This window comes from Pseudomonas sp. RIT-PI-r, from assembly GCF_001297015.1.
Taxonomy (GTDB): domain Bacteria; phylum Pseudomonadota; class Gammaproteobacteria; order Pseudomonadales; family Pseudomonadaceae; genus Aquipseudomonas.
On record NZ_LIGE01000017.1, the window covers coordinates 115,344 to 173,014 of the forward strand.

Annotated in this window: 43 protein-coding genes (2 of these 43 cut by a window edge); 25 read left to right on the plus strand and 18 right to left on the minus strand. The window is 59.5% G+C overall.

The genetic code is table 11. The features are described 5' to 3' along the window. The 3 genes in view from AK821_RS05515 to AK821_RS05525 are tightly spaced (each overlapping or abutting the next) and all read right to left on the minus strand, a layout consistent with a single transcriptional unit that may run on beyond the window. Window positions 1-89, minus strand: the 5' portion of a protein-coding gene (locus AK821_RS05515) for a cobalt-precorrin-6A reductase (protein ID WP_064388730.1). The gene continues 640 nt to the left of window position 1, outside the view; only the first 89 of its 729 coding nucleotides appear in the window; the start codon lies at window positions 87-89; the stop codon falls past the left edge of the window. Next, on the minus strand, window positions 86-1,183 hold the full coding sequence (locus AK821_RS05520; protein WP_064388732.1) for a cobalt-precorrin-5B (C(1))-methyltransferase: 1,098 nt from the start codon (window positions 1,181-1,183) through the stop codon (window positions 86-88). Before AK821_RS05520 ends, AK821_RS05515 begins: the two co-directional genes overlap by 4 nt. Further along, window positions 1,176-2,387, minus strand: coding sequence for a bifunctional cobalt-precorrin-7 (C(5))-methyltransferase/cobalt-precorrin-6B (C(15))-methyltransferase (locus tag AK821_RS05525; protein WP_064388735.1), 1,212 nt, complete (start codon window positions 2,385-2,387; stop codon window positions 1,176-1,178). Before AK821_RS05525 ends, AK821_RS05520 begins: the two co-directional genes overlap by 8 nt. 132 nt (window positions 2,388-2,519) lie before the next feature. On the opposite strand from AK821_RS05525, the gene cobG reads away from it, so the two are divergent. The 6 genes from cobG (at window position 2,520) to AK821_RS05555 (ending at window position 21,532) form a co-directional block, all read left to right on the plus strand. Further along, window positions 2,520-3,818 (plus strand): precorrin-3B synthase, encoded by a 1,299-nt coding sequence (cobG, locus tag AK821_RS05530; RefSeq protein ID WP_064388737.1) that lies wholly within the window; start codon window positions 2,520-2,522, stop codon window positions 3,816-3,818. Then, the gene (locus tag AK821_RS05535; protein ID WP_064388739.1) at window positions 3,811-4,437 is read left to right on the plus strand and encodes a precorrin-8X methylmutase; all 627 of its coding nucleotides are present in this window, start codon (window positions 3,811-3,813) and stop codon (window positions 4,435-4,437) included. The genes cobG and AK821_RS05535 overlap by 8 nt, the downstream gene beginning before the upstream one ends. Continuing rightward, on the plus strand, window positions 4,434-5,168 hold the full coding sequence (locus AK821_RS05540; protein WP_401166521.1) for a precorrin-2 C(20)-methyltransferase: 735 nt from the start codon (window positions 4,434-4,436) through the stop codon (window positions 5,166-5,168). Before AK821_RS05535 ends, AK821_RS05540 begins: the two co-directional genes overlap by 4 nt. Continuing rightward, window positions 5,168-6,868, plus strand: a complete 1,701-nt coding sequence (cobJ, locus tag AK821_RS05545; protein WP_064388741.1) for a precorrin-3B C(17)-methyltransferase — start codon at window positions 5,168-5,170, stop codon at window positions 6,866-6,868. The genes AK821_RS05540 and cobJ overlap by 1 nt, the downstream gene beginning before the upstream one ends. Window positions 6,869-7,275: 407 nt before the next feature. Next, window positions 7,276-14,352 carry a TcdA/TcdB pore-forming domain-containing protein gene (locus AK821_RS05550; protein WP_064388742.1) on the plus strand — a complete coding sequence of 2,359 codons (7,077 nt, stop codon included), beginning with the start codon at window positions 7,276-7,278 and terminating at the stop codon, window positions 14,350-14,352. 175 nt (window positions 14,353-14,527) lie between these two features. Next, complete coding sequence (locus AK821_RS05555; RefSeq protein ID WP_082355412.1) at window positions 14,528-21,532, plus strand: TcdA/TcdB pore-forming domain-containing protein; 7,005 nt, start codon at window positions 14,528-14,530, stop codon at window positions 21,530-21,532. A 72-nt stretch (window positions 21,533-21,604) separates the two neighbouring features. Here the strand turns inward: AK821_RS05555 and AK821_RS05560 are convergent, their stop codons facing one another. Next, complete coding sequence (locus AK821_RS05560) at window positions 21,605-22,201, minus strand: MarC family protein (protein ID WP_064388829.1); 597 nt, start codon at window positions 22,199-22,201, stop codon at window positions 21,605-21,607. A gap of 4 nt (window positions 22,202-22,205) precedes the next feature. On the opposite strand from AK821_RS05560, the gene AK821_RS05565 reads away from it, so the two are divergent. From AK821_RS05565 to AK821_RS05575, 3 genes are read left to right on the plus strand one after another with little or no spacing between them, the layout of a single operon-like run. Beyond that, window positions 22,206-23,246, plus strand: a complete 1,041-nt coding sequence (locus AK821_RS05565; protein WP_224790817.1) for a hypothetical protein — start codon at window positions 22,206-22,208, stop codon at window positions 23,244-23,246. A 52-nt stretch (window positions 23,247-23,298) separates the two neighbouring features. Next, a complete protein-coding gene (locus tag AK821_RS05570; RefSeq protein ID WP_064388748.1) occupies window positions 23,299-24,000 on the plus strand; it encodes a hypothetical protein in 702 nt (233 codons plus the stop codon). Next, window positions 23,997-24,638, plus strand: coding sequence for a hypothetical protein (locus AK821_RS05575; protein WP_064388749.1), 642 nt, complete (start codon window positions 23,997-23,999; stop codon window positions 24,636-24,638). Before AK821_RS05570 ends, AK821_RS05575 begins: the two co-directional genes overlap by 4 nt. A gap of 22 nt (window positions 24,639-24,660) precedes the next feature. Here AK821_RS05575 and AK821_RS05580 read toward each other — a convergent pair whose 3' ends face one another. The 12 genes from AK821_RS05580 to gcbA all read right to left on the minus strand — a co-directional run bounded on the left by AK821_RS05580 (window position 24,661) and on the right by gcbA (window position 40,910). Further along, entirely contained in the window at window positions 24,661-27,435 is a 2,775-nt protein-coding gene (locus AK821_RS05580; RefSeq protein WP_064388751.1) for a hybrid sensor histidine kinase/response regulator, read from the minus strand. Between the two features lie 99 nt (window positions 27,436-27,534). Next, window positions 27,535-28,830 carry a phosphoribosylamine--glycine ligase gene (gene purD / locus AK821_RS05585; protein ID WP_064388753.1) on the minus strand — a complete coding sequence of 432 codons (1,296 nt, stop codon included), beginning with the start codon at window positions 28,828-28,830 and terminating at the stop codon, window positions 27,535-27,537. Window positions 28,831-29,020: 190 nt separating this feature from the next. After that, window positions 29,021-30,628: a bifunctional phosphoribosylaminoimidazolecarboxamide formyltransferase/IMP cyclohydrolase gene (gene purH / locus AK821_RS05590; RefSeq protein ID WP_007914589.1), complete on the minus strand. Its 1,608-nt coding sequence runs from the start codon at window positions 30,626-30,628 to the stop codon at window positions 29,021-29,023. An 83-nt stretch (window positions 30,629-30,711) separates the two neighbouring features. Further along, complete coding sequence (gene fis / locus AK821_RS05595) at window positions 30,712-31,032, minus strand: DNA-binding transcriptional regulator Fis (RefSeq protein WP_003221275.1); 321 nt, start codon at window positions 31,030-31,032, stop codon at window positions 30,712-30,714. Next, complete coding sequence (dusB, locus tag AK821_RS05600; RefSeq protein WP_064388755.1) at window positions 31,029-32,039, minus strand: tRNA dihydrouridine synthase DusB; 1,011 nt, start codon at window positions 32,037-32,039, stop codon at window positions 31,029-31,031. Before dusB ends, fis begins: the two co-directional genes overlap by 4 nt. Before the next feature lie 185 nt (window positions 32,040-32,224). Next, window positions 32,225-33,502, minus strand: a complete 1,278-nt coding sequence (locus tag AK821_RS05605; protein ID WP_064388757.1) for a DUF3426 domain-containing protein — start codon at window positions 33,500-33,502, stop codon at window positions 32,225-32,227. A 30-nt stretch (window positions 33,503-33,532) separates the two neighbouring features. Then, window positions 33,533-34,411, minus strand: coding sequence for a 50S ribosomal protein L11 methyltransferase (prmA, locus tag AK821_RS05610; protein WP_064388759.1), 879 nt, complete (start codon window positions 34,409-34,411; stop codon window positions 33,533-33,535). Between the two features lie 238 nt (window positions 34,412-34,649). Then, entirely contained in the window at window positions 34,650-36,008 is a 1,359-nt protein-coding gene (gene accC / locus AK821_RS05615) for an acetyl-CoA carboxylase biotin carboxylase subunit (protein ID WP_064388761.1), read from the minus strand. Between the two features lie 17 nt (window positions 36,009-36,025). Continuing rightward, entirely contained in the window at window positions 36,026-36,487 is a 462-nt protein-coding gene (gene accB, locus AK821_RS05620) for an acetyl-CoA carboxylase biotin carboxyl carrier protein (RefSeq protein WP_064388763.1), read from the minus strand. A gap of 48 nt (window positions 36,488-36,535) precedes the next feature. Further along, the gene (aroQ, locus tag AK821_RS05625; RefSeq protein WP_008078187.1) at window positions 36,536-36,988 is read right to left on the minus strand and encodes a type II 3-dehydroquinate dehydratase; all 453 of its coding nucleotides are present in this window, start codon (window positions 36,986-36,988) and stop codon (window positions 36,536-36,538) included. Between the two features lie 253 nt (window positions 36,989-37,241). Next, entirely contained in the window at window positions 37,242-39,188 is a 1,947-nt protein-coding gene (locus tag AK821_RS05630; protein WP_064388766.1) for a methyl-accepting chemotaxis protein, read from the minus strand. Window positions 39,189-39,239: 51 nt separating this feature from the next. After that, the gene (gene gcbA, locus AK821_RS05635) at window positions 39,240-40,910 is read right to left on the minus strand and encodes a diguanylate cyclase GcbA (protein ID WP_064388769.1); all 1,671 of its coding nucleotides are present in this window, start codon (window positions 40,908-40,910) and stop codon (window positions 39,240-39,242) included. Between the two features lie 321 nt (window positions 40,911-41,231). On the opposite strand from gcbA, the gene AK821_RS05640 reads away from it, so the two are divergent. The 11 genes from AK821_RS05640 (at window position 41,232) to AK821_RS05690 (ending at window position 51,928) form a co-directional block, all read left to right on the plus strand. Next, window positions 41,232-42,380, plus strand: coding sequence for a DUF2515 family protein (locus tag AK821_RS05640; protein WP_064388771.1), 1,149 nt, complete (start codon window positions 41,232-41,234; stop codon window positions 42,378-42,380). Beyond that, window positions 42,380-43,099: a hypothetical protein gene (locus AK821_RS29325; RefSeq protein WP_082355413.1), complete on the plus strand. Its 720-nt coding sequence runs from the start codon at window positions 42,380-42,382 to the stop codon at window positions 43,097-43,099. The genes AK821_RS05640 and AK821_RS29325 overlap by 1 nt, the downstream gene beginning before the upstream one ends. Then, window positions 43,078-43,584, plus strand: coding sequence for an Hcp family type VI secretion system effector (locus AK821_RS05650; RefSeq protein WP_064388775.1), 507 nt, complete (start codon window positions 43,078-43,080; stop codon window positions 43,582-43,584). The genes AK821_RS29325 and AK821_RS05650 overlap by 22 nt, the downstream gene beginning before the upstream one ends. Beyond that, complete coding sequence (locus AK821_RS05655) at window positions 43,581-44,057, plus strand: hypothetical protein (RefSeq protein WP_064388777.1); 477 nt, start codon at window positions 43,581-43,583, stop codon at window positions 44,055-44,057. The genes AK821_RS05650 and AK821_RS05655 overlap by 4 nt, the downstream gene beginning before the upstream one ends. 139 nt (window positions 44,058-44,196) lie before the next feature. Further along, on the plus strand, window positions 44,197-45,264 hold the full coding sequence (locus tag AK821_RS05660; protein WP_064388778.1) for a DUF2333 family protein: 1,068 nt from the start codon (window positions 44,197-44,199) through the stop codon (window positions 45,262-45,264). Between the two features lie 3 nt (window positions 45,265-45,267). Further along, window positions 45,268-45,825, plus strand: coding sequence for an NUDIX hydrolase (locus tag AK821_RS05665; protein ID WP_064388780.1), 558 nt, complete (start codon window positions 45,268-45,270; stop codon window positions 45,823-45,825). A gap of 305 nt (window positions 45,826-46,130) precedes the next feature. Next, window positions 46,131-46,502, plus strand: coding sequence for a translation initiation factor Sui1 (locus AK821_RS05670; protein WP_007914613.1), 372 nt, complete (start codon window positions 46,131-46,133; stop codon window positions 46,500-46,502). Between the two features lie 219 nt (window positions 46,503-46,721). Continuing rightward, window positions 46,722-48,635, plus strand: coding sequence for an arginine decarboxylase (speA, locus tag AK821_RS05675; protein ID WP_064388782.1), 1,914 nt, complete (start codon window positions 46,722-46,724; stop codon window positions 48,633-48,635). Window positions 48,636-48,869: 234 nt separating this feature from the next. Continuing rightward, on the plus strand, window positions 48,870-50,219 hold the full coding sequence (locus AK821_RS05680) for a contractile injection system protein, VgrG/Pvc8 family (RefSeq protein ID WP_064388784.1): 1,350 nt from the start codon (window positions 48,870-48,872) through the stop codon (window positions 50,217-50,219). Continuing rightward, a complete protein-coding gene (locus AK821_RS05685) occupies window positions 50,216-51,010 on the plus strand; it encodes a DUF4123 domain-containing protein (protein WP_064388786.1) in 795 nt (264 codons plus the stop codon). Before AK821_RS05680 ends, AK821_RS05685 begins: the two co-directional genes overlap by 4 nt. A 93-nt stretch (window positions 51,011-51,103) precedes the next feature. Beyond that, on the plus strand, window positions 51,104-51,928 hold the full coding sequence (locus tag AK821_RS05690) for an alpha/beta hydrolase (protein ID WP_064388830.1): 825 nt from the start codon (window positions 51,104-51,106) through the stop codon (window positions 51,926-51,928). Here AK821_RS05690 and AK821_RS05695 read toward each other — a convergent pair. Both AK821_RS05695 and AK821_RS05700 read right to left on the minus strand, forming a co-directional pair. Then, the gene (locus tag AK821_RS05695) at window positions 51,922-53,271 is read right to left on the minus strand and encodes an MATE family efflux transporter (protein WP_064388788.1); all 1,350 of its coding nucleotides are present in this window, start codon (window positions 53,269-53,271) and stop codon (window positions 51,922-51,924) included. The genes AK821_RS05690 and AK821_RS05695 overlap by 7 nt on opposite strands. Before the next feature lie 215 nt (window positions 53,272-53,486). Beyond that, window positions 53,487-53,780 carry a hypothetical protein gene (locus AK821_RS05700; protein WP_064388791.1) on the minus strand — a complete coding sequence of 98 codons (294 nt, stop codon included), beginning with the start codon at window positions 53,778-53,780 and terminating at the stop codon, window positions 53,487-53,489. A gap of 238 nt (window positions 53,781-54,018) precedes the next feature. Between AK821_RS05700 and AK821_RS05705 the strand changes: the two genes are divergently transcribed. The 5 genes from AK821_RS05705 to AK821_RS05725 all read left to right on the plus strand — a co-directional run. Then, window positions 54,019-54,321 carry a MazG-like family protein gene (locus tag AK821_RS05705; protein ID WP_017336358.1) on the plus strand — a complete coding sequence of 101 codons (303 nt, stop codon included), beginning with the start codon at window positions 54,019-54,021 and terminating at the stop codon, window positions 54,319-54,321. Beyond that, on the plus strand, window positions 54,321-55,070 hold the full coding sequence (locus AK821_RS05710; protein ID WP_064388792.1) for a methyltransferase: 750 nt from the start codon (window positions 54,321-54,323) through the stop codon (window positions 55,068-55,070). Before AK821_RS05705 ends, AK821_RS05710 begins: the two co-directional genes overlap by 1 nt. Before the next feature lie 12 nt (window positions 55,071-55,082). Further along, a complete protein-coding gene (locus AK821_RS05715) occupies window positions 55,083-55,697 on the plus strand; it encodes a DUF4136 domain-containing protein (protein WP_064388794.1) in 615 nt (204 codons plus the stop codon). 54 nt (window positions 55,698-55,751) lie between these two features. Continuing rightward, window positions 55,752-56,309, plus strand: a complete 558-nt coding sequence (locus AK821_RS05720) for a DUF4136 domain-containing protein (RefSeq protein ID WP_064388797.1) — start codon at window positions 55,752-55,754, stop codon at window positions 56,307-56,309. A gap of 258 nt (window positions 56,310-56,567) precedes the next feature. Beyond that, window positions 56,568-57,671, plus strand: partial view of a pilus assembly protein TadG-related protein gene (locus AK821_RS05725; protein WP_064388799.1) — the 5' portion only. 885 nt of this gene lie beyond the right edge of the window; 1,104 of the gene's 1,989 nt are visible here — the first part of the coding sequence; it begins with the start codon at window positions 56,568-56,570; its stop codon lies beyond the right edge, outside the window.

The window sequence follows — 57,671 nt, forward strand, 5'->3', positions numbered from 1 at the left end:
CCGGCGAGGCTGTAGACATGTTGCGGCCCCAGCGTGCGAGCAATCGCCAGCGCTTCCGTGACGCCGCCGAGCAGCAAAATCCGCTTCATGCAAAACCTCCGGCATGCCCGACAATCCCGCCCTGACGATCGATCGCAAACACCTCGACCTGCACCTGCGCGGGCACCACGCTGCGAGCAAACTTCAGGGCGTGACGACACACCTCATCACCGAGGGCGATCCCCGCCGCACTGGCCATCGCCAACGCCTGCTGACTGGTATTGGCCTCGCGAATGCTTTGCTGCAACGCCTCATCGGCGCCAATCGCAGCGGCCCACTCCGCCAGTTGCGGCAAGTCGATACTCGAATGCCGCGAGTGCAGATCCATGTGCCCGGCGGCCAGTTTGCTGATCTTGCCGAAGCCGCCGCACAGGCTGAGTTTATCCACAGGCACTTTGCGCAGATGCTTGAGCACTGCACCGACAAAATCGCCCATTTCGATCAGGGCGATTTCCGGCAGATCGTAGACCCGGCGCATGGTGTCTTCGCTGGCGTTGCCGGTGCACGCGGCGATGTGCAGATAACCGTTGGTTTTCGCCACGTCGATGCCTTGATGAATCGAAGCGATGTAAGCCGCACAGGAAAACGGCCGGACGAGGCCGCTGGTGCCGAGGATCGATAATCCACCGAGAATGCCCAGCCGTGGGTTCATGGTTTTCAGCGCCAGTGCTTCGCCGCCCTCGACGTTGACCGTGACGTCGAAGCCGCCGCCGTAACCGGTCTCGGCGGCGAGCAGCGTCAGGTGATCGCTGATCATTTTGCGTGGCACCGGGTTGATCGCCGGTTCCCCGACACCCAGGACCAAGCCCGGCCGAGCCACGGTGCCTACGCCGGCCCCAGCATTGAAGCGAATCCCCGGCTCGCTTAGTAGTCGCACCCTCGAGTAGAGCAGGGCACCGTGGGTGACGTCGGGATCGTCACCGGCATCCTTGATCGTCCCGGCCTCGGCGCCGTCATCGGTTAAACGACAGAATTCCAGGCGCATCTGCACCTGCTTGCCTTTGGGTAACACGATCTGCACCGCATCGGCTGAAATCCCGCCGAGCAACAGGCGCGCAGCGGCGAGGCTGGTGGCGGTGGCGCAGCTGCCGGTGGTCAGGCCGCTGCGCAGGGGCGCAGGTTGTTCGGCGGTTTCGTCACGCATCGAGGGGTTTGACCAGATCGAGCAGAGTGATTGGCAACGCTTGGCGCCAGGTATCGAACTCGCCGAGCGGCTGCGCCTGGGCGACATGGATGCGCGTCAGCTCGCCGCCGTAACGTTCGCGCCAGTTCATCAGGGCCACTTCGCTTTGCAGGGTTACCGCGTTGGCGACCAGTCGGCCACCGGGTTTGAGCTGTTCCCAGCAGGTTTCGATCACGCCCTCACGGGTGACGCCGCCACCGATAAAAATCGCATCCGGGCGCTCCAGTCCGGCGGGAGCCTGCGGAGCCTTGCCGCGAATCAATTGCAGACCGGGTACACCCAGCGCATCGCGGTTGTGTTCGATCAGTTGCTGGCGACCTTCGTCGGCCTCGATGGCCAAGGCGCGGCGGCTCGGGTGCGCGCGCATCCACTCGACGCCGATCGAGCCGCTGCCGGCGCCGACATCCCAGAGCAGTTCGCCGGGGGTCGGGGCGAGGCGGGCGAGGGTGATGGCGCGCACATCGCGTTTGGTCAACTGGCCGTCGTGCTGGAAGGCCGAATCCGGCAGTCCGGCCAAACGTGACAGGCGCGGGGCGTCGACGTCGGCCAGACATTCGATAGCGATGACATTGAGGTCGGCCACCGACGTCGCATTCCAGGCATTGGCGGTGCTGTCGATGCGCCGTTCGGCGTCACCGCCAAGATGCTCAAGCACGCTCATGCGACTCGAGCCAAATCCGCGCTCACGGAGCAATTGCGCAACAGCGGCCGGACTCTGGCCGTCGTTGCTCAACAGCAAAAGGCGTACACCGCTGAACAACTGCGCATTGAGCGCGGCCAGTGGTCGGGCTACCAACGATAGCGTCACCACCTCCTGCAACGGCCAGCCGAGGCGGGCAGCGGCCAGCGAACAGGACGACGGCGCCGGCAGGATCAGCATCTCGTCGCTCGGGACCTGACGGGCGAGGCTGGCACCGACGCCGTAGAACATCGGGTCACCACTGGCCAATACGCAGACCGCTTCGCCCCGCTGTTCGAGCACGGGCGCGAGGGAAAACGGGCTCGGCCACAATTGCCGTTCACCGCAAATACACACCGGCAGCAAATCCAGTTGGCGCTGACCACCGACGATCCGCGAGGCGCCCAGCAGGGCACGCCGGGCGTTTTTGCCCAGGCCCTTGAAGCCGTCTTCACCGATTCCCACTACCGTCAGCCAGGGTGACATCTATATTCCTCTAAACACGCCGTTCCGACGGGCAGACTTTTCATGCCAGCGGACAAAGCAGGCATAATACCGCGCCTTCGCCCGCGAAGCGCCTTTCCCACGCAGCCGGTCAGCCCCTTGAACGAACGCCCGATGTCCACCGCTTTACGCCCCTCGGCCTGCCCGGGGTTGCTGCGTATCGTCCAGGCACTGGACGGCGGCATCTGCCGGATCAAGCTCAATGGCGGTTCGATCAGCGCCGATCAGGCCGAGGCGGTGGCTGATGCCGCCGAACAGTTTGCTGGCGGGGCCATTGAAGCGACCAACCGGGCCAATCTGCAGATTCGCGGGATCGGTGAGCAATCTGCAGCGCTGATCGAGCGTTTGCTCGCTGCCGGCCTCGGCCCGCGCACGGCGGCCGGTGACGATGTACGCAACCTGATGCTCAGCCCCGCTGCCGGGATTGATCGGCAGATGCAGATCGACACGCGCGGCCTCGCCGGGCAGATCCTCGACACCTTGCAAAGCCATCCACGCTTTCATGAGTTGAGCGCCAAGTTCGCCGTGCAACTGGATGGCGGTGAAGCGCTGGCGATGCTCGAACATCCCCACGACCTGTGGTTGTCGGCGTTCGAGGGTGACGGTGAAACCTTGCTGGCGTTCGGTCTGGCCGGATGCCCGACGGATCGGGCACTGGGCGCGGTGTCGCCGGAACACGGACATGCGCTGGTGGTTGCGGTGCTGGAATTGTTTCTTGAGTCGGCACGTCCCGAACAGACGCGCATGCGCCATTTGCTCGACGAGTTGCCGCTGTCGGCATTTATCGAACAACTGGGCAGGCGTTTGCCGATCAAGGCGCTCAGCCACTGGCAGCGCACAGCCGTGGCGGACGATCTGCACATCGGCGTTCATCGGCAAAATACACCGGGCCGGCTGTACATCGGTGCAGTGCCGGCGCTGGGCCGTCTAGATCCGGCAATGCTGCGCGGGGCCGCGCAACTGGCCCGCCGGTTCGGCAATGGCAGCCTGCGTTTCACTCCCTGGCAAAGCCTGCTGGTGCCGGACGTCAAAGCAAGCGATGCGGCTAAGGTGCTGGAAGGTCTTGAGCAACTGAACCTGTTGACCCGCGCTGCCGAACCCCTTGCACGCCTGATCGCCTGCACCGGCTCCAATGGCTGTGGCAAAGGCCTGGCCGACACCAAGCAGGACGCCCGCCATCTGGCGACCTTGCTGCCCTCGACCCTCAACGTCCACCTCAGCGGCTGCCCGCGCTCGTGCGCCGCCGCGCACTGTGCCCCGGTGACGTTGCTGGCCGTCAGTCCCGGTCATTACGACCTCTATTTTCGCGATGCCACGCTGCCGGGTTTCGGCGCGCTGCACGCACGCAACCTTACTATTGAAGTGGCCGCGACCCTGCTCGACGCCCGCTCACGGAGCCCCCTTGATGCTTGATTACATTCGCGACGGTCAGGAGATCTATCGCAATTCCTTCGCGATCATTCGCAGCGAGGCCAATCTGGCGCGCATCCCGGCCGACCTGGAAAAACTCGCGGTGCGGGTAATCCACGCCTGCGGCATGGTCGAGGCGGTCGACGGTCTGCAGTTTTCCGCAGGCGCGGGCAAGGCCGGGCGCGATGCGCTGGCCGCCGGTGCGCCGATTCTCTGTGATGCGCGGATGGTCTCCGAGGGCGTGACGCGTGCGCGTCTGCCGGCCAACAACGAGGTGATCTGCACCCTGCGCGACGACAGCGTGCCGGAACTGGCGCGGGAGTTGGGCAATACCCGCTCGGCGGCGGCGCTGGAACTGTGGCGTCCACACCTGGAAGGCAGCGTGGTGGTGATCGGCAACGCGCCGACCGCGCTGTTCTATCTGCTGGAAATGCTCGATGCCGGCGCACCGAAACCAGCGCTGATCCTCGGTTTTCCGGTGGGCTTTGTCGGTGCTGCGGAGTCGAAAGCGGCGCTGGCGGCGGACAGTCGTGGCGTGCCGTTTGTGATCATGCAAGGCCGTCTTGGCGGTAGTGCCATGGCCGCCGCTGCAGTGAATGCTCTCGCCACGGAGATCGAATGATGCAGGTAAAAGGACGTTTGATCGGTCTTGGTGTCGGCCCTGGTGATCCAGAGCTGATTACCGTGAAGGCCCTGCGCCTGCTGCGCGAATCGCCGGTGGTGGCGTACTTCGTCGCCAAGGGCAAGAAGGGTAACGCCTTCGGCATCATCGAGGCGCACTTGCAGGATGCGCAGAATCTGCTGCCGCTGGTGTACCCGGTGACCACCGAAGTGCTGCCGGCACCGCTGTCCTACGAGCAGGTGATCAGTGACTTCTACGACGACGCGGCCGAAGACGTCGCGACCCATCTGGACGCCGGGCGCGATGTCGCGGTGATCTGCGAGGGCGATCCGTTCTTCTACGGCTCCTACATGTATTTGCATGACCGCCTCGCCACGCGTTACGAAGCGCAAGTGGTGCCGGGCGTGTGCTCGATGCTCGGTGGTGCATCGGTGCTCGGTGCGCCGCTGGTGTATCGCAATCAGAGCCTGTCAGTGCTCTCCGGTGTGTTGCCGCATGACGATCTGAAGCGGCGTCTGGCCGATGCCGACGCGGCGGTGATCATGAAGCTTGGACGCAACTTTCCCAAGGTCCGTGCGGTACTGGAAGAACTTGGCCTCGCTGAACGCGCGCTGTATGTCGAGCGCGCGACGATGGCCAATCAGAAGATTGTGCCGCTGGATCAGGTCGAGCCGATGTCTTCGCCGTACTTCTCGCTGATTATCGTCCCGGGCGAACGGTGGCAAGGTTGATGACTCAATCGACACCGGCCATTGTCATTCTCGGACAGGGCGCGCTGGCCACTGCGCGCAATATTCGACAGCTGTATCCGACGGCGCTGATCCATGGCCTCGCCGGGCGCGTTGAAGGTGCCGACCGCACGTATCAAGAGTTCGGCGCAACCCTGCGTGAGTTGTATCAACAGGACACGCCGATCATCGCCCTGTGCGCGGCAGGCATTATCATTCGAACCCTGGCGCCGTTGCTGCTGGAGAAGGGCGCCGAACCTGCGGTACTCGCAGTTGCTGAAGACGGCAGCGCGGTGGTGCCGCTGCTCGGTGGCCTCGGTGGCGTGAACACCATGGCCCGCAGGATCGCTGCCGGGCTGAATGTGGCGGCGGCGATTACCACCAGTGGTGAACTGCGCTTTGGCACCTGCCTGCTCAATCCTCCCGAAGGTTACGCGCTGGGCGATCTGGAACTGGGCAAGCGCTTTGTCTCGGATCTGCTGGCCGGGCATAGCGTGCGCATTGAAGGCGCGGCGCCGTGGCTGGATCAGGCGCAGTTGGCGGAAGATCCGCAGGCGCAGCGCTCGATCCATGTCGGCAGTGCCGAGCGTGCAGCGAGTGCTGATGAGTTGCTGATCTATCCGCGCAGTGTTGCGGTAGCGGTAGTTGCCGAGGTGGCGGATCTGCCAAACGCCGTTCGTACGGCGTTGCAACAGGCCAAAGTCGCCGTGCAATCGTTGGCGTGCCTGGTGGCGGCCGACAGCGAAATGGCTTCGGCGCATTTGCGTGAAGCGGCGCTTGAGCTCGGTGTGCCGCTGCGCTTTGTCGCGGCGCCAGCTGACGTTGTTGCGCTGGCGCAGACTGCGCTGCCTCAGGTCCGGGTCGTCAACGCCAACCACCTGGCGATGGTGATTGGCGAACAGCCCTTGGATGTTTCGAGCATCGGCCACCCGCGCGGTCGTCTGGCCGTCATCGGCCTCGGCCCGGGCGCTGCCGAATTGATGGTGCCAGCGGTAAAAGCCGAACTGGCGCGAGCCACCGATGTGCTCGGCTACGAAACCTATGTGCGTATGGCTGGCCCGTTCCGCGACGATCAGGTGCAACACTGCACCGACAACCGCGAAGAGATGCAGCGCGCGCGACATGCCTTCCGGCTGGCGGCCGAGGGCCGTTCAGTGATCGTGGTGTCTTCGGGTGATCCCGGCGTGTTCGCCATGGCCGCTGCAGTGCTTGAGGCTCTGCACGAGTCGGACGACCCGGCGTGGCACCGCGTCGATCTGGAAATCCTCCCGGGTGTCTCGGCCTCGCTCGCGACGGCGGCGCAGGCGGGTGCACCGCTGGGGCATGACTTCTGCGTGATGTCGCTGTCGGACAACCTCAAGCCGTGGTCGATCATCGAAAAGCGCCTGGACCTCGCCGCCGAGGCCGATCTGGCGCTGGCCTTCTACAATCCGATTTCGCGAGCGCGTCCATGGCAACTGGGGCGCGCCCTGGAAATTGTCGCGCGACATCGTGTCGCCGCAACACCGGTAGTGCTAGGACGCGACATCGGTCGGCCGGGGCAAACCCTGCGGGTTACGACGCTTGGGCAATTGACCCCGGACCAGGTGGACATGCGCACCATGGTGCTGATTGGCTCCTCGACCACTTGTACCTTCCCCAAGGCTGAAGGTGGCGAGTGGGTGTACACACCGCGCTGGTACGGCGAAAAACCGCTGTCCTGAGCAGTTGGCGAGGGAGTTGGCTCCCTCGCCACGCCCGCGTCCCGTGAGCATTGCTGCCGGTTTTCCCGTGTCGTATTCATCGACAATCCCTGTACGATTTGCTCCGCCTGGTTGTGGGAGCTTTCCTGTTACTTATATTTTGTCCGACTTATCTTGTATCCAGATAGATAGACGCAAAGAGTCAGGCTAGTTGGTTTTATGTCTCGGTTGATTGTGTTGGGTTATATCTGGGTTTTGGGTAATGCCTGGTTACTTTTGCAAATGTAATTAGTTGTTTTAAAGTTGCCTGTCTTGACATGTATTGAAAGTCTTGGAGTTTGAGTGTTTGTTCTCCAGTCGTTAGTTTGACCGATATGCAAGTGCCAGCGGGCACTCATGAAATCGGTCAGGGTAAAGAAGGAACTTTCATGCAGGATCAACGACCGCAAGATGCTAGTGGCTATGTCAACTTTATCAACTTGTTCAAACAGGCGGATCTGGAACAGGCAATGCTGTCGCACAAAGACAGTGACTCTTATCAGTCTGTGTGGCGTTATTACTTTGCCTGTGTCGGCTTGCTCGATTCCCCGCGCTTGCTCGAACCCCTGGCATTGCTCAAGCAGTCGCTGGGCCAGTTGATCGGAATGCCCCGCGTACGTCGATCTATCGAGGGTCAGATTGCACAACCGGCCGAAGCACACGCTAAGGGCTCATTGCCGCGTATCTACGACAATATTCAGGCCTTCGAGACCCGGCTGAAGAACACCCTTGCCTATGAGGCAAGTGCTGCAACGGCGATTGCGAAGAATATGCACTTTGTCTGGCTTGGTGGCGGTCTCGGCGCGATCCAGCATGACTATCTCAACCTGTGGAGACAGGTGTTGAGCGGACACGGCTACAGTCTCCATCTCTGGTATGACAGTGACGCACTACTGGCCTGGCAAACCAATAAGCTGATCGTCGAGGCTGCCAAGGCTGATGCGATGCAGCACGGCGGCAGCGCAAAGGTTTCCGAAGCCGAGCTGGGCACGCTGTACGAGGAACGGGCCATCGCCCTGAAGCAGCAGATGTTCATGCACATCAACGCGGCGCGGGAACGGGGGATGTCTGCTGATGAAGCGCGGGCCGACCTGTTGACTCGCGCCTATGGTCAGGATGCCGCGCATCTGGAAGGGCTGATCGAACAAAACCGGCGCAGCCTGCTGGATCTGGCGGGAAACGATCTGCAGTTGCGCGATCTGCATGACCTCGACACGCCGCTGCAATTGCAGGATATCTACGATCACGAGACCCGGCTTCGGGGGAATCTGGCTGCCGCCTCCGATGTGGTCCGTGCCGAGGCCGTGTTCAACGAGGAGGGCAGATATGCCGATTTCGATAATCTGCCGCCGCTGGTCAAGAACCTCGGGGGCGTCGACATAAGCACGTTCGGCGGTGATGCGCGCCTTGGCGTCCTGCAACTGCTGCTCGACCACAACCCGCACTGGATGCCGGGACGCCAGGCACGGCGCGATGGTTACAGCGATTATCTGGGGCGAATTCCCGAGGAACACCGCTCCGCGCTGGATGCCTTTGCCCGGAAAAACCCGGTACTGAGCGAGGTATTTCAAGCTCCGGCCGAACTGCTCGCACGCCCACAGGCATTGCGTGCCGTTGCCGTGCAGAGCACGTTGAGCAACTCCTTCCTGGCGGCTCATGCGGGAGCGCCGATGCTCAAAAGTGTGATTGAGCGGTTTCGCTTTAATTACCAACTCATCGACCAGACGGCCCGCCTGGCAGAGAAACGCGGCGTTGCCTTGAGCGATTTCGACAACATGTCAGTGCTGTCGCGTGAGGTGCTCGAGCAGGCCTACGGCTCTTTCGCCGAGCTGTCGATGAGCGAAGATGTGGCGGCCAGCTATCTGGCTCTGGCAGTGGCGGGTTACTACAGCGACGGTATACGTGCGCAGAGCGAATGGACCATCTATCTGACCGGTCCGGCCGCAATGCGCGATGGCATGGCCGATTACCACCGGCACAACTTCGTCCCGCGAGAGGAAGAGCAACTGCGTCTGGAGGCGGCGATCGAGCCGCTCTGGATGATAAACGACAAGACCGAGGAGGAGCAGGACCATTCCTGGAAAGACAATGCCAGCGATGTTGAGCAATGGGTGCTCGACGAGCAGCAGCGCTGGCGGGAAGGGCAATTCAGCGCGCGTTACAATGGCGATATTGACGCGTTGCTCACGCAGCAGACTGTCATGTTCGAGGAAGGCTGGCCGGTTATCGAGGGTCGGCCAGTGTTGTTGGTGGATGTCCTGCAACGGATGATGGACAGGCTCGGAGAGCCTTTTGTGGCTGCGATGCGGCGAGGCCATAACGGCCCGCTGGTTTTTCCGTCAGGTCCCGGGCTCGGTTTCGATGATCGCGAGGCTATAAAGGCTCAGCCCATTGACCTGCGAGCACCTGCGTCGCTCGGTGATGCGCAGACTCAGGGGCTGGCGCTGGATGAAGTACTGAGCGCTATTGCCGAGGGGACACTGGAGTTTTTCCAGGTCAGTGCCTTGCAGCGGGCGCTGCTGGGCCAGCTGTTGGGTGTGCGTTCACTGGATAATCAAAGCTTGAAGTCGGTCGTTGCCGACCTCGATAACCTCGCCAACAACGTCGCTGAAGTTGGGGCTTCAGTGCGTTATGCGGCTATTGAGCGCCATCTTTACCAGCAACGTGCAGCGGCGTTCATGGCCGGCCTCGCCAGTCATGCCGATCAGCCGCCAGTATCCTCGGGCAGCGCGCTGACGTTGAAACGAGCGGCGCTGTCACAGGCGCACACGCTGTTTCAATGGGGGCGTCATGTCGCCCATATTCAAGAGGTGGCGACGCGAGAGCATCGTGATCAGGTGATCCTGCAGCTCGGTCAGGTGCTGGGTCAGATCGAGGCCAGTGAAGTCAAGCTTGTGCCTCAGGATCTGTTGCTTGCTGGGCCGGGTGACCCCGGTGCTCGCTGTTATCCGCTGGCATTGATCATGAGTGCGGCTCTTGAGCAGGGCGTAGCGGCGTCGCGAAGATTGCGCGAGCGCTTCTTCCGGGCGACCGCCGAGCCGCAACAAAATGAATCAGCGATGTTTCTGCGAGCGCTTGAGGAGTTGCGTGGCGTGCAGTTGCACGAAGTCGGCAGTCCCTTGGGGCGCGTTGATCTACAGCAGCTCGGCGCCACGCTTGAAGCGTACGAGAGCACTCGGACGCTGATGCTCAACTCCGACAACCACGCCATGCTGGTGGCGAAAACCTTTGATGGCGATCAGGCGACTTATCATTTCTACGATCCCAATTTCGGCGTGTTCGAGTTCAATCACCCAGCCCTGTTTCAGCAGGCGTTGATCGACTTTTTCCAGGCGCAGGGCCTGGCGAAATATTATGTGGCCTATGGTGATGAAGCGCGCCCGACGTTTGATCTGATTGAGCTGCAAGGGCAGAAGATATCGGCCCAAGAGCTGTCCGACGGGTTTCGTGTCAGGCAGTTGCTGGAGTCCGACAATGTACTGCCGGAGTATGCGGGACGCCCGATTCGCCAGCGCCTGAACAGTGCGCGCGGTCAATCGCTGGTCAGCAATCCACATCTGGGACGCAGTCTGCGCGACCTCGACAGCCACTGGTGGGGGCAGCAGATCGCCCACGCGACTGACGCGTTGCAGGCATTGCACACCTCGGTGACACCGCTGGTGCCGTTGTTCGAAACCCTCACGATAACCCCCGACGGGAAGAACCGGATCTGGCTGATCGATCCTTTGCAAACAGAGCATGCAGTCGAGGTGACCAGCACGGATCATCGTCTGTTGAGAATCAAGAACTATCTGTCAGAGCTGTTTTCGACCCTTGGCACCAAGCCCGCGCCGGGGTTGGTTGAGGCTGACGCCGTTCACACCCTCAATACCGGGTTCACGATTCAGGCATTGATGAATGCCTTGCGCGGGCGGGAAGGTGACGACCGCACATTGACCACCGCCGTGCGGCTGCATGCCTACGTCAATTACGCACAGCTGGCGCACGGCAATATCACGGACGTTGCCGGCCTGATCAGCCTGATGAAAACAGCGCTGAATGAAGAGAAGGTCATCGCCCGCACTTGTGCGCCGGTGGTTGGCGAGGCGCTGGGACATGTTCTCAACGAAGGTGTGGGAATAATCCTCGGGCTGGCGAATGTCGGTTTCGACATTTATCAATTGACGATGGCGGACAACGAAATCGAGCGGGCGCAGTACGGCACGCAACTGGCCTTTGACTACACCAGCCTGGCATTGACTGCCGGTGGCATCGGTGCGGCAGCTGCGGGCGCCGCGACTGCAGCGGCAGTACTCGGTGGCGCCGGTGTGGTTCTCGGCGGCCTGGCTGTCGGTGTCGCTGCACTGGCCCAGGGGTTCGCCAACATCGCGCAACAGGCTCAGGCGGTGGGGCTGTTTTTCGACAATCTGGAGACTGCCTATCGGGGTGTGGGTTATCGCTACGATGATGCTTTGGGTGGCTGGACTGCAAATCCTGCGATGATCGTGAAAACCCTGGATTTCAACCGCGCAACCCTGACGCTGGACAGCCCGAAACTGTATCGACTGCGTGATCATTTCGGGGTGCCGGATTTTAATCCGGACTACCAGAAAGCGCTCAATCTTCAACGCGAACTGGGATTACCTGGCACCATCAAGCTGGCGCTACCTGTGGGGCAACTCGTGGTGCTGCCATGCACGCCGCAAACGTGTTACGGCTATCTATACAAGGCGTTGCCTTTCTCTACCTTGCGCCACGACACCGGTTTCGACACAGCGCGGCGTCTGGAAAAAAAGGATCGGGAGGGGCAGTGGCAGTTTCTGTTTTCTTTCTACTCGTTTCCCACTCACTACATCGTTAATCGCCTGACGCCGGCGTATCGGCCAACTGTGATCGAGATTCTTCTGGACGCAAACGAGCGTGCGCTGGCAGTGCCGTTGGCGCCTGCGGACTGGCATGCGTTCCTGTCTTACCGGATTAAAGGTGGGGGTGCATCCTGCTCACTGATCCTCAATCGCGGAATCAATGTTGAGCTCGAGTCGCCCAGCTTGCAGTTATGTAGCTGGAAACTGGTGGCGACCTGGGCCACCGAGCGTGATGTCCAGGTATTGGTCGGCGGGGAAATCATTATTGGCGGCGTCAAGGTAACGTTGTCCGGCAAGGGGCGGCATGAAGTGCTGATCCGGCTGACCGACCGGCAGCTGTTCAGGGTCGATCGCGCTCGTGGCCAGTTGCTGATTCTCGAACAGACCGCACCAGCCGGTGAGGACGAACAGAGCTTGCTCAAACACTATCAGTCACTGGTAAGCGAACATCGGCTGGTCCTGCCTTACACACCGCTGCACAACTACCTGATCCCGTTCGAGTCCGCACACCAACCGCGTCACACCACCGCCTGGTACGACGCGGCCGGGGAGCGGTTTCTGTATATCCGCAATGAGCAAGTGTTGCAGGCCGATGAAGCATTACTGGCGGCTGTTGTCGACGGTTCGGCGTTCTTTTACGAACCTCAGAACTATGTGATCTGGCAGGTCGATGCCGTCAGCGGCCTGCTGCAATTCTGTTATCGGATGCTGGTGATGCACGGACAGTGCAGCATCCGCCGAATCGACGTCGACGACCAAGGTGTGATTCATATCGAGCAACAGTGGACGGGCCCTGATCAGAGCACCACGCAATTCAACTACCTGTTGCATGACGGTCAACTGCAGCTCACTTCGGTCACCCGTGACATGGACCGCGATTTGGGTAAAAGGGTCTTCGCCCAGCAGGCGCTAAAGGACTGGTCGCAGGTGCTCGGTAACTATGTGCCGTTGTCGATGGTGCCCGAGCGCGATGGGGTCGCCACGCTTGACTGGCAACCGGCTACTTACGTTTCAGTCTGCTGGGCGTTCGACCCGGACAAACGCGATCTGGTCTGGATCCGCAGCCGTGATCGCCTGTGCATTCATCCGTTTATTGCGGCCGGGTACGTTCGTGGCTGGAAAGACTCGATCAGCAAATTGGCCGATCTGCTGTTGTTACCGGCAAATGATCAACAGAACCTGTATTTCATTTACGACAGGGCGGCGCAGAAGCTTTGTCGGGTACAGCGAAGTTTGTCCGGCGCCGATCAGCGCTGGCCGTCGCAGTGGAGTCATCAGTGGGTAGAGCCGGCCGGACTCAAAGACGTGGTGGCAGTCGAGGGCGGCTATCTGGCGCTGAGCGACGAAGGGCTGTTCTTCAATCTGACCGCAGAAGGTGAAGTGCAGCTGGGTGGGCTGAGTGAGGGCTGGCTCAAAGGACGGACACAGTGGTGGTCGGCGCTGGAGGAGCTGGCGCAGAAGTATCCGGTCAACAGCTTCGCCATTCTCGGCGTGCGCAACACAAGCGGTGAGCGCAACCTGTGCGCCTGGTACCTGGACAATCGCTTGTTGCTGTGCGATCTGGGCCACGACAAAGAAGTGCGTTTGCTCGGCGTTACGCCGGACAACAAGGCAGCGTGGCTGCTGGACGTTACCAGCGGTGAAATCTGGAACCAGACGTTCTTCGATAGCCGACAACTCGAGCAAGCATTTGGCAAGGGTCAACAATTATTGGCGGGCGACTGGTTGCCGGCACCGCAGGCCGAGTGGGACGACTGGCGGTTCGGTGGTGTGACCAATGAAGGCTCCGGCTTGCGCGGCATGTCGGTGGAAGGTGTATCACTCCAATTGCGCTATCAGGAGACGGAGCGGGTCATTGGCGTCGACCAGCGCTGGGCAAGGGCACACGCGGAGCATTTGCTCGAGTCGCTGCAAGCATTGCTGGAGATCGCCGAGCATGGTGAGTTCATCGCTGTGGAATCAGGGGCGGACGTTCTGCAATGGTATGACGTGGCCAACGCACGGATGATTCGAGTGGCCAGTCATGACCTGCCCGGCGACTGCGAACTGCTAGGCACCTGCTGTGGCAACGTGCTGTTGCATGAACCCCGGGCACATCGCGTTTCTGTCTATCCCGGTCGCGACAGCATCGGTCCTTTTGACTATGTGCAGCGCAACGCCGAAGTGCTCGTGGTTGAGGGGCAGAACAAGGTCAACGACCTGCTGCCGCTGATCGCCGATGACGTAAGGCGTCTGGTTTTGCGCATGGGACAGGGCGGTGTGAGCTATCACCTGTCAAAAGCCAGCTGGTTGCGACTGGACTCTGTAATTGTCGATTGTCGGCCAGGCCCCGGCGAAAGTCCGGCGATTCCCGGCAAGTTGATCTGGGCCGTGGATGCGCCGGGGAAACTGCAACTGTCGGAGGTCGGCGAGCATTTGCTCATCGTTGATCCGGATCGCCAGCACAGCCTCATCCTGCGCGATGTGTGTTCGGTCGATCCAGCGTTGCGTGGCAACGTCTTCCTCGGGTTCGAAGGGCAAAATTCCTATCCGGTTTTCAGACTGGTGCAGTGGTTGCGGGGTGTTCCAAATGCCCAAGCCGGGGCGACGCTCGAGCAGTTACTGCCTGTAGTTACAGCCTGAGGCGCAAGTGCAAGTTTGTTGATGGTTTCTGTTCGTTTTTAAACTGTTGCAATTGAATGGCGCATGAAAGTAGCGCGATTAATTGCGATTTTTTAGATATGTAATTGTTTCTGAATGTCGTGATGATAAAGACCGTCTCGATATATATATATTCGCGTGAGAAAAGGATACTCAGTTGAATAGCAAGGATTATGGGTTGTTACCTGGCAGTGAGTTTTCAGCCGCTTTTAAACGGGCTGATCTGGAGTCCATTGCGGGGAATCTGCGCGATGACTTGGCGAGAGAACAGCTGCTGCGTTATTACAATGGCGCGGTTGCGGCTGCGGATTGGTCAGAACAACTGACAGCAATCAGATTGCTCAAGGAATTCGTCGAGTCGAATTTTTCTGATATTTCCGATGCTCAACTCAAAAAGCTCAGTGGAAACCTTACGGATTACCACGCCCGGTTAGCCACTACCGTGCACCTTCTGTCTTCAGGCAAACCGGTTGCGCGAAAGTTACACTTTGTCTGGGTAGGGGGAGGCATCGGAGCTATTCAGGGGGATTACATCAATGTCTGGAAACAGATGACCGACGCTGATGGATACCGCCTGAATCTCTGGTACGACAGCGATGGACTGCTTGCGCATGAAACCAACAAGATCATCGTCGAATCGGCCAAGGCTCAAGTCGCGAAGCTCGTTTCTGAAGATGCAGCGATGAAGTCAGCGAGGCTTGGCAAGCTATACGTTGAGCGCGCCCGCGTGCTTCGTCAGCAGATGTTCGAACATATCCAGAAAGCCACCGCGACAGGTGTCAGTGCCGACCAGGCAAGAATCAATCTGTTGGTCAGTGCGTATGGACAGGATGAGGCCAGGCTCAATACGCTGAAGGCGCGCAATCTACAGTCCCTTGAAACTGTTGCAGCGAATGGCATTGCACTTCGGGATATCCGTAGCGAATTGTCCAATCAACCATTGTTCGAAATTTACGAACGAGAGCTGTCTTGTCGCGGCAATCTGGCGGCAGCGTCGGATATCACTCGACTGCAGGCGGTGCATTTCGAAAGCGGCACTTATCTGGATGCGGATTTGTTGCCGTCGTTACATAAAAATATCGCTGGCATGGATCTTTCCGGTTTTGACATCGAAACCCGGATGGGAATAACGCAGATTCTGCTCGACTCTAACCCGCAGATACTTCCGAATCGAAGCGCGCCGTATGCGGATTTACGCTTTAAGGTGCCGGAACACGTAAAGAACGCATTGATAGAGTTTGCCGGGACCGCACCTTCACTCAAGGATATTTTTGCACCGTTCAATGATGTCGTTGTTTCACAACACGGAGTGCGTGTAGGCAATAAAAATAGCGCCGATTTAAAAAGTAGCCCTTTCAATGGTCTTTCCAATGCAATGGTGAGTGGTCATGCCGGGTCTGCGGCAATTGTCGGAATCATCGATAAAATCCGCAGTAATTACACATTTCTGGATCGAGTGGAGGTGCTGGCTCGTCAGGGCAACATCTCACTGACAGATTCCGCAGCATTCTCCAATCTGATCATTAGCGAGATGGAGAAAATATATGGCTCGCTATCAACCTGGGGTGACGAGTTAATTGTTCGAAACAGGTTTTTGCAGGCTGTCGCTGAGTACGATGCCGACGGCATCAAGTTTGGTGCCCAATCGGCTATTACCATGAGTGGCCCGACGGCCGTTTCGCAAGGGTTGAGTGATTACGTCAACGAAAAAGCGCTTGCTGAAGCTCGTCAACAAATCAGTGACCGAGTCGATCTGCGTGACGGTTTCAATCTGGCCACCGAAGAGGAGACCCACCATAGCTGGAAGGACAACGCCAAGACCGAGTCCGCCTGGTTCGAATTGGAAACAAGCAGAATTGCCGATGGTGCCTACAAAAACCGTTACCTGGGCAATGTGGATGAGCTGCTCAAAGGTCAGACTCTGACTTTCAAGCAAGGCTGGCCGGTCATGGAAGGCAAGCCCGTGTTGCTGACGTCAGTGCTGCAGCAACTGCTGGATAGCCTGGGTGAACCGTTCGTTCGTGCGATGAATGACCGATTGACTGGCGATATTGCGTTCAATGCTCCGTTCTCTGTCGATTTCGAAACACGTCAGCAGATTCTGCAGCAACCCTCCGTCGAACTGCCGCCATCGACAGGCGCCGAGTCGCTGGGCAATTTGAACGAAGCGTTGGCGCGGATCGCGGCAGGCAAATTACCTGTGGATCAGTTGAGTCCGTTGCACCGTGTGATGTTCGGCGGCCTGTTTGGCGCTACGACACTGGATCAGAACGGGTTCGCCGACACCTGGAAAACCACCGTGGATTTTGCCGAAAAAACCCGTGATCGTGGGCTGTTCGCACGCTATGACGTCATCGAACAAACGCTGCTCAAACGTTATACCGCGCCAACGGAGTTCAGCACTTCGAGAGTCGGCACGGGTGAGAGTAACTCTCGGGTTCTCAAGGCGCAGGCATTTGCCAAGCCAATGAGCGTACGGCAATGGCGCGAACATTTGAGCCAGGTAGAAGCCGTGGCTAAAAAAGAACAACGGGCATCGATTCTCACGCGAGGCAATGCAGTACGCGAGCTGTTTTTCCAGGCCGGGGCCAGCTCGGCCAAACAGTTTCCGCAAGGGTTACTGGTGCAGGGCGCGGGGGACCCGGGGCGGCGCTGTTATCCGTTGGCGTTAGCCATGGCGGCGGCATTGGAAAAAGGCACCGCTGCAGAGCGCGCCCTGATCGGTAAACTGGCGCTTGCCAACATCGCCCCTGATTCCGCTGAAACCCATGCGCTGCTGCATGTGCTGGATGAGTTGCGTGGCATCCCGATGGCGCAGTTCGGCGAGAAAAGGCCGGCGGTGAATCTAGACGCAGTGATACAGGCGCTGGATGCAAAAACCAGCGGCGGCAGCTTGCTGCTCAATACCGAAAATCATTCGATGCTGGTGAGCAAAGTCGCGGGGGCCGATGAAACATCTTATCGGTTCTACGATCCCAACTTCGGCCTGTATGCGTTCAGTCGAATAGATGAACTGCACAAGGCTATCCAAGGCTTTCTGCAGGATGAGGTGGTATCCAGACTCTATGGAGTCGCAGATGGCTCCGGTGCCACTTTCGATGTGGTGGACCTCAACGGTGTGAACATTGCCGATACGGCATTGCCGTCCAAAGTCAGCGTCGGAAACCTGCTGAGCAACGACCCCGTTGCCGGCGTGACGCCTGTCGAACCCTGGCGCCATCATGCGCAGTTGCGACTGCGATCGCTGTCGGAGAACGCGCGTCTTGGTCAGGCGTTCGCCATTGCGGACGCCGGCAAGTGGACACGGATCATCAAAGGTGCCACCGATCAGTTGCATGAGAAACATCAACTGAGCCGTGACTTCGTTCCGGTGTTCGAATCTCTGAAACCCGCCGCGCAAGGGCGCAGTGAAATCACCCTGGTCAACGCGAAAGACCCGCAGCAGACGCGCACGGTGTTGACCGATGACAAGCGCTTGTCCGGGATCAAATCCTATCTGAGCGATTCCTTTGAAGAGTTGTCCGGTAGAGGTGCGGGTTCATCCGTAGTCGATCCGACCGATGTTGGTGCGGTGCACACACTCAATGCCGGTTTTGCCATTCAGGCGTTGTTGCTAGGGCTCAAGGAGGCGGAAAGCGCCGAGGGTTCGACGGCGTTGACGTCTGCGGTGCGCATTCATGGTTATCTCTCCTACGCGCAACTCGCTCACGGACTTGTGGCGGATGCGGTGCAATTGCTGGGACTGGTTCGTCATGCATTCACCGACAGTGTGCGTGTGGCCAACACCACCTCTGCAATTGTGGGCAATGCGCTGGGCAACGTATTGAACGAAGGTGTGGGGAATGCACTGCAACTGGCGAGTATCGGTTTCGACATCTATTTGTTGATCAACGCTGAAAATGATATCCAGCGCGCGGTGTTCGCCACCCAACTGGCTTTCGATACCGCCGGTCTGGCGCTGGGCGCCGGAGCGTTTGGCGCAAGTGCTGCCGGAGCGGCCACGGCGGCTGCATTTCTTGGCGGGGCCAGTGTCATTCTGGGTGGACTGGCTATCGGTATCGGTGCATTGGTCGAAGGTTTCAGCGCCAGAACAGAGCGTGGGAAGCAGATCGGCAGGTATTTGAATCGGGTCAACGAGGCCTATCGTGCCAAGGGCTACTCGGTAAGGGGAGATACCCTTTTTGCCAACCCTCACGCCGTTTATTCACAACTGAATCTGCGCAAAGGAACGATTACCTTTGGCAGCCAGAAAATCTTCGCGGCAGACGACTACTCCGATTTGCATCCACCCAAAATCGACCCGGACCGCGAGCATGCATTCAGCATTCGAGAAGCGCTCGATCTGCCGGAAAAGTTTGCTATCAGTGACAAAATAAACGTTGAAAGCGTTGTGTTGCCGAGCCTCCCGGATTGCTTCCTGGCCTATGAGTTTGGCGGGTTGCCTTTCTCGACAACCCTGCGCGAGGACCTGGAGACGGCACTGGCTCTTGAGCATGACCGTTACGGCAAGCGGCAATTCTGGTTCTCCTTTTACAAAGTGCCCACCGAATACATCATTGAAAAAATGGTGCCGAACTACGTGGCAACTACGGTCAGCGTAGTACTGGGCACGCAACACCGTTTTCTGCATGTACCCACCTTGCCGGGAGAAGTGCACGGTTACCTTTCTTACGACATCGATGCATTGGGCGGGCACTGTTCGGTCACGTTGGCCGAGGGCGTCAAGTCTTTGCGTTTGCGAGTCTCGACTGGTGAAGCGATGACCTGGTCATTACGCGCAGCCTGGTTGAATAAAAGTGGCGTGAAAATCGAGGGCGACGTCCTGCAACTGGGCACGATAAATGTGCAGGTGCCAGACAAAAGCGTTGTGTTTGTGCAACTCGACGGACATTCGTACCAGGTGGACTGGGCAACTGGAACCCTGTTGCTCACTGAGCTGGAGGCCGGCCCGGATGAAGACGGCCCGATGACACGCCAGCGGGTGCGCGAACTTGCACGTTCCAGCCATCTGGCGGATGGCCCCACGGTCATTCGCAATTACCCGGATGCCCTGACTGGCGTGCGCACCAGCGCCTGGTATGACCGAGGTGAAGATTCTTTCCTGTTGGTTCGCGGGCTGGACCCGAAACATGCCGCGGATATTTGCATGGGCCCCAGGATTGGCCAGAACATTTACTACTACTGCCCCGCTGATGCATTGATCTGGCGCGTTGATGTAGTCACTGGGAACATCAGAAGTGTTTTCCAGCTGGTGCGTACGGAATTGAAAGCCTGGATTACCTCGATCCAGGAGATGCCGGGCGGTTTGTTGCAAGTGGTCCGGCGCATCGAACTCGACGAAGACGAGTTCGTGAAAATGACTTACCTGATCGAAGAAGATGAACTCTCGATTACTGGTGTGTCCGGTCATCTCAGCTATCACGAAGGTCGGGAGATTCGAAGTGGGACGGTCTTCCTGGACGATTTCCTCTCGTGGTACCGGTTGATTCCGGCAGCGTCAGGCGTTAACGACGAACACGTGACAAGTGCCGGTTGGTCCAGGTTCATTACCGTTGATTACATGGACTACAGCTCGAATGCGTTCAGCCGGGTCTGGGTGCGTAGCGACGACGGACGGGTTTTTAGGCCGATGCTCAAAGAGGGGAACAGCAACGCCGACGCCTTCGATTGGGCTCTTCTGGATCCACAGCAGCCAGAACGCGATACGGTTCTGTTCCATCACTTGCGTCATCGCCTCCTTTATCGACAGCGCATCAGTGCACAAGATCAGTCCTCGGTAATTTTTGCCCAATCCATCTTGTCGCTCGAGGTGCAGCAAATTCATCGCCGAGGCCGGCAATACATTGCATTGACTGACGAGGGCATGGTGTTTCGCCTGAATGGCGCGGGTGAACGACATTTGGCAGGCCTCGGTAATGATTGGCTATTCGCCCGCCAAGAGCGCTCAGGCAGCAATTTTCGTTGGTGGGATTCGGTCCTTGGCACTGCCGCAATGTGGTCCGCCGGGGCTGTGGAGGTCGGTGGCATCAGCGCTGCTTCGAATCATTCGCCGCTCTATGTCGTGTGTCTCGATCAGCAACTGCTTATCGCCGACACAGCGGGGAAAAGCTTTGGGCTTTTGCGGCAGACCGTGGACAAGAAAGCCGTGTTAATGATCGATTGGACGACTGGGCGGATCTACCGACAAGCGTTCATGACTCCCGAAAGCTTGTTCGCAGCATTTGGTGCGGGAACCCGTCTGTTACGGGCTGACTTGATCCCGCCAATGCAGAGGGTGCTGCCGCAGCGCACGTTTGCCTGGGCTGTGCCCCATGCATCCGGTCTGCGCGCCAGGGCACATGACCACGTATTGTTCGACCTGTTCGAAGGTGAGCCTGCGCGCATTGTCGGTGTGGAAAAGGAGTTCTTTGACGGCGTGGATTCGCTACAGGCGCGGGAGCGCAAGCTGGCGCAACTGGTGGCGGGTCAGCATTGTGCCCCGTATCTGACGGCAGGCAGGGTCGATGATCTTTGCAGTTGGTATGACGTCGACGCCGGCCGCTTGCTCAGTGCAACGGCGCCAGGTGAAGACTTGCCTGGCTATGTGGGCGTCGCCAACGGTCAAACCCTGGTGTTGCATGACCCGCAGAGCCGGCAGCTGTTCAGCAATCGCAGTGAAGATGGCAAGCTCAGTGACGTATGGATGACTGCGCAAACAGTCAGCCGGATAGCCAATACGCTAGTCATCGAAAGCGGTCAGTCATTGGGTCGAATTGCGCCGATTCCGGACGGCGTTGATACGTTGATCCTGAGATATGCGGTGGATGGAGCCGACTTTTTTATCGACCAGAGGACCTGGGCACGACTTGATTGCCTTATTGTCGATTTCGATTTTCCGAACGCGTTAAGAAGTTATCTGTCGTTCAAGTTGGGGTCGATGGAGCATTGGCTGGTCACGCAGCAGGATGGGCACTTGCTGCTGACGGACGCAGACACAGGGCGCAGTATCGTCTTGCGCAATGTCGCGGCTATCGGCGCAGAGTCTCGAAAGAAGGTGGCATTCAGTATCCCCTTGGCCGGAGAGCTCGCGCTGACGATCGATCTGGATCAGTTGATGACAGCATTACAGGAGGAAACGCCGAGTGAGCTCGGTGAGCTGTTCTCTGGGTCCATCAATGTGTAAAGCGGTAGTTCAGCGTCGGCGGGATTAGTTGTAAGGGCTGCGGATCAGATCATCCGCAGCCCTTTATCGCTTTCAGGAAACCAGGTAGCCCTTCACCCCGGTAAAGATGATCTGCGCCGCCAAGGCGCAGACAAACAACCCCATCAACCGACTGACGATCTGCAAGCCCTGGTCGCCGAGAATCCGTTCGATGTGATTGGACAGGTACAGCACCACCCCAACGGTGAAACTGGCCAGGGCGATACTCATGATCGCGGTCAGTTTGTCATCCCAATGCGGTTGGCTGATACCCATCACCAGCAGTGCACCGATAGTCCCCGGGCCAACGGTCAAGGGGATGGTCAGCGGCACGATTGTCACATCCTGCTGCACGTTGTCACTTTGCACCACAGGCTTGCCTTGGGCCATGCCCAGCGCCGAGATGAACAGCACGCTGCCGGCACCGATGCGGAATGCGTCTGCGGTAATCCCGAACACGTCGAAAATCACCCGGCCAAACAGATACAGCAGAACGCTGGAGACCAGTGTGGCGATGGCCACTTTCCAGGCCAGGCGCCGCTGTTCCTTGCGCGAGTAGCCACGGGTCAGGCTGATAAAGCAGGACAACACGAAGAACGGGCTGTAGAGCACCAGCATCTTCAGGTAAACGCTGAACAACACGTGGAGCATGGTCATGTCTCGCCGGGAAGGAGAATGGGGATGGAGTCTATCAGCGCTTTACGGGTTGGGGTATCGACTTTTAAAGGCCGGTTGTTGTTGGTTTAGTTGCTGGTTTAGTTGTTTGTTAGTTGTGGGGTTTGTTGGTTTGGTAATTGATGTTACATGTTTTGATTTGTGGAGTGCTGGTGTCTTTGGTTATGGTTGTTTTCGCAAGTTAATGAAGGCTTGCTTAAATGATCGTAAGGAATTCAAAGTGAAAGATCCCGTAATGCAGAAACTCTATGTCGCCAATTGCATTAATGCTCTGCATCAATATGAAATTGATGAGGCTCCAACTATTCAACGTCGCGCTGCTGCCTTGAGCTTTAATTCGAGTGACGCCGTGGAAGCACCGACAAAGGCGGCTGTTGTCGGCGAAGGACTTTTGGCTTTTTCTGCTCATCTGACGGATGACAATCGGACCGACGCACAAAATGCCTTTCTTTTCGCAACACTGGTAGCCAACAAGAAATTCCCGCTCGAAAGCCAGGGCCTGGAGTGGTATCTGTTGTTCCGCGAGGTCATGACCAACTCGGGCTGGACGCCTGTTTCCAAGTACTTCACCGATCTGGAGGTTGCGGGCACCAGCGTGCGGATGGATAAGCTGGTCCTGGACATTCTCGGCTCGGTGGTAGCGGGTCTTGCGGTGCCTGGCCCTGCAACTGCGTTGATGCTGAAGGCAGCGGGCGACGCCATCGCCGCTCTGGAAAAACGTGACACCGCATTGACTCTGTATGAGCGCAATCTGCTGAACCACGGCGTTGGTGGCATCACCGCTGGCGTCTGTACCGAAGTGAACGGCGAAGCCATCATGGCCGTCGGTGCTGTACGTTTTCTGCGTCGCAATACGTCCACTAAAGTTATGTTTATCGATGTAGACGTTCGCAATGTCAAGTTGTACAAAGGTGAAACGATATTTGCCAAGAATACCGAACTTGCTAATGCGTCTCGTCAGTCGATCAGGACCAAACTGGGCCTGAATGTTGTATCGAAAATCGAAGAGTATGAGATCTGATTGACAAAAAAGGGCAGTCGTCGCGACTGCCCTTTTTGTTAGGGGGGATAATATGGATGATGATTATTTGGTTTTGGTTGTCGGGGTTTGCGTACTGATTATTCCCGATGGTAAGCAGCGGGAAACTTATAACGATCTAGTCAATTCAATTCTATTGGCGCAACTGGTTGCCAATAAAAAAAGTGAAAAATCGCTGTCCCTGGATTGGTACGATACGTACGTGAGTGTCCTCGATGATTTCTGGTTGCGCCATCAGAAGTCGAAGCAGGAATGGCAGGTCAGCAACCCGGAAAACAGATCCGCGCTGGAGTTTTTTAATGCAGCGTTGAGCAGTGATGCAATGCCTGAAACGCGGATAATGGGTGCGGTTCTGCAGCGAATTGCAAGAATGCCCGGCGACGAACCCGCCATCCAGCGATTGCGCAGTTTCATGAACATATCGTCTGCGGCCGGGGCGGACAGCGTGCCAGCGTCGTTGGCAAAGGTGCAGTTAATGGTGACTGTCGCGAATGCTGTCGATTCGTTCGCAAGCGCGTTTGTTGAGTTCAAGACGTCACTTGAGTTAAACCCGAATCCATTTCAACAGGTGTATCAATCCGCAGATGTTCGAGGCTTGGTCCAAGCGCACCACGCCTGGGCAAGTCTGTCCGAAATTCGCTACAGCGGCGCGCGCGAAGCCATTGCCAGGAAAGTCAGGGACAAGCTTGCGGACAGCGTGGCAGTGCTGAATCTGCCCAGGGAAATTGCGCTATGAAGGACTTGATTGCACCGCAGGCTGCGGTAGTGGGCGGCAGCGTCGTGGCTTTTGCCAGTGGCTTGCCAGCGACCCATCGAGACGATATCTATATGAGCACAGCCTATGCGCAAAAAGCGACGCGCGCGGCGTTCGATGACGGGCTATCGGGGGACTGGTTCGAGTACTACAGGAATGTCCTGAAATTTGTTGGATGGGACGTGCCGAAACCGCAAACCTTGACACAGTCGCGCAACAGTCTGATGGCTGGTCAGGCAACGCAGCGTATCGCGACGGCATGGGGTGAGCAGTTCAGCGAACCTATGCGGCGTGCGCTGCGGGTGATGGAACATAATGCATTGGCGCTCAAGCTGTTCGAGTCCACTTGTCTGCGCGCCAATGTCGGTTCTTTTCAAATGATCCCCTGCGTGATGAGCGGCCCGAACAAAGTGGAAATGGGCATCTATCATCGTCAGTTCCAGATCGAGAGACAGGCCAGCGGGTTTCTGTTCAGCAAGGATGAAACACTTATCCACAACAGTGTTGAACAGATTGCTGCCATCACCTTCAACACGCTGCATTACGCCCAGTTTCGCGAGAAAGTGAAAAAATCCGTCATCACCGGCTCGTTCAAATACATTGATGGCCTGGAAATCTGATCGAATAACAATACGACCTTGTTCAGAAGGTCGATGCCGTCCGGTTCTGCTGATCGCGCTGGGCCACCCAGTGTTCGATCAGCTCGCGCAGTTGCGACAGCTCCACCGGTTTCGCCATGTGGCCGTCCATGCCCGCCTGACGTGCACGCTCTTTATGCTCGGCGAGGATGTGCGCGGTCAACGCTACGATCGGTGTACGGATACGCTGGTTGCTGACTTCCCAGGCGCGCAGTTGCTGGGTCGCCGAGAAACCGTCGAGGATCGGCATTTCGCAGTCCATCAGCACCAGATCGTAACGCTGCGCCTTCATCGCCTGCAGGGCCTCTTCGCCGTTGCTGGCGGTGTCGGGTTGCAGGTTGAGCTTGCCGAGCATGCCGCGAATCACTTTGGTCGAAATTGTGTTGTCTTCGGCGACGAGGATGCGGAAGTCGCTCGGTACTTTGGCTGCCGTGGCCGGGGTGACCACTTGCGGCTGGAACACCACCTGGCCTTTGTTGCGCTGGTTCAGTTCATCCGCCAGCGTGGTCTTGAGCGTGTAGCCGGCGACCGGTTTGGCGAGGATGCGCTTGATGCCCGAGTTGCGCGCGATGATCTTGCTCGGCGCGTTGCTGATACCGGTGAGCATGATCAGCAGAATGTCGTGGTTCAGGCTTGGATCTTCCTTGATCTTGGCCGCCAGTTGCATGCCGGTCATGCCCGGCATGTTCTGGTCCAGCAACACCACATCGAAGTAATCGCGCAGGTGTGCCTTGGTACGCAGCAGTGCCAGCGCTTCCTTGCCGGATGGCACGGCGCTGACGTTCAGGCCCCACGCACTGCATTGCTGGACCAGGACTTTGCGGCAGGTGTCGTTGTCATCGACTACCAGCACGCGCGCACCTTGCAGCGGACTGTCGAGATCGGAGGTCGGGTGTTCGAGGCGATCCGGATCCAGCGGCAGGGTCAGCCACAGCGTGCTGCCCTGACTGGCACCACTCTTGATGCCGAATTCGCCCTGCATCAAACGGATCAGTTGGCGGGCAATCACCAACCCGAGGTTGCCGCCCAGACGGTTGGCTGAAAGGAAGTGCTTGCTGTGCAGTTCGGCGTGCATCAGCGCGTCGCGTTCTTCCTGCTCCATCGGCGCACCACTGTCCTGCACGGCGATGCGCAGGCGCGGTTTGCTGCTGCGTTCGTCAAGCGCGACAACAATCAGCACTTCGCCTTCAGCGGTTTTCTTCAGGGCATTTTCCAGCAGACTCAGCAGGGTCTGGCGCAGGCGTGTCGGGTCGCCACTGATTACGCGCGGCACTTGCGGCTGGATAAAGCTGATCAGCTCGACGTTCTGTTGTTCGGCCTTGGCGCGGTAGATGCTCAGGCAGTCATCGATCAAGGCATTGAGGTCGAACTGCACGTCGTCCAGTTCGATCTGCCCGGATTCGAGCTTGGAGATGTCGAGGATCTCGTTGATCAGCGTCAGCAGTTCGTTGCCGGCGCTGTGGATGGTCTGCACGTAGTCGCGTTGCTTGACCGACAGCGGTGTGCCCAGCAGCAGTTCGGTCATGCCCAGTACGCCGTTCATCGGCGTGCGGATTTCGTGGCTGATCTTGGCGAGGAACTCGGCTTTGGCGTTGATCTCGGCATTGCTTGCGGCGAGATCGCGGCTGACGCTGAAACGGCTTTCGGTGATGCTGCGCTGACGCTCGCCGAGGGCGATGCTCATCAGCAGGCCGCTGATGCAGATGAATGCCATCAGGGTCATGATCAAGCCTTGCGGAGAGACCAGTGTCAGCCCCAGCAAGGCAGGAAGAATGATCAACGTGCCGATGTTGAACACCACCATCGCCGCGACGAACAGACGCGCCGGACGATAACCCTTCTGCCAGTGATAGAACGCGACAACCAGCATGCTCAGGCCGGCCAGTGCCACCAGTGCATAAGTGATGATGTTCAGCGGCAGGGTGTTGACGAACAGCAACAACAGGCTGCAGGTCACGATAAACAGAATGTCACCCAGCAACAGTTTGTTCAGCGGGTGCGGGCCGAGCGGGGCGAAAAAGCGATAGGCGAACATCAACCCGGCTGGGGCGGTCAGCAACAGTGCCAGATAGGCGCCCGGCGTCTGCACCGCGTGCCAGTTCGGCAGCCAGGGGCCGGCGAGGTTGAGCAGCAGCAACAGACTGAGGCCCAACAGGCCTTCGCAGACCGCCAGCCACAGGCTACTGCGCGACCGCGAGTAGGCGTAGCGCACAAGATTGTGCAACAGCAGCATGGCGAGACAGCCGAACAGCAAACCGAAGACCAGCGTCTGATTGTGGTTGGCTGCGCTCATCACCGCCGATTGCAAGGTGACGTGCGGGCGCAATTGATGGTCAGACACCAGACGCAGATAGACATCGAGGGGTTTGTCGCTCTGCGGCAGTGGCAGCATGAAGTCGCTGCTCGGCAACGGTCGTTCGGCCTGTGGCTGATCGGTACCGGTGTTGAGTTGCTCGATCAGCTTGTCGCCGTCCAGCACGTAAAGATTGAGCTGTGACAGATCGGGAGCAAAGATGCGCAGCACTTGTTCGTGCTTGCCCGGCGCCAGTTTGAAGCGCAGCCACAGGGCGCCGTCGGGCTCGGACGCGGTGAGGCGGTCAAGGTCGATGGGGCTGAATTGATTGGTGTAGCGAGCGGAGCGGATGTCGCTCAGTTGCAGATTGCCCTGATCGTCGAGCAATACCGACCAGCCACTGCCTTGCGCGGCCTGGGCCGGGAGCATGCAGAGCAAGGTCAGCATCGTGACGGTGAAGCTTATGGCAATCCTGAGCCAGCGCACGGCGAAATCCCTTCGTAGGTTGATGCCAGAATATAACGATGCGCGGCGGCGGAACAGCCCGGCGAGGAGCGGTATCCCTCGCCGGGCTTGATCGACAGCTTATTCCTGGGTTTCGCCACGTTCACGGGCAATGGCGCGGTAGCCAATGTCCTTGCGGTAGAAGCAGCCTTCCCAGTCGATGGCCGCTGCCAGCTTGTAGGCTTGCTGCTGAGCTTCACTCACGCTTGCGCCCATTGCCGTGGCGCAGAGTACGCGACCACCGGCAGTGACGACCTGGCCATCTTGCAGCGCAGTACCAGCGTGGAAGACTTTGCCTTCCAGCTTCGCTGCCGCGTCCAGACCATTGATCGCTGCACCCTTGGCGTAATCGCCAGGGTAGCCGCCAGCGGCTAGCACGATGCCCACGCTCGGACGTGGATCCCACTGTGCTTCGACCTTGTCCAGCGCTTGCGCCAGCGCGGCTTCGACCAGCAGCACCAGGCTCGATTGCAGGCGCAGCATCACCGGTTGGGTTTCCGGATCGCCGAAGCGGCAGTTGAACTCGATGACTTTCGGGTTACCGGCCTTGTCGATCATCAGACCGGCATAGAGGAAACCGGTGTAGACGTTGCCTTCTTCGGCCATGCCGCGCACGGTCGGCCAGATGACCAGATCCATCACGCGCTTGTGCACGTCGGCGGTGACCACCGGGGCAGGGGAGTAGGCACCCATGCCGCCAGTGTTCGGGCCGCTGTCGCCGTCGCCAACACGTTTGTGGTCCTGGCTGGTAGCCATCGGCAGCACATTCTTGCCATCGACCATGACGATGAACGAAGCTTCTTCGCCGTCGAGGAACTCTTCGATCACCACGCGCGAACCAGCGTCACCGAAAGCGTTGCCGGCGAGCATGTCGCGCACAGCGTCTTCGGCTTCGGCCAGGGTCATGGCGACGATCACGCCTTTACCGGCGGCCAGGCCATCGGCCTTGATCACGATCGGTGCGCCTTTTTCACGCAGATAAGCCAGCGCTGGCTCGATCTCGGTGAAGTTCTGGTAGTCGGCGGTCGGGATCTTGTGGCGTGCGAGGAAGTCCTTGGTGAAGGCTTTCGAGCCTTCCAGCTGTGCAGCGCCGGCGGTCGGACCAAAGCAGTCCAGGCCACGCGAGCGGAACAGGTCAACGACGCCAGCCACCAAAGGCACTTCCGGGCCGACGATGGTCAGGGAAACGTTTTTCTCGGCGAAGTCGGCCAGTTGCTCAAGGGCCAGTACGTCGATGGCGACGTTCTCGCACTTGGCTTCAATGGCGGTGCCAGCGTTGCCCGGTGCAACGAACACCTTCTGCACGCGTGGATCCTGAGCCACTTTCCAGGCCAGGGCGTGTTCACGGCCACCGCTGCCAATGATCAAAACATTCATTTCAAAAACCTCGGATGACGCTAATTCTGTTTTTAGAACCTAAAGCGCTTCACGCTGTAGGAGGTCGCAATGAAGTCGGTAGATGCAAGGCGGAGTCGACCTCGATGAGCGGAGTTGCCTTTTGGCAATGAGCATCATCGAGGTCGGCTCCAACGCAGCAGATGCCGGCTTCAGTGCGGCCGTCGACTGGTTAGTGACGGAAGTGGCGCATGCCGGTGAATACCATCGCGATGCCGGCTTCGTCAGCGGCGGCAATCACTTCAGCATCACGCATCGAACCACCCGGCTGGATCACCGCAGTGATACCGACCTTGGCCGCGTTGTCCAGGCCGTCGCGGAACGGGAAGAACGCGTCGGAGGCCATCACCGAACCAGCAACTTGCAGGCCTGCGTGCTCAGCCTTGATCGCGGCAATACGCGCCGAGTTTACGCGGCTCATCTGGCCAGCGCCGACACCGATGGTCTGACGGTTTTTGGCGTAGACGATGGCGTTGGACTTAACGTACTTGGCAACTTTCCAGGCGAAGATCAGGTCGTGGATTTCCTGTTCGGTCGGCGCGCGCTTGGTCACGACTTTCAGGTCATCGGCGCTGATCATGCCAATGTCGCGGCTCTGTACCAGCAGACCACCGTTGACGCGCTTGTAATCCCACGCCGCAGCGCGGTCAGCTGACCACTCGCCGCAGGCCAGCAGGCGCACGTTGGCTTTGGCCGCGACGATGGCGCGGGCTTCTTCGCTGACGCTTGGAGCGATGATCACTTCAACGAACTGACGCTCGACGATCGCTTTGGCGGTCTCGGCATCCAGTTCACGGTTGAAGGCGATGATGCCGCCGAATGCCGACTCGGTGTCGGTGGCGTAAGCCAGTTCGTAGGCCTGACGAATGCCGCCTTCGGCGTCCGGGCTCACTGCCACGCCGCACGGGTTGGCGTGCTTGACGATGACGCAGGCTGGCTTGACGAAGCTCTTCACGCATTCCAGCGCGGCGTCGGTATCGGCCACGTTGTTGTACGACAGTTCTTTGCCTTGCAGTTGGGTCGCGGTGGCGATGCCGACTTCGGCAGGCTTGGCTTCCACGTAGAACGCCGCGCTCTGGTGCGGGTTCTCGCCGTAGCGCATTTCCTGGGCCTTGATGAACTGGCTGTTGAAGGTGCGCGGGAATTCGCTGCGGCCTTCAGTGCTCAGGGTTTCAGCCGCTTGGTTCACGGTGCCCATGTAGTTGGCGATCATGCCGTCGTAGGCCGCAGTGTGTTCGAACGCCTTGAGCATCAGGTCGAAACGCTGAGCGTAGGTCAGGCCGCCGGCCTTCAGGCCTTCGAGCACGCTGGCGTAATCGCTGGCATTCACCACGATCGCTACGTCTTTATGGTTTTTCGCTGCCGAACGAACCATGGTCGGGCCGCCAATATCGATGTTTTCGATGGCGGTCGGCAGGTCGCAGCCTGGCTTGTTGATGGTGGCTTCGAACGGGTAGAGGTTGACTGCAACCAGATCGATTGGTTTGATGCCGTGCTCGCTCATGATCGCGTCGTCAATACCGCGACGACCGAGGATGCCGCCGTGGATTTTCGGGTGCAGGGTTTTCACCCGCCCGTCCATCATTTCGGCGAAACCGGTGTAATCCGCGACTTCCACTGCGGCAACACCGTTGTCGCGCAGCAGCTTGAACGTCCCGCCGGTGGAGAGGATCTCGACGCCCAGAGCTTCGAGCTCCTTGGCGAATTCGAGGATCCCGGTCTTGTCGGAAACGCTGATCAAGGCGCGGCGGATCGGCAGGCGGGTAGTCTGGTCGGTCATCTCAATTTCCATCAAAAGCAAAGGAAGTCAGCAAAAAAGGCGACCGTTTTTTACGCGGGCGCCTTTCTGGTTTGATTGAATGCTTACAGCAGATCGTACTGCTTGAGTTTCTTGCGCAGCGTGCCGCGGTTAAGTCCCAGCAGCTCACTGGCCTTGGTCTGGTTGCCCTTGACGTAGTTCATCACGCTTTCGAGCAGGGGAGCCTCGACTTCGGAGAGCACCAGGTTGTACACATCCGTGACGGACGCGCCCTCAAGGTGGGCGAAATAATTGTGCAGCGCCTTCTCGACACTCCCGCGAAGGGTCTGACCTTCTTCGCTCGGGGTATTGAGGTGCTGTTTCAAATTCACGTTGTCGCTCACGGGTGCTGTTCCACTCACTAAAGTCTCGGTCATCATCGTCATGCGGCCACCCCTTCTTCGTCCCCTGTCAGGCTCTTGTAATGCTCGGCGAAGAACTCCCGAACATTGGCGCATTGTGTTTCCGTACCATCCAAACGATTGAAGTGGGCGCGAAACTCCCTGGCGCCCGGCAAGGTTGCGAGATACCAGCCCACATGCTTGCGTGCAATGCGCACGCCCATCACATCCCCATAGAAAGCGTGAAGTGCGGCCAGATGCTCCAGCAGTATGTGTTCCACTTCGATCAGCTCCGGTGCCGGCAATTTCTCGCCCGTGCGCAGGTAATGATCGATCTCGCGAAAAATCCATGGCCGCCCTTGGGCGGCGCGGCCTACCAACAGGCCATCGGCACCGGTCGCGTCGAGCACGTAACGGGCCTTCTCTGGCGAATCGATGTCGCCATTGGCAAACACCGGAATCGACACCGCTTGCTTGATCGCGGCAATCGTGTCGTATTCGGCTTCACCCTTGTACAGATCGGCGCGCGTGCGGCCATGCACTGCCAGCGCGGTGATCCCGGCCTGCTCGGCGATCTTCGCCACGGTCAGGCCGTTCTTGTTGTCGCGATCCCAACCGGTGCGGATCTTCAGGGTCACCGGCACATCAACTGCCGCTACGACAGCGTGCAGGATCTCGGTGACCAGTGCTTCGTCCTTCAACAACGCGGAACCGGCGGCCTTGTTGCAGACCTTCTTCGCCGGGCAACCCATGTTGATATCAATAATCTGTGCGCCGAACTCAACGTTGGCCCGGGCCGCATCCGCGAGCATCTGCGCATCGCCACCGGCAATCTGTACCGAGCGCGGCTCGGGATCGCCTTCGTGGATCATGCGCAGGCGCGACTTGCGGGTGTTCCACAAGCTCATGTCGCTGGTGACCATTTCCGAGACAACAAGCCCTGCGCCCAAACGCTTGCACAGCTGACGAAAGGGCTGATCGGTAACCCCCGCCATCGGGGCGAGAATCAAGCCGTTCTGCAATGTGTATGGGCCGATGCGTACCGCCGACATAGGACTTCCCTGAAGTGGGGCCGGATCATGAGAGTTCGAAAAAGGGTTGGCATGATACCCGCTCTCGATGACTGGATAAAGGCTGAATTGAACAAAATCTGAACAGTTATTCTGTTATTGCCAGCGGTTTGGTTGTGCAGGGCAAAGTCAGAAAAACGTCGTCAATTCGCAAACGATGAAGCGTTTCACTCGGGGGAGTGAAAGTTCAGGCTGTAATTCACCGCTTTCGGGCCCGGATCGAGAATGTCCAGCGCGATATGGATTGGCGTCTGCGGCGGCATTTCCGCCAGGCCTTCGAGATCACCGCTCAGGTATTCGCCAGGTTTGAACCGACGACTGGCGATCAAGTGGCCATTGAGGTCGGCGAAACGCAGCTCGAGCAGCGGAAACGGCTGGGAGAAGGTCGCGCGGTTATAGATGATCGCGTCGACTACCAGCGCACCACTGAATTCCGGATGGCTGCGCACCACCAGATTGCTGCTCTTGATCCGCGCGATGTCGACTTTCGACGGCACGGTGCAGCCGATCTGCGGGCAGATTTGCTGGAACCACGGCCGGTATTGGTCCTGGCGCGCCAGTTCCTCGAAATGATAGGCAACGTATTGGCCACCCAGACCACCTGCGGCGAGGAGCACCAACAACAGCCAAAGCAGGCGTCGGCCCCACGGCGAACGGCGCTTTTGCCAATCAAGCTGCAGTGGATCGTCAGTCAGATCCTGAAGCGCTTCGGCCCTTACGCTGGTTTCTGCGCGTTCGCGTTTTTTGCGCGCCGGCGCGATCACCGGGAGAACGTCGTCATCACTTTCGTCGCTGGCCGAAAAGCGTTCGCGGCGCGCGTTCGGGTCAATCGGGTCGTGCAGACGCAGTTGCGGAATCGCCGGCTCGTCATCCAGATCCGCCGGTTCCAGCGACAGCGAGGGTTCGGTGCGCTCGGATCTGACCGGTTCGATGTCGGCGACTTCTGGCTCGTCTGCCTCGGGCTCGGCCGTGTGCTCATCGGCGCGCTCGCTGAACAGGCTGTCGCGCCAGACGGTTTCGTCCGGCTCCGGGCTGTCGCGGCGTGCGCTCAGGGAGTCTTCGCGTTGACGACCGAATTCGGTGGTCGGCTGGATTTCCCGTTGTTCGAGGCGAGCGAGTTCTTCGTCCAGATCGAGGCTGTCGAGGTCCAGTTCCGAGGCGCTCCACTGCTTTTGACTGATGGCGCGCGGCACTGGTGGGTCGACGACGGGCGGCGGCTCGATAACGGGAGCTGCCTCGATGATCGGGAGTGGCTCGACAATCGATGGCGCAACCGGCGTCACCGCGTCCTTGCCGGCGTGTTGTTCCAGCAGCTGTTTGGCCGCGTTGAACACTTGCAGGCAGGAGCCGCAGCGAACCACCCCGCGGGCCACGCTCAATTGAGCATGGCTGACACGGAAACTGGTTTGGCAATGCGGGCACTGGGTGACGAAGCTGTCGGTCATGCGGCGATCCGGATTATGCAGGCGGTCATTCTAGCGCCGACGGCCGGTGATGCGCACCCAGCCATCGCGATTGGCGATCGGATCGAGATCGAAGTCCTGCGCGTAAGCGGCGGCGACTTCGTCACCTTGTTCGGCAAGAATGCCCGATAGCGCCAGACGACCACCGGGCTTGACCAGTCCGGACAGCTGCGGCGCCAGCGACACCAGCGGGCCGGCCAGGATGTTGGCGACCAGCACATCGGCTTGAACCTGCGGCAGATCTTCCGGCAGGTACAGCGGGAACAGTTCGTCGGCAATGTTATTGCGACCGGCGTTGTCGCGCGAGGCTTCCAGCGCCTGCACGTCAATGTCGGTACCGACGGCTTGTTTGGCGCCGAGCAACAGGGCGGCGATCGCCAGAATCCCCGAGCCGCAGCCGAAATCCAGCACGTTGCAGTCTTTCAGGTCTTGGCCGTCGAGCCATTCCAGGCACAGCGCGGTAGTCGGGTGCGTACCGGTGCCGAAGGCCAGGCCCGGATCCAGCAGCAAATTGACTGCATCAGGCTCGGGCGCGGCGTGCCAGCTCGGCACGATCCACAGGCGCTGGCCGAAACGCATCGGCTCAAAACCGTCCATCCAGCTGCGTTCCCAATCCTGATCTTCGATGACTTCGCTGTGATGCTCGGGCAGCGGGCTGCCGGTCAGCAGTTCCAGATGGGCCAGAACCGGTGCGGGTTCGGTGCCGCCTTCGAACAGCGCCAGCAGATGCGTGTGCGCCCACAGCGGGGTGGTGTTGAGTTCCGGTTCAAAGATCGGCTGATCTTCGGCGTCCATGAAGGTCACCGACACGGCGCCGACTTCAAGGAAAGCGTCTTCGTAGGTTTCGGCTTGTTCCGGGCTGATGGCGAGACGTACTTGCAGCCAAGGCATGGCGGGCACCTTTGAAAAAATATTGATTGCAGCCTAGCGGCCTGCGAGAAGCGCGCAAGTTTACGCGAGCGCGCGGCAGAACACGAACATGGTTGAAGATCAAAAGATCGCAGCCTGCGGCAGCTCCTACGCTGAAATGCGATCCCCTGTAGGAGCTGCCGCAGGCTGCGATCTTTTGACTTTGCTGCAGAAACAACAAAGCCGCCCGAAGGCGGCTTTGTCTGGTGCGGGCTGAAGCTTAGTGCTTCTCGCCAGCCAGCTTGTGCTCGAGGTAGTGAATGTTCACGCCGCCCTTGCAGAAGCCTTCGTCACGAACCAGATCACGGTGCAGCGGGATGTTGGTCTTGATCCCGTCAACCACGATTTCGTCCAGGGCATTGCGCATGCGTGCCATGGCTTCGTCGCGGGTCGCGCCGTAAGTGATCAGCTTGCCGATCAGCGAGTCGTAGTTCGGTGGGACCGCATAACCGCTGTACAGGTGCGAATCGACGCGAACGCCGTTGCCGCCTGGCGCGTGGAAATGCTTGACCGTACCCGGGCTCGGCATGAAGGTTTTCGGGTCTTCAGCGTTGATCCGGCATTCCAGCGAGTGACCGCGGATCACCACGTCATCCTGAGTGAACGACAGCTTGTTGCCAGCGGCGATGCTGAGCATCTCCTTGACGATGTCGATACCGGTGACCATTTCCGAAACCGGGTGCTCCACCTGAACACGGGTGTTCATTTCGATGAAGTAGAAACGACCGTTCTCGTACAGGAACTCGAAAGTGCCAGCGCCGCGGTAACCGATGTCGATGCACGCCTTGACGCAACGAGCCAGAACTTCCTGACGCGCTTTCTCGTCGATGCCCGGTGCCGGCGCCTCTTCGAGAACCTTCTGGTGACGACGCTGCAGCGAGCAATCGCGGTCGCCCAGATGGATGGCGTGGCCCTGGCCGTCGGACAGAACCTGCACTTCGACGTGACGGGGGTTGGTGAGGAATTTTTCCAGATACACCATCGGGTTGCCGAACGCCGCGCCTGCTTCGGTGCGGGTCAGTTTGGCGAAGGCGATCAGGTCTTCTTCCTTGTGTACCACGCGCATACCGCGACCACCACCGCCACCAGCGGCTTTGATGATCACCGGATAGCCGACTTCACGACCGATGCGCAACGCCGTTTCTTCGTCTTCCGGCAATGGGCCGTCGGAACCTGGAACGGTCGGTACGCCCGCTTCGATCATCGCGTGCTTGGCCGAAACCTTGTCGCCCATCAGGCGAATGGTGTCAGCTTTCGGGCCGATGAAAGCGAAGCCGGAGTTCTCGACCTGCTCGGCAAAATCGGCGTTTTCCGCGAGGAAGCCGTAGCCTGGGTGAATGGCGGTAGCGCCAGTCACTTCAGCGGCAGCGATGATGGCCGGAATGTGCAGGTAGGACTGAGCGGCAGATGCCGGGCCGATGCAGACGGATTCGTCTGCCAGACCCAGGTGCATCAGCTCTTTGTCGGCCTTGGAGTAAACGGCGACGGTCTTGATGCCCATCTCTTTGCAGGCACGCAGAATCCGCAGGGCGATCTCACCGCGGTTAGCGATCAGAACTTTTTCCAACTTCGCAGTCATCAAAGGCTCTCCGCAGTTCAAACGATGGTGAACAGCGGTTGGTCGTACTCAACCGGCTGGCCGTCTTCGACGAGGATGGACTCGATCACACCGCTGGTTTCAGCTTCGATGTGGTTCATCATCTTCATGGCTTCGACGATGCACAGAGTGTCGCCTTTCTTCACGGTCTGGCCGACTTCAACGAAGGCTGGCGAGGCTGGCGAAGATTTACGGTAGAAAGTGCCGACCATCGGCGAACGGGCAACAGTGCCGTTCAGCGCTGGAGCAGCAGCGGCAGCCGGGGCTGCAGCAGCCACCGGAGCAGCAGCAACAGGCGCGGCGGCCGGTGCTTGCATCGGAGCCGGCGCGTAGTACTGCTGAGCCGGGGTCTTGCTGTGACGGCTGATGCGTACGGACTCTTCGCCTTCCTTGATCTCGAGCTCGTCGATGCCGGACTCTTCCAGCAATTCGATCAATTTCTTAACTTTACGGATATCCATGAATCATCAACTCCCAAGGGTCGGTCAGGGGCGCTTAACGCTTGTAGTTCAAGTCGTTGCCGGTGTTTCAAGCTGTTCTAGTGCAGCCTCCAGGGCCAGTCGGTAACCGCTGGCGCCAAGGCCGCAGATCACTCCCACCGCTACGTCGGAGAAGTAAGAGTGATGGCGGAAAGGTTCGCGTTTGTGCACGTTGGACAAATGCACTTCGATGAATGGGATGCTCACTCCCAGCAACGCGTCACGTAATGCGACACTTGTATGCGTAAAAGCTGCTGGATTGATCAGAATGAAATCGACACCTTCGCCGCGTGCGGCGTGGATGCGGTCGATCAATTCGTACTCGGCATTGCTTTGCAGATACAGCAGATGATGGCCGGCTTCACGGGCGCGGCGCTCCAGATCCTGATTGATCTGCGCCAGGGTCGTTGAACCGTAAGTGCCGGGTTCGCGGGTGCCGAGCAGGTTCAGGTTGGGGCCGTGCAGCACCAGGAGGGTTGCCATCTGCGTAGTCCTTGTTATCAATGAGCATTCGTCAGAACCCGGCGACTATGCCGCAAAGACTTTGTGACTGTCCAGTTCTATGCAATAGCCAGCACGATGGCCGATGTTTGCGCGAAATATGTGACCAAGTGATTTGATCCGGTCATTTCTGCAAGATAGGCGGTGATACAAATGACGCTATCGCGAGCAGGCTCACTCCTACAGTTGGAGTGCGTTCCCTTGTAGGAGTGAGCCTGCTCGCGATAGCGGTCTATCAGACACGAAAGGCCTGAACGGCTGTATGTAGTTGCCCGCCAAGAACCAGCAAGTTCTCGCCTTGTTCGCGCCCCCGGCCGATACGCACCAGATTATCCCCACCCAATTGATGAATCCGCTCGCTGTGATCGCGAATCTCGCTGACTGCACCGCTTTGCTGCGCGGTGATATCGGCAATGCGGATCGCCGTGTCGGAAATGGTCTGGATCGCACCGACGATTTTATCCAGCGCACCGTCCGCCGCTTGTGCCTGACTGGCCGTGGCTTCAGCGTGTTCGACTTGTGCGCGCATGCCTTCGACCGATTGGCGGGCGGCGGTTTGCAGGCCGGCGATCAGCGTTTGAATCTCAGCGGTTGCGCCAGCCGTGCGTTGTGCCAGCGAACGCACCTCTTCCGCTACCACGGCAAAGCCGCGGCCCATTTCACCGGCGCGCGCCGCTTCAATCGCCGCGTTCAGCGCCAGCAGATTAGTCTGGTCAGCAATCGAGCGAATCACCGTCAACACGCCGCCGATGGTGGCCGACTCTTCGGCCAGATGTTCGATCATCTGCGCGTTGCCTTGCACTTCACCGACCAATGCGTGCAGGCCTGTCAGGCTCTGGCCAATCACCGTCTGACCATGCTCGACGGCCAGTCCGGCGTGTCGGCTGGCATCCGCCGCCTGCTGTGCATCGCCGGCAACTTGCTGAATGGTCGCTTCCAGTTCGCCGAGGGAATCGCGGATCAGCGCGGTGTCGCCGGCCTGATGTTCGGCGCCGCTGTGCAAGTCGTTGCTCAGTTCGGCGAGGGTGCGACTGCTGCCCGCCACTTGTTCGGCATTGCCGCGAATGGTCCCGACCAGATCCACCAGATAGGCTCGCAAGCGGTTCAGCGACGCTTCGATGTCGTGCAGTTCACGGTTGGTTTTGCCCAGATGAATGTCGCGGCTGAAGTCGCCCTCGGCCCAGGTCGACAACGCCGGCGCGAGGCTGGTCAGCGTGTGCGCCAGGCGCCGTTGCAAGGTGTCGATCAGTAAAGCGATGAGCAGAATCAGACCGATCATCATGCCTTGGATCAGGCGTACTTCGCCCTGGATCTGCCCGTGCTGGGCGCGTACCACCGGCTCAAGACCGGCGATGGCCTGCTGCACGGCGGCGATTTTCTGGTGAGTAGCGTTGCTGAGGTCGGTGCGTTTCTGGATCTGATCACGGGTACGCGTCAGCTCAGCCGGGTAGCGCCCGAGCAGGCTGTTGAGTTCGCGTTTGAAGCCTACTCCGGCATCTTCGGCAACGGTTTTTTCGGTGTTTTCGATACCCATCATCGCGGCGAAATCATCACTGCCCGACTCGCTGCTGGCAACCACGCCGAGCAAGGGCAGGGCATCGATCAACTGCGCCTGTGCGCGGATGTTGCTGACCTCGCGCTCAACGTCAGCGGCCAGTTCACTGCGCCCGCTGCTGACCAGTTTGTCCCGCGCCAGCGACAGTTTGCCCACGTGCTGAGAGGCGACGAGCAGCGGTGTCATATAAGCCGCGTTGCCACTGGCATAGGTGCTGAGTTGATCGAGGCTGGCACTCAATTCGCGCTCGGCCTGCAACAACAAGGCTTGCGGGTCACCGGCCAGTTTGCCGGCAGCGAGCAGGTCGGTTTTGCTGAATTCTTCCAGGCCGGTCAGGCTCGGGCGCAGGGTGTCGGCCAGCGGCGGCGGTAACTCATTCAGTTCTGTCTGCAGGCCGGCGATGGCCTGGCTGGCGCTGCTCAGGCGCAGGGCATCGCCACTGGCGAGGTAATCCTCGACGTTGCGCGCCACTTCATTTTGAAATTGCTGAGACAAGCCCAAATACCGTTCCATCAACAGATATGGACGTTCGAGGGCTTTTTGCGACCACCACAGCGTAGCGCCGAGTGCGAGGCACACGGCGACCAGCAGCAGCGTATTGAGATTGGTGAGCAACTTCAGGCGCATGACGGCTACCAACGGCAGAAATGGTAAGCGCCTGAATTTATTGCGGTTCTGTTACAGGGTTATGACCGAATCAGTGGATTCCGATGAAAAAGTGGCACTTTGCTTTGAGTCGCGCGCAGTCTGCACGCGATTGCGCCCGGCACCCTTGGCGCGGTACAGCGCTTCGTCGGCCTGACTGGCCATCATCAGGCTGTCGCAGTCGTCGTGCATTTCCACCACGCCGGCACTGAAGGTGCACCACAAGTCCTGCGGCTGCGCGGGATAATGAATTTCGGCGAAGCGCTGGCGAATTTCGTCGAGCACTTTGTGCGCGGCTTCTATATCGGTGTCGGGCATGACGATGGCGAATTCTTCGCCGCCGTAGCGGCCGATGAAGTCGGTTTTGCGCAAACGCTGTTTGAGAAACAACGCGAGGCTCTTGATCACGCGGTCGCCCATCGGGTGACCGTGGCTGTCGTTGACCCGTTTGAAGTGGTCGATGTCGAGCATGGCAAAGCTCAGCGGCTTGTTCTCGCGGCGGGCGCGGAACGAGCAGTCTTCGAGCAATTGCAGAATGTGCGTGTGGTTGTACAAACCGGTGAGGCTGTCGCGCACCATTCGCGCTTTCAGATTGCGCGCGCGGGCGGCGCGGTTACGCACGGTGGTGATCAGGTGGCGCGGCTTGATCGGTTTGGTCAGGAAGTCATCGCCGCCCTCGCTCATGGCGTCGAGTTGCTTGTCCAGATCGTCTTCGGCCGACAGGTAGATGATCGGCACGCTGACATAGCGATCGTTGTGGCGAATCACCTTGGCCAGCTCAGTGCCGGTGCAGGCCGGCATGTACATGTCGAGAATGATCAGATCCGGCTGGAAATCCGCCAGCTCGGCCATTGCCTGAATCGGTTCGATCAAGGTGCGCGTGACGATCCCGGCGCTGTTGAGCAGGCGCTCGGTGTGCAGGGCCTGTGCGCGCGAATCGTCGATGATCAGCACTTTGTACGGTTCGTACTGGGCGACGCAGGTGAGCACTTCGATCTTCTCCAGCAGGCTCGACGCTTCGAGGGTGCCGGTGAGGAACTCCTGGCCACCGGCGCGCACGGCGGCGAGACGGGTCGGGGTATCGGTTTCGTGCAGGCTGAAAAACAGCAGTGGCAGCGGTTCGTCCAGACCGACCTGGGCTTCAGCGGCGAGTTTCAGGCCGACGCCGGCACCGCTGAAATCCACGTCCATGACGATCGCCGCTGGCAGGCGCTCGACCATCGAGGAGCGAAACGCCGACACGCTGTCCAGTGCCTGCGCGGTGAGGCCGAAGAATTCCAGTTGCTTGGCCAGTCGTTCGGCGCGGTCGTGATCCTGCAGCATTACGTAGATCGGTTTGCGCAGCGGCGGCAGGAAGGTCTGATCGAGTTGATCGCCATGCCGCAGGCCGGTGCGCGACAGACGCTGCATCAAACGATTGAGGTCTGTGATCAGCCCGCTGCTGAGGCGGCCGCGATTGGCGTCCACCGCTTCCAGCGACTGACTGATGTGGCGCGCGAGTTGAGTGTGTTCCGGCTGTTCGAAGCGCTCGGCAAAACGCAGCAGGCGCAGGTTGGCCTCGCTCAGTTCTGCGAGGTCGACGGTGGACCACTCACTGCGTTGCAGGCGCTGCCATATCTCAAGAATCTGACGTGCCTGATGAATTACCCGCTGGGCAAAGTGGTGCTTGAGACGCTCACGGCTGGGGTCTTCTGGCTCGGTCATATCCTGACTACTAGTTAGGCTGCATGCTGAGATCGACTGGTGGCTCTATGCTAGCACCTCTTTTCCCTTAGACGAGTGTCGTACGTCAATAATCTGCAATGCGTCACCATTCAGTTTTTGACCGATTGGTTTTGATTTCGACCTTGTCGTCGGCGACGCGCCGGATTTACAGGTGCCAAGGGACGTTTCCTATCGTGTGCGAGCTTCGTGGTCTCGGATGGTCATCGTCTGACAGGGCTTTCTGATTTTACGTCGAAGTGATTTCACAGCGTTTTTTGCTTGGTAGGGTTCAGGGATTCCCCTAGAAGCTGTCCGCCCGACATGAGCCAGTGTTTCAACGAACATGCCAGCGATGAACAACGCCTGAACCACAACACCGTGCCCGTGGCCGATTGTGAATGCAGTGAAGAATGGCTGTATGGCGAAAAGGTGCGCGTGACCGAGGTGCCGGTGCTCACGTGCCAGTGCCTGTGGCGCGAGTATCAGCGCCAGGCCGAGGACATCGTTGCGCCCGAGGGCGTCTTTATAGCCGACCCGGTCAAACGCAACCGCGCGATCAACGCCGCTTATGCCCGACTCTGGCAACACGACAAACGATTCCAGTGGGCCGGTTTGGCGGCGTTCGCTTCCAAGCAGGTGGGCTGTGGCTTGCTTCATGCCGCTGAAAGCATCGAACGTATCCGCGAAGAACACGAAGCGCGCCAGCGAGTGCGGGAAGGGCGGCGTCAGTCCGGATTGCTGACGCCGGGAAAAATGCCGGAGCAGACCGAAGACCTGCGGGAATACGAAAAGGCGCAGGCGCGTAATCCTCTGCCGTCTGTGGATTTTCGCGCCAGCGGCGAACAACTGTCACTGGTGCAGCAACAGTTCCAGCATGTGTACGAGATGATGGCGATGGGTAATACCACGCTGTTTCTGGATGTTTATCCGTTGCATCAGTTTTATGCGGTGCGTGGGTTGGGGGAGTTGAAGAGGTGTTTGGAAACGAGAAAACAGATTCATGGGCACGCTAAGTTTCCAGTGCTTTGGCCGGTGGGGCAGGCAGTACTTGGTTTCGGTAAGGATTACGAAGAGATTCGGAAAGCATTCGAAGCCATAGACGCAGGAAGTATTGCCGAAAGCGTGGAGCATCTAGCCTGGCACGAGCAGCGAAATATTCTTCAGCCAACCATTTATGAAAACGGCCACTTGGTCTCATTGCTTCGCGGTAATCATTTTTCCTACGTTACTGGCTTCCCTTCTGGTGTCGCTCAGGCCATCGAGTTGACCCTGACCAGCCAATGTCAGCGTGTCGATGATGGTCGTACCATCGATTTTGCTCGCAATCCGCTAGCAGACCTCTCCGATATCAGGCAGCGAATGGAATTTGTACTTCGGGCCGCATCTCGTTTTGACCAGATGCTCAATGACGAAAATAGAAATTCAATGGCGCAATCCATAGGTGAGATCGCTGCCATGGAGGGCGCTTGATGACCTCGCGCATTTCTCCTTTGAACTGCCGTCGCTGGGCACGGCTGGCGCTTTGCGCAATTTTGGCAATGATCGCTGGACGTCAACTCATGCAGCCGTTGTGGGGCGATCCCGTGATTGCTGTTCAGATGGGCGGACCGTATGAATATATGGAGGCGCATTCAACGGCGCCTTTCAGTGCATGGGGGCGAGGCAGTAAAAGCGTTTCGGGTGGTATTCCGAAAGTCGACGCCCGTCTACGTTTTGTCGATCCGCAGTATGGATTCGAGACGCCACTGGCCCGTTTTTTTACGGTGACGTTCGTCCGCAATCTGGTCGATGACATCCGCATGTCCCCGCAAATCGAGCCGTTGCTGATCGACGATGCCATGAAAGTGGTTCTCGACCTGCAAGCTCAATGGTGTGCAAAAGGCTGGAGGCCGGTGGGAACCCGGCGCTATCCCACCATTGCTGATACGCCCGAATGGCGAGCCTATCTCAGCCCCGGCGTACTCCAAGGACATGCTTATTGGCAGGCCGGTGACAAGTACCAGGTGATGTTGATATTGGCGCGATTCAGAGACTCCCGGCATCCCGATCAGGAACGCTATCTCATCACTCTTGATATCGGCGAAGCGTGGCGGCTTTTTGAGGAAGAGGAGGGTCGCTTCGAACCCCACCATTCCCCCCCACCCCCACCCAAAAAAGGAGCAACCCCATGCCCATCCCAGCCTTCATGACCCTCCACGGCAGTCGACAGGGCCTGATCAGTGCCGGCGCTTTTACTGAGGCGTCAGTGGGCAACAGCTACCAGAGCGGGCGTGAAGACAAGATCATGATTCAGGCCTTGAGCCACGGGATTTTCGTGCCGAAGAACGCCGGGGCAGGGCGGCGGATGCATAAACCGCTGATCGTCACCAAGACCATCGACAAGGCCTCACCGCTGATCAATACCGCGTTGTGTTCCGGCGAGTTGCTGAGCCAATGCCGGGTGGAGTGGTTTCGCACCTCGGCGCACGGTGTTCAGGAACACTTCTACACGATGGAACTGGAGGACGCGGTGATCGTTGGCGCTGAAATACTGATGCCGCATTGCCAGGACCCCGGCACTTCTCATCTCACCCAGTTGGAGAAAATCCATTTCAGCTATCGGCGTATCTATTGGCGCCACGAAGTCAGCCGGACGATGGGCTCCGATGAATGGCAAGGCGAGGGGCAGGGATGAGGCTTGTTCATCACGCGGAACTGCGCGAGGCCGATCGTCAGCATGCCTATCCGCAGGATCAGGCGTTGGAACGGGTCTGTCAGGCTCTGCTGGAGCGACGCCCGCTCGACGGGCTGGATGAGTTGCGATCGGGCTTGATGATCAATCTGGACAGCGAAGTGCTGGGCGAAGTCGAGCGTGGCGACTGGCTGCTGCTCAAGTCACAAGCCGAATTCGGCCAATGGCCGGTCGCCGCGTCGATCTTTGATCAGGCGGTGCTGGAACTGATGAATAATCCCCCGACGCAGCCCACCCGAACCCCGCAGATCTTCCGTCTGGTCGACAGCATGACCGGCGAACCGCTGCCACAGCAGGCGTACACCGCAACGGTCGACGGCGTCCCCAGCCAGCGCAAGACTGACGCAGCGGGCATCGCACATCTATTTACACCGGAGGATGTCCGGCAGATTTCCCTGAAAATTTTCAACGTCTGAATCGCGCGTCTATCCTTTCGCTCTCGGGCGACCATTGCAGGTTTTTCTCCAACGTCCCAATAGCGGGTGCCCGGCCAAGGCACGTTGTTGTATGGTTGTGGTCGAACCGTTGAACCCAAGTGATTGAAAGGATATCGCCATGCTGGACTGGAAAAACCGCGCGGGCAGCGCGCCTGAACGTGCCGCCGAGCCCAAGTCGGCCACCCGCAGCTATGTAGGCGGGGTGCTGTTCAGCCGCGCATTGGCGACGCTGATCGGCCTCTATCTGCTGGTGACCATCGGCCTGGGCTGGTACTGGAGCCAGGAGCCGGCGCTGTTTCCGGTCGCACAGAACGCGCAAGTGGCTGCCGAGAAAGAAGGCAAGCAGATGGTGATCGGCTACACCACGGTTGAAACCCTGAAGACCGTCGCCGGCACCCTGCTCAACAAACCGGGCGGCTATATTTCCAATGACCGCTTCCCGCCAGGCCTGTGGATGGACAACACGCCGAGCTGGGAGTACGGCGTGCTGGTGCAGGTGCGTGACCTGACCCGTGCCTTGCGCAAAGACTTTGCCCGTTCGCAATCGCAGTCGGCCGAAGATGCCGATCTGGCCAAGGCCGAACCGCGTTTCAACTTCGACAACAAGAGCTGGATCCTGCCGTCCAGTGAGTCGGAGTACCAGGAAGGGATCAACTCGCTGAGCCGTTATCAGGCGCGCCTGTCTGATCCAACCCAGAAAAACGCGCTGTTCTATGCGCGCGCTGACAACCTGAACAACTGGCTTGGCGATGTCGGCACCCGTCTCGGTTCGCTGTCGCAACGCCTGTCGGCCAGCGTCGGTCGGGTCAAACTTAACACCGCGCTGAAAACTGAAGTGCCGGCGATCGGCGAAGTACCGCAGGTTGACGAAGAAGTCGTCGAGACTCCGTGGATGCAGATCGACAACGTCTTCTATGAAGCACGCGGTCAGGCCTGGGCGCTGTCGCATTTGCTGCGCGCCATCGAAGTCGACTTCGCCGATGTCCTGGCGAAGAAGAACGCCACCGTCAGCGTGCGCCAGATCATCCGTGAGCTGGAAGCTTCGCAGGAACCGGTCTGGAGTCCTATGATTCTCAACGGTAGCGGCTTTGGCGTGCTGGCCAACCACTCGCTGGTCATGGCCAACTATATTTCCCGGGCCAACGCCGCTGTGATCGATTTGCGTCAACTGCTCAATCAGGGCTGATTCATGAGCCAGAACGCCAAAGAGGCGGCCCATCGCGCCGCCTCCGATGCCGAACAGATCGCCTGGGTCGACGAGCAGGACAACCTGCTTGGCGCCTTGGTGCGTGCCGATCTGCGCCAGCGCGGGCTGATCGGGCGTGGCACCTACATCATGTTGTTCAATTCCGCCGGCGACCTTTGCGTGCACCGGCGCACGTTGAGCAAGGCGATTTATCCCGGTTACTGGGACGTGGCGGCGGGCGGCATGGTGCAGGCCGACGAAACCTACGCCGAGTCGGCAGCCCGTGAGCTCGAAGAAGAGTTGGGGGTCAGCGGCGTCGAGTTGACTGCCCATGACCATTTCTTCTTCGAGGACACCGGTAACCGTCTGTGGTGTTCGGCGTTTTCCGCGGTGTGGGATGGGCCGCTGAAACTGCAACCTGAAGAGGTCCTCGAAGCACGCTTTATTCCCGTCGAGCAGGTCATGCGGGAAATCCAGCAGAAGCCTTATTGCCCGGACTCTCTGGCCGCGCTCCAGCGCTATCTCAAGGCGCAGCAAAGCGACGTCGCAAAGAACACATAAATTGGCGCCGATTGGCACTTAGCAAGTCGCTTTTTTGCCGTTACACTGCGCGACCTTTTCAAGCTGCACCGAATAGTTTGAGGTTGGCCTGCTGACCCACTGTAGGAGCTGCCGAAGGCTGCGATCTTTTGATCTTGTTTTTCAAGAGCAGGATCAAAAGATCGCAGCCTTCAGCAGCTCCTACAGGTCAGCAGTCCATGAGTCGATACCGGTGCAGTAGCGCTGCCCCTGCCTGAGTGGGGCTTCGCGGTCGATGACCTTGCCCAAGGTCGCGATCAGTCTTTGTCCTCCCAAGAGGATTGCCGGTGGCCAAAAAAGCCGCATCCTTCGCCGCCCTGGGCGGTCTGGTATTTTCCACCGACGCAGGTCGTCATTGCCCGGAATGCAGTAAGCCGGTGGACGCCTGTATCTGCAAACAAACCGTGATCCCGGCCGGCGACGGCATTGCCCGCGTACGACGCGAGAGCAAGGGTCGTGGCGGCAAAACGGTGACTACCATCACCGGCGTGCCTCTGGCCGAAGACGCGCTCAAAGAGTTGGCGACAACGTTGAAGAAACGTTGCGGCACCGGCGGGGCGTTGAAAGACGGCATCATCGAAATCCAGGGCGATCATGTCGAGCTACTCTTGGCTGAGCTGATCAAGCACGGTTTCAAAGCGAAGAAGTCCGGCGGCTAGCAGCCTCTGTGAAATCCATCTGCGGCTTGATCCGGCTCTGAAACACTTCAGATCCGGCGTCGTCTCCATGGTTTTCACAGAGCCTGTTCATGACCGGTTTCTAAACTCCACGCAGTCAGTGCGGTCTACCGCCGCGCTGACGAATCGTCATTTTCATCCTTTAGACTGCGCCGGCCTGAGATCAGGCGACGCACTATGACTTCTTTATAGGGGACTTCGATGTCCGTACGACGCACACGTAAAGACGATGGCAGCCAATGGACAGTTGCGGACAGCCGCAGTGTTTACGGGATTCGCCATTGGGGGGCCGGGTATTTCGCGATCAATGAAGCCGGTCGCGTCGAAGTTCGTCCGAACGGCCCGAGCAGCTCGCCTATCGACCTGTTCGAACAAGTCGACCAACTGCGCAAAAGCGGTTTGTCCTTGCCGTTGCTGGTCCGTTTCCCCGACATTCTGCAAGACCGCGTTCGCCAGTTGACCGGTGCCTTCGATGCGAACATCGAGCGCCTGGAATACCAGAGCAAGTACACCGCGCTGTACCCGATCAAGGTCAACCAGCAAGAAGCGGTGATCGAGAACATCATCGCCACCCAGGACGTGTCCATCGGTCTGGAAGCCGGCTCCAAGCCTGAGCTGCTGGCCGTGCTGGCACTGGCACCGAAGGGCGGCACCATCGTCTGCAACGGTTACAAGGACCGCGAGTTCATCCGTCTGGCGCTGATGGGCCAGAAGCTTGGCCACAACGTGTTCATCGTCATCGAGAAAGAATCCGAAGTCGCCCTGGTGATCGAAGAAGCCGCCTCGCTGAAGGTCAAGCCACAGGTCGGCCTGCGCGTACGTCTGTCGTCGCTGGCGTCGTCGAAGTGGGCGGACACCGGTGGCGAGAAATCCAAATTCGGTCTGTCGGCGGCACAGTTGCTGTCGGTGGTCGAGCGCTTCCGCGCGGCGGGTCTGGATCAAGGCATTCGCCTGCTGCACTTCCACATGGGTTCGCAGATTGCCAACCTCGCTGACTATCAGCACGGCTTCAAGGAAGCGATCCGTTACTACGGCGAGCTGCGCAACCTCGGTCTGCCGGTCGATCACATCGACGTTGGCGGCGGTCTGGGTGTCGACTACGACGGCACGCACTCGCGCAACGCCAGCTCGATCAACTACGACATGGACGATTACGCCGGTGTCGTGGTCGGCATGCTCAAGGAATTCTGCGACGCGCAGGCCCTGCCGCATCCGCACATCTTCTCCGAGAGCGGCCGCTCGCTGACCGCGCACCACGCGATGCTGGTGGTGCAGGTGACCGACGTCGAGAAGCACAACGACGAAATCCCGCAGATCGAAAACAAGGAAGCGCTGCCGGAAACCGTGCAGTGGCTGGTTGACCTGCTCGGCCCGACCGACATCGAAATGGTCACCGAAACCTACTGGCGCGCCACGCACTACATGAGCGACGTGGCGGCGCAGTACGCCGACGGCAAGCTGACCCTGGCTGAAAAAGCCCTGGCCGAGCAGTGCTACTTCGCGGTGTGCCGTCGCCTGCACAACTCGCTGAAAGCCCGTCAGCGTTCGCACCGCCAAGTGCTCGACGAGCTCAACGACAAGCTGGCCGACAAGTACATCTGCAACTTCTCGGTGTTCCAGAGCCTGCCGGACACCTGGGCAATCGACCAGGTGCTGCCAATCATCCCGCTGCACCGTCTCGACGAAGAGCCGCTGCGCCGCGCGGTGCTGCAGGATCTGACCTGCGACTCCGACGGCAAGATCAACCAGTACGTCGACGAGCAGAGCATCGAAACCAGCCTGCCGGTACACGGTTTGAATGAAGGCGAAGATTATCTGCTGGGCGTATTCCTCGTGGGCGCCTATCAGGAAATCCTCGGCGACATGCACAACCTGTTCGGTGACACCGACTCGGTGAACATCTATCAGAACGCCGATGGCAGCGTGTACCACGCCGGCATCGAGACCCACGACACCATCGAAGACATGCTGCGCTATGTGCACTTGTCGCCGGAAGAACTGATGACTCACTATCGCGACAAGTGCGCCAGTGCCCGCATCAGTGCCAGCGAGCGCACGCAGTTTCTCGATGCCTTGCGTCTGGGCCTGACCCGTTCCTCCTACCTGTCTTCCTGACGGCAGGTTGTCGTTTCACCGGGTTGTCTGAAGTTTTCCCCGCTAGCCGCGGAAAATTCGGAAGACCCGGTGGGACAAATCCCAAGTTCTGCGTGAAATCCTTGGCTAGCGCTGCGAGCAAAGTCATCCGGTCTGCTTTTCGCGTAGGTCATTTCCTAAGTTGTACTTCGGCACTCTACTCGGCCATGCCTCTCGGCGAGAATCCCCGGCCGCCCCTCCTGTAGAGATCCGCCAATGTTCGATCCATTCAACGAGTCGTTGTTTCGTCTCGATGTAGCGGGTCTGTCCGACCCTCTCGAAGTTCTGGCCTTTACCGGTAACGAAGCGCTCAGTGAGCCGTTTGCGTTCGAGATCGATGTGTTGATCGACGACCCGCAACTGGACCTTGCCGGCTTGCTGTACCGATCGGCGTTTCTCTGTTTCGGCGCGTTGGGGGAGGGTGTGCACGGGCAGTTGCAAAGCCTTGTCCAGCACGAATACGGCCGTGCTTCGAGATTGTGCCGAGTGCGTCTTGGACCGAAGTTGAGCTGCCTGGGCCTGCGCTTCAGTCAACGCATTTTCAATGGCCGGTCGGTGCCGCAGATCCTTGATCAAGTGCTCAGGGAGCATGGGATCATTGGCGCACAGCGGCGCTTCGAGTGCCATCATGAGCATGCTGTCCGAACTTTCTGCACCCAGTATCACGAGTCGGATCAGCAATTGCTCCAACGCTTGTGCCAGCAGGCGCACATTCACTATTACTTCGAACATCGTCACGACGGGCATTGCCTGGTGTTTAGCGATGATCCGACGCAACTGCCGCAAGCCGTCGCAGCAGTGTTCTGCGCCGAAGGTGACGGGCAAAAAACGCCGCTTGCGGTGCACCAATGGCGTTTGCAGAACCAACGTCAGGGCCGGGCCAACAGCGCGCAGGCGACGCGCACGGCTGAAGGCCAAACCGAGTTGGCGCGATTGCGCAGCGGCCGATGGCTGACTTTGAGCGGCCATCCGGTTGCTGAATGCAATCGGCGCTGGTTGTTGAGTCGAATCGAACATCACGCCGATCAACTTCAGGTACCGGCCTACAGCAACCGGATCTTTGCGGTGGAGCAGGCTTGGGTCGCTGCACCGTCGACGGTCGCTGTGCATCCGCGCATGCACAGTCTGCAACGGGCCTGGGTGGTGGCCGTCGATGAACCGCGTCCTGATCGGCTGCGCCCGGTGGCGGTGCAGTTCGACTGGTCGTACCAGGGCGAAGGTGCCGCCGACAGCCATTGCTGGCTGCCTTTGGCGCCAGCGCTGACCGAGGCGCCGTTGAATGCCCTGGTAGAGGGCGTCGAAGTGGTGGTGAGCTTCTTCGAAGGTGATCCGGATCAACCCATGATCACGGGAGTCCTGCAAGTCGCAGCGACGTCAGTCGTAGACAAGCCCTCGCCATTACCGCCGCCAACCCGGCTAAATGACGGGCTGCAACGCCTGCTGCTATCGGCCGAACCCTTGATGTTGCTGTGCCTGATGCCTGGCGGCGGTAGCTTCGTGCATTGTTCGCAGTCGGTGTGTACCTGTCGCCTGGTCACATCCCTTGAACAGAGCGGCGGACGATGAGCGGTGTAGCGCCCGGCGCCATTGCGCAGTGGTTGTTGCTCGACAGTGTCGATGCGCCGCGGGCATTGACCACGCTGCGCGCGGGCTTCGCTGGGGTGCAGTGTTTCTGGCTGTTCGACGGCACCGAGTTTCAATCCGTTCGTGAGCAAGGACCACTGTTGGTCAGCCTGCAGGGTTGCCCGGCATTGGCCGCGTTGTGTCACAGCGACCCTCAGACCTGGCGCGGCTTGCTGCTCGAAAGCGCAGCACCGGTGGCCCCTTTGCTCGGCCATTTGCGCCGCATGCTCACCGTTTCATTTGGCCTGAGCCATCGGGCCTTGCTGGGCTTTTACAACTGCCAGACCGCCAGCTACTTTTTCGATGCCTGCGATGCCCGGGAGTTGAGCCGCTGGCTCGGGCCGATTCTGCAGGTGCGCTGGTTCGGTGGAACCTGGGCGGATCGGGGTATCGGTTGTGAGGGCTGGCAACAATTACGCAACCCTCGCCTGACCGTTGCAAGCCTGGAAATCGAGGAGGCGCTGAGCCAGCGCCAGCGCGAGCGCCTGCAGACTTGCCTGCTGGAGCAACATATCTGGCGCTGGAGCCAATCCATGCGTGTCGCCTATGCGCAGTTGTGGTTGCATGCCCAGCAAGGCATGGCGCTGGGATTTACCGAGCGTGCAGTGCTCGATGGCTGGTTGTGGCTACGCTTGCAGCATCCGCGTGCAGTGTTGGTGCCGCTGCCGGGAGGGCTGACGCAACAGGAGCGGCTCGACCATTTGCGTCGACATTGGCAGAACGACAAAACCTGAGGGTGGGCCTCCATGAGCGGTGCTTTGAGACATTGGTTCGGTGCAACCTGGTTGGGTGCTACATGGTTCAGTCTAGTCAGCAGCGCCTTGCTGATGCTGAGCCTCGGCGGCTGTTCACCGGTGAAAGTCCTCAATGCCCTGACGCCGGACAACACCTTCAGCCGCACGACGGGCATCGCCTATGGGGCTGATCCACGGCACAAGCTCGACGTCTACGTACCACGTCAGCCGCTCGCCGATGCCCCGGTGGTGGTGTTTTTCTACGGAGGCAGCTGGAACAGTGGCGACCGCAGTGACTACACCTTCGTCGGCGAAGCGTTGGCCTCGCGGGGGATTGTTGCTGTGGTAGCGGATTGTCGCCTGTACCCGCAGGTGCGCTATCCGCGGTTTCTGGAAGATGGCGCGCAGGCGGTGGCGTGGACCAGGGCGCATATCCGCGAGTATTCCGGCAACCCGCAACGCTTGTATTTGCTCGGTCACAGTTCTGGCGGATACAACGCGGCGATGCTCGCCCTCGATGCGGATTTTCTCGCGGCGGTGGGCATGTCGCCCAACGATCTGCGCGGCTGGATCGGGCTGGCGGGGCCTTACGATTTCCTGCCAATCGAAAATCCTGAAGTGCGCCCGGTATTTTTCTGGCCGGATTCGCCGCCTCAATCGCAGCCGATCAACCACGTCAGTCGCGGCGCACCGCCGGCCTTGCTGATGGCGGCGACTGAGGATGATCTGGTCGACCCGACACGCAACACCGGCGGTCTGGCGCGCAAGTTGCGCGAGGCCGGGGTGCCGGTGCAGGACTTGTATTACTCGCGGCCCAGCCATGTGACGCTGATTGCGACGTTATCGCGGCCGCTGCGGCGATTGGCGCCGGTGCTCGATCAAATCGTCGGTTTCATCCAGCACACGCCTACTCAGTGAACGCCGCCGGTGAACCAACCGTCATTGCGCTTGAGCCACCAGGCCATCGCCCCGAGCGTAAGGCTGCGCAGCACCATGAACAGCAGAAACGACAGCCACAGACCGTGATTGCCCAAACCTTGCAGCGCCCAGGCGAACGGCAGCAGCAGGGCAACGGTGAGGAGCATGCCGTTGCGCATTTCCCGGGCGCGGGTGGCACCGATGAACAGACCGTCGAGCAAGTAACTCCACACTGCAATCAATGGCAGCACAGCCAGATAGGGCAGGTAGATAAACGCCGTGTCGCGGACGCTCTGGATATTGGTCTGCATCTCGATGAACAGGTGCCCGGCCAGGAGAAACAACGCAGCAAAACCGAGGCTTGCGATCATTGACCAGCCGCCGGCCACCACCAGCGAACGGCGCAGGGCCAGACGATCACGCGCGCCGATGGCATGGCCGCACAGCGCCTCCACGGCATGAGCAAGACCGTCCAGTGCATGGGCGGTGAGCAGCAGGCCGTTGAGCAGCAGTGCGTTGGCCGCGACCGTCGCATCGCCGAGTCGGGCGCCCTGTACGGTGATCATGAAAAACACCGATTGCAGTGCCAGGCTGCGGATAAAAATGTCGCGGTTGACCGCCAGCAACGGCCGCCAGCTCTGCCAGACTTTCAATGCAGCCCAGACGATGTGCCCCGGATACGCGCGCAGTGCCTTGCGGGTCAACAGCAGACCGAGAAGGGCGCCGCTCCACTCGGCAATCACCGAGGCGCGGGCCGAACCGACCACGCCCCAGTCCAGGCCGATGACGAACCACAGATTGAGGGCGATGTTGATCAGGTTGGTGGTCAGCAGAATCGCCAGCGGTGCCCGGGCGTTTTGCGTGCCGAGGAACCAGCCGACCAACGCATAACTGGCCAGCGCTGCCGGCAGACCGAACAGCCGCGTGTGGAAAAAATCACGGGTGAGCTGATCGAGTTCCGCCGACGGCTGCATGAAGTGCAGCGCGATCCCGCTCAACGGTACGCCGAGCGTGCCCAGCACCAGCGCCAGGCCCATCGCCAGCAGCAGCCCTTGCAAGAGAATCTGCCGCAACGCCGCACCATCGCTGCGCCCGGACGCTTGCGCGGCAAAGCCGGTGGTGCCCATGCGCAGAAACCCCATGGCCCAGGCGAGAAAGGTGTACAGGCTGGCGCCAACCGCCACCGCTCCCAATTGATGGGCGTGGGGCAAATGGCCGATGACGGTGCTGTCGACCAGCGCCACCAGCGGCACGGAAATATTGGAAAGAATCATCGGCGCGGCCAGCGCCCAGACCTTGCGGTGAGTCGGGCGGTCGCGCCAGTCGGCGATCAGAGTGGACATGCGGGCTCCTTGGGGAGCGGCATTGTAGCGGAAGAAGCCACCCTCATCGGAACGCCGCCCGCCCCGCCCTCTCCCGGAGGGAGAGGGAGCCGATCTCTGGCGTTTTCAAAACCTGAATTCGACTCGGTACCGCAAGTCGGCGTATTTCTGCAGAACAACCCGGTCAGTCCCCTCTCCCTCCGGGAGAGGGTTAGGGTGAGGGGCTCTTCAAAGGCCTAATGAATAATCCAGCTAAGCAGCCACAATCCCAGCAACAACCAGATGATCCCGGCAATGATCGAGGCATTCATGAACGCCCGAATCGCCGACCACAGCAGCATCAGCCCGACGATCAGCGCGATGATGCTGATGATCGACGTGTCCATGCCCAGCGTCTTCGCCAGCCCGTCGACGAAGTTGCCGCCGGCATTGCTCAAAATATTGAAAAGCCCACTGAGCCCGTCGACGATAAAGCGGATGATCGAACCGAGCGCCTGGCCGAGCCATTCGAAAAAGCTTTCTACCTGCATGTGTTCATCCTGATGAAAGAGCTGAGCCTTGGGCCACAACGCAGGTGGCCGAGTTCCCTGTCACGAGTATGGCCCATGCTACGCCGAACGGAAAACCGGTAGGAGCTGCCGCAGGCTGCGATCTTTTGATGGTGTTTTTCAAAACCAGGGTCAAAAGATCGCAGCCTGCGGCAGCTCCTACATGGGCCTTGCCTTCAGGGCGCATCCCCCCGAAGCTATACGCCTCCAGGAGAACCCGATGAACCTTGTTGAACTGACCGAACGCCTGCACGCCATCCGCGACCGCAATGACTGGCGGCAATTTCACAGCCCGAAAAACCTCGCCATGGCCGCCAGCGTCGAGATGTCCGAACTGGTGGAAATCTTCCAGTGGCTGAGCGAAGACCAGTCGCGCCAGTTGCCCGCGGACAAGCTCGCCCACGCCGGGCAGGAAGTCGGCGATATCGTCCTGTATCTGTTGCTGCTGTGCAGCGAATTGGGGTTGGACATGAATGAAGTGGTGCGCAGCAAGCTCGCCGACAGCGAACGGCGGTTCAGCTGATGAGCGACCGGCATTTCGATCAGTTGGCGACCCGTTTCGCCGAAAAAATCTACGGTGGCGCCAAGGGTGCGATACGCCTCGCGGTGTTGCAGGCTGACCTTGCCGAAACCCTGCCGGATCGCCCGTTGCGGGTGCTCGACATCGGCGGTGGTCTCGGCCACATGTCGCTGTGGCTGGCCGAACGTGGCCACGAAGTGACCTTCACCGAACCGGCGCAACCGATGCTCGAAGGCGCCCGCCAGCGATTCGCCGAAGCCGGGCAGACCGCGACCTTCATTCAGGCGCCGTGGCAGGAATTGCTCGGGCAACTCACCGAACCTTACGATCTGGTGATCTGCCACGCCGTGCTCGAATGGCTCGCCGAACCCCACGCGATCCTGCCGGTGCTGCATCAACTGACCAAGCCCGGCGGCTGGCTGTCGCTGGCGTTCTACACCCGCGACGCGCTGATCTACCGCAACCTGCTCAAAGGCCATTTCAAGAAAATGCGCAAGAACCACATGGCCGGTGAAAAGCAGAGCCTGACCCCGCAACAGCCCCTCGATCCTCGGGAATTGGCAACGCAACTCGAAGGGTTGTGGCAGGTCGAAACCCAGAGTGGCATCCGGGTTTTCCACGACTACATGCCGGTGGAGTTTCAGGCCCGTGCCGAACTCGTCGATTTGCTCGAGATGGAGCTCGCTCACCGTCGCCACCCAAGCTTCGCCGGGCTTGGGCGTTACTTGCACTGGATCTGCCGGCCGGTCTGATCGGAGCACGAAATGAAAGCTCAATCCGGGTTATTGCTGATCTGTCTGGGGTTGGCCGCCTGCCAGGGCAGCAATCCTTACGTGGCGCAGTCGCGGCCCTTGCCGCCGGCACCGCCGCAAGCCGCCAAGACCTTTGATCGCAGCGCCTACCCGGCGCCGCCGCGCGATTATGGGCGTTACCGCAGTTGGGCCTGGCTCAACGGGCAACTGCCGCCGGGCACCGCGTGGGCCGATTCGGCGCAGGTGGCCGAAGCCGTGAGCAATGCGCTGGATCAGCGCGGCCTGCGTCCGCTGCATGACAATCGTCCGGCCGACCTGTTGGTCAGCGCTCGTCTGAGTCTGCAAACCCGTTTGCGCCAGGTCCAGGACGATTATGGCTACTACGGCGGCGGATACGGCGGCTATGATCGTTATGGCCGCGGTTACGGCATGTACAACACGATGCCGGTGGTGCGCACGTACTCGGAACAGGTTGTCGTGGTTCAGGTCGATCTGTTCGACGCCGGCACCGGCCAACCGGTGTGGAGTGCCAGCGCTGAAACCGGCGCCAAGGGCAATCAGATCGATGGCACGGATGCGATTCGCGAGGCTGTTGAAAAAGCCATGTCGGCGTATCCTCCCAGTTAGCTTTGTGCAAATGAGAAGCTCCAGCAGGTTCATGTCTTCCACCGGAGAAAAACCATGTTCCGCCGTCTCGTTCTACTGACCATGGCCGCGCTGCTCAGCGCCTGTGCCGCCAACCAGGTCAATCATGACTTCGATGCCAGTCGCGACTTTGCCGCTTATCGCAGCTGGAGCTGGAAAGACCCCGCGTTGCAATATCGCCCCGATGATCCACGGATCAAAAGTGATCTGACCGAACAACGCATCCGTCAGGCCGTTACCGATCAACTCGATCAGCGTGGCTTGCGGCCTGCCGCTGCCGGCGCCAAGGGTGACTTGAGCGTGCAGACTTACCTGATCGTCGAGAATCGTCAGCAGCAAGTGACAACCAATTACGGCGGCGGTTGGGGCGGCCCGTGGAACGGCTACTGGGGCGCGCCGATGTACAACGAAACGCGCAACATCACCTACAAGGTCGCGACCATCCAGATCGACCTGCTCGACGGCAAGGACGGCAAACTGGTGTGGCGTGGCAGCGATGAACAGATGCTCGCCAGCAAACCGAACCCGGAAGATCGCAGCAATGCCATCCGCGAGACGGTCGCCCGCATTCTCACCAACTATCCACCGCGCTGAAAATTAAAAAAACGGGGAGCCACTGAGCTCCCCCGTTTTATTGGCTTGCACAGATCCCTGTAGGAGTGAGCCTGCTCGCGATGGCGGTGTGTCAGGCGAATCAGCGCGGCATGACGCACCGCTATCGCGAGCAGGCTCACTCCTATAGTTATCCAAGGTGAGCCCCAGGATTGTGAGTAAATGGCGCGTTGCCAGCAGCTTCACTGAGCCCGTCTACACTCATCTGCACCAATGGAGGTAACGGCAAAGGAGTGCGCCATGTCGCCTCGCTCGCATTTCAACGGCCCGGCCCGGCAGCACGGGGCGATCGGCCTGATGGCGGCGCTGACCCTCGGTCTTGCGCTGGTGTGCATGGTGCTGGTGGTCGACAGCGGTCGCCTGTACATGGAGCAACGCCGCTTGCAGCGGGTGGTCGATGTCGCCGCGCTCGAGGCCGTTTCGCGTAGCGGCGATTGCCTGACCGGGCTCAGCGCGGCGGCTTATGCCACCGCCAGTGCGGCGCGCAACGGTTTTACCGTGGCAGCGGACACGACCCTCACCGAGACCTGTGGCACCGTGCAACCCGGTGCAAACAATCTGCGCGCCTTCACGATGGATGCGAGCAAAAAAGCGGCAATCAGCGTCGTCGCCACACGCGTGGTGCCCACCAGTGTGGCTGCCGCTCTGTATGCGCTGTTCCAGCCGGGCAGGGTGTCGCCAACGACACGTCTGCATGCAACGGCGGTCGGCACTTCGGCCATTTTGCCGCCGCTGGCGCAACTGACCATTGGCACTACCGCACTGACGGTCGACGCGAGCAAGTCGGCGGCGTTGAATGCGCTGTGGGGCGGTTTGCTCGGGGGCAGCCTCAACCTCAGCGTTGGCGGTTGGCAAGGCCTCGTCGATACCAATATCAGTCTGCTCGGTTACCTGAACCAACTGGCACTCGATCTGCACATGGACGCCGGCAACTACACGCAGGTGTTGAGCCAGAGCATCCAGGTCAACCAACTGCTCGACACCGCCATCACCGTATTGACCAAGGGCGGCACCACCACCAGTGTCGCGGTCAGTGGACTGGTCGGATTGAAAGCCATCGTCGGCAACACTTCGGTGGTGCTCGGGCAATTGCTGCAACTGCAGACCGGCGCCACCTCGGCCGCACTCAATGCCAATCTGCAAGTGTTCCAGTTGCTCGAAGCCGTGGTGCAACTGGCCAACAGTCAGAACGCCCTGACGGCCACGGTGCCGCTGAGTATTCCGGGGCTGGTCAACGGCTCGGTGAAAGTCAAAGTCATCCAGCCGCCGCAATTGTCGGCAGTGGGCAATCCGGCGCTGGCCAAGGCCGACCCGATGGGCGCCAATCGTATCTACGTGAAAACC

Excerpts from the sequence above, each read along its gene's own strand:
- speA (WP_064388782.1), top strand. The coding sequence starts at position 46,722 with ATGTCCGTACGACGCACACGTAAAGACGATGGCAGCCAATGGACAGTT.
- AK821_RS05710 (WP_064388792.1), top strand. The coding sequence starts at position 54,321 with ATGAGCGACCGGCATTTCGATCAGTTGGCGACCCGTTTCGCCGAAAAA.
- cobG (WP_064388737.1), top strand. The coding sequence starts at position 2,520 with ATGTCCACCGCTTTACGCCCCTCGGCCTGCCCGGGGTTGCTGCGTATC.
- accC (WP_064388761.1), bottom strand. The coding sequence starts at position 36,008 with ATGACTGCGAAGTTGGAAAAAGTTCTGATCGCTAACCGCGGTGAGATC.
- fis (WP_003221275.1), bottom strand. The coding sequence starts at position 31,032 with ATGACGATGATGACCGAGACTTTAGTGAGTGGAACAGCACCCGTGAGC.
- AK821_RS05655 (WP_064388777.1), top strand. The coding sequence starts at position 43,581 with ATGAGGCTTGTTCATCACGCGGAACTGCGCGAGGCCGATCGTCAGCAT.
- AK821_RS05720 (WP_064388797.1), top strand. The coding sequence starts at position 55,752 with ATGTTCCGCCGTCTCGTTCTACTGACCATGGCCGCGCTGCTCAGCGCC.
- AK821_RS05665 (WP_064388780.1), top strand. The coding sequence starts at position 45,268 with ATGAGCCAGAACGCCAAAGAGGCGGCCCATCGCGCCGCCTCCGATGCC.
- AK821_RS05535 (WP_064388739.1), top strand. The coding sequence starts at position 3,811 with ATGCTTGATTACATTCGCGACGGTCAGGAGATCTATCGCAATTCCTTC.
- AK821_RS05565 (WP_224790817.1), top strand. The coding sequence starts at position 22,206 with ATGTCTCGCCGGGAAGGAGAATGGGGATGGAGTCTATCAGCGCTTTAC.
- AK821_RS05715 (WP_064388794.1), top strand. The coding sequence starts at position 55,083 with ATGAAAGCTCAATCCGGGTTATTGCTGATCTGTCTGGGGTTGGCCGCC.
- AK821_RS05695 (WP_064388788.1), bottom strand. The coding sequence starts at position 53,271 with ATGTCCACTCTGATCGCCGACTGGCGCGACCGCCCGACTCACCGCAAG.
- AK821_RS05520 (WP_064388732.1), bottom strand. The coding sequence starts at position 1,183 with ATGCGTGACGAAACCGCCGAACAACCTGCGCCCCTGCGCAGCGGCCTG.
- AK821_RS05660 (WP_064388778.1), top strand. The coding sequence starts at position 44,197 with ATGCTGGACTGGAAAAACCGCGCGGGCAGCGCGCCTGAACGTGCCGCC.
- aroQ (WP_008078187.1), bottom strand. The coding sequence starts at position 36,988 with ATGGCAACCCTCCTGGTGCTGCACGGCCCCAACCTGAACCTGCTCGGC.
- dusB (WP_064388755.1), bottom strand. The coding sequence starts at position 32,039 with ATGTCGGCGGTACGCATCGGCCCATACACATTGCAGAACGGCTTGATT.
- purH (WP_007914589.1), bottom strand. The coding sequence starts at position 30,628 with ATGACCGACCAGACTACCCGCCTGCCGATCCGCCGCGCCTTGATCAGC.
- AK821_RS05570 (WP_064388748.1), top strand. The coding sequence starts at position 23,299 with ATGGATGATGATTATTTGGTTTTGGTTGTCGGGGTTTGCGTACTGATT.
- prmA (WP_064388759.1), bottom strand. The coding sequence starts at position 34,411 with ATGCCTTGGCTGCAAGTACGTCTCGCCATCAGCCCGGAACAAGCCGAA.
- cobJ (WP_064388741.1), top strand. The coding sequence starts at position 5,168 with ATGACTCAATCGACACCGGCCATTGTCATTCTCGGACAGGGCGCGCTG.
- AK821_RS05630 (WP_064388766.1), bottom strand. The coding sequence starts at position 39,188 with ATGCGCCTGAAGTTGCTCACCAATCTCAATACGCTGCTGCTGGTCGCC.
- AK821_RS29325 (WP_082355413.1), top strand. The coding sequence starts at position 42,380 with ATGACCTCGCGCATTTCTCCTTTGAACTGCCGTCGCTGGGCACGGCTG.
- AK821_RS05685 (WP_064388786.1), top strand. The coding sequence starts at position 50,216 with ATGAGCGGTGTAGCGCCCGGCGCCATTGCGCAGTGGTTGTTGCTCGAC.
- AK821_RS05640 (WP_064388771.1), top strand. The coding sequence starts at position 41,232 with ATGAGCCAGTGTTTCAACGAACATGCCAGCGATGAACAACGCCTGAAC.
- accB (WP_064388763.1), bottom strand. The coding sequence starts at position 36,487 with ATGGATATCCGTAAAGTTAAGAAATTGATCGAATTGCTGGAAGAGTCC.
- AK821_RS05605 (WP_064388757.1), bottom strand. The coding sequence starts at position 33,502 with ATGACCGACAGCTTCGTCACCCAGTGCCCGCATTGCCAAACCAGTTTC.
- AK821_RS05700 (WP_064388791.1), bottom strand. The coding sequence starts at position 53,780 with ATGCAGGTAGAAAGCTTTTTCGAATGGCTCGGCCAGGCGCTCGGTTCG.
- AK821_RS05560 (WP_064388829.1), bottom strand. The coding sequence starts at position 22,201 with ATGCTCCACGTGTTGTTCAGCGTTTACCTGAAGATGCTGGTGCTCTAC.
- gcbA (WP_064388769.1), bottom strand. The coding sequence starts at position 40,910 with ATGACCGAGCCAGAAGACCCCAGCCGTGAGCGTCTCAAGCACCACTTT.
- AK821_RS05575 (WP_064388749.1), top strand. The coding sequence starts at position 23,997 with ATGAAGGACTTGATTGCACCGCAGGCTGCGGTAGTGGGCGGCAGCGTC.
- AK821_RS05525 (WP_064388735.1), bottom strand. The coding sequence starts at position 2,387 with ATGTCACCCTGGCTGACGGTAGTGGGAATCGGTGAAGACGGCTTCAAG.
- AK821_RS05650 (WP_064388775.1), top strand. The coding sequence starts at position 43,078 with ATGCCCATCCCAGCCTTCATGACCCTCCACGGCAGTCGACAGGGCCTG.
- AK821_RS05680 (WP_064388784.1), top strand. The coding sequence starts at position 48,870 with ATGTTCGATCCATTCAACGAGTCGTTGTTTCGTCTCGATGTAGCGGGT.
- AK821_RS05705 (WP_017336358.1), top strand. The coding sequence starts at position 54,019 with ATGAACCTTGTTGAACTGACCGAACGCCTGCACGCCATCCGCGACCGC.
- AK821_RS05690 (WP_064388830.1), top strand. The coding sequence starts at position 51,104 with ATGCTGAGCCTCGGCGGCTGTTCACCGGTGAAAGTCCTCAATGCCCTG.
- AK821_RS05540 (WP_401166521.1), top strand. The coding sequence starts at position 4,434 with ATGATGCAGGTAAAAGGACGTTTGATCGGTCTTGGTGTCGGCCCTGGT.
- AK821_RS05550 (WP_064388742.1), top strand. The coding sequence starts at position 7,276 with ATGCAGGATCAACGACCGCAAGATGCTAGTGGCTATGTCAACTTTATC.
- purD (WP_064388753.1), bottom strand. The coding sequence starts at position 28,830 with ATGAATGTTTTGATCATTGGCAGCGGTGGCCGTGAACACGCCCTGGCC.